Source organism: Acidiphilium multivorum AIU301, assembly GCF_000202835.1.
GTDB classification, from domain to species: Bacteria; Pseudomonadota; Alphaproteobacteria; order Acetobacterales; family Acetobacteraceae; genus Acidiphilium; species Acidiphilium multivorum.
Genome location: NC_015186.1, coordinates 2,801,764 through 2,858,557, shown reverse-complemented (window position 1 = coordinate 2,858,557; position 56,794 = coordinate 2,801,764). Strand labels below are relative to the sequence as shown.

The 56,794-nt window shown below is 64.9% G+C and carries 52 protein-coding genes, 2 tRNA genes and 3 pseudogenes (2 of these 57 running past the window's edge); 30 read left to right on the top strand and 27 right to left on the bottom strand.

What is annotated here, in order from left to right; genetic code table 11:
* The 5 genes in view from trbL to ACMV_RS12860 are tightly spaced (at most 24 nt apart) and all read left to right on the top strand, a layout consistent with a single transcriptional unit that may run on beyond the window.
* Nucleotides 1-315: the end of a P-type conjugative transfer protein TrbL gene (gene trbL, locus ACMV_RS12880; protein WP_013640693.1), read on the top strand. Its footprint begins 1,035 nt before the window's first position; 315 of the gene's 1,350 nt are visible here — the last part of the coding sequence; the start codon falls outside the window, past its left edge; its stop codon occupies nt 313-315.
* Nucleotides 312-1,022 carry a conjugal transfer protein TrbF gene (gene trbF / locus ACMV_RS12875; RefSeq protein ID WP_013640692.1) on the top strand — a complete coding sequence of 237 codons (711 nt, stop codon included), beginning with the start codon at nt 312-314 and terminating at the stop codon, nt 1,020-1,022. The genes trbL and trbF overlap by 4 nt, the downstream gene beginning before the upstream one ends.
* Nucleotides 1,019-2,002, top strand: coding sequence for a P-type conjugative transfer protein TrbG (trbG, locus tag ACMV_RS12870; RefSeq protein ID WP_013640691.1), 984 nt, complete (start codon nt 1,019-1,021; stop codon nt 2,000-2,002). Before trbF ends, trbG begins: the two co-directional genes overlap by 4 nt.
* Nucleotides 1,999-3,276, top strand: a complete 1,278-nt coding sequence (locus ACMV_RS12865; protein ID WP_013640690.1) for a TrbI/VirB10 family protein — start codon at nt 1,999-2,001, stop codon at nt 3,274-3,276. Before trbG ends, ACMV_RS12865 begins: the two co-directional genes overlap by 4 nt.
* 24 nt (nt 3,277-3,300) lie before the next feature.
* On the top strand, nt 3,301-3,609 hold the full coding sequence (locus ACMV_RS12860) for a DUF2274 domain-containing protein (RefSeq protein WP_013640689.1): 309 nt from the start codon (nt 3,301-3,303) through the stop codon (nt 3,607-3,609).
* Between the two features lie 74 nt (nt 3,610-3,683).
* Here ACMV_RS12860 and ACMV_RS12855 read toward each other — a convergent pair whose 3' ends face one another.
* Nucleotides 3,684-4,937, bottom strand: coding sequence for a recombinase family protein (locus ACMV_RS12855; protein WP_331429020.1), 1,254 nt, complete (start codon nt 4,935-4,937; stop codon nt 3,684-3,686).
* Complete coding sequence (locus ACMV_RS22110; protein WP_013640687.1) at nt 4,850-5,392, bottom strand: recombinase family protein; 543 nt, start codon at nt 5,390-5,392, stop codon at nt 4,850-4,852. Before ACMV_RS22110 ends, ACMV_RS12855 begins: the two co-directional genes overlap by 88 nt.
* A gap of 452 nt (nt 5,393-5,844) precedes the next feature.
* Here ACMV_RS22110 and ACMV_RS12850 point away from each other — a divergent pair, with 452 nt between their 5' ends.
* Together ACMV_RS12850 and ACMV_RS19965 are read left to right on the top strand one after the other, a co-directional pair.
* On the top strand, nt 5,845-7,467 hold the full coding sequence (locus ACMV_RS12850) for an ABC-F family ATP-binding cassette domain-containing protein (RefSeq protein ID WP_013640685.1): 1,623 nt from the start codon (nt 5,845-5,847) through the stop codon (nt 7,465-7,467).
* A 253-nt stretch (nt 7,468-7,720) separates the two neighbouring features.
* Nucleotides 7,721-8,227 (top strand): FRG domain-containing protein, encoded by a 507-nt coding sequence (locus tag ACMV_RS19965; protein WP_231844409.1) that lies wholly within the window; start codon nt 7,721-7,723, stop codon nt 8,225-8,227.
* Between the two features lie 489 nt (nt 8,228-8,716).
* Here ACMV_RS19965 and ACMV_RS12845 read toward each other — a convergent pair whose 3' ends face one another.
* Complete coding sequence (locus tag ACMV_RS12845; RefSeq protein ID WP_013640682.1) at nt 8,717-9,157, bottom strand: bleomycin resistance protein; 441 nt, start codon at nt 9,155-9,157, stop codon at nt 8,717-8,719.
* 186 nt (nt 9,158-9,343) lie between these two features.
* Between ACMV_RS12845 and ACMV_RS12840 the strand changes: the two genes are divergently transcribed.
* From ACMV_RS12840 to ACMV_RS21225, 3 genes and pseudogenes are all read left to right on the top strand, one after another.
* Nucleotides 9,344-10,825 (top strand): hypothetical protein, encoded by a 1,482-nt coding sequence (locus ACMV_RS12840; protein WP_231844408.1) that lies wholly within the window; start codon nt 9,344-9,346, stop codon nt 10,823-10,825.
* A 12-nt stretch (nt 10,826-10,837) separates the two neighbouring features.
* Nucleotides 10,838-11,569 (top strand): hypothetical protein, encoded by a 732-nt coding sequence (locus ACMV_RS19960; RefSeq protein WP_013640680.1) that lies wholly within the window; start codon nt 10,838-10,840, stop codon nt 11,567-11,569.
* 101 nt (nt 11,570-11,670) lie between these two features.
* Nucleotides 11,671-11,787 (top strand): annotated as a pseudogene (locus ACMV_RS21225) (IS5/IS1182 family transposase); the annotation flags it as partial.
* 272 nt (nt 11,788-12,059) lie between these two features.
* Here ACMV_RS21225 and ACMV_RS12835 read toward each other — a convergent pair.
* Nucleotides 12,060-12,350 (bottom strand): hypothetical protein, encoded by a 291-nt coding sequence (locus ACMV_RS12835; protein ID WP_013640679.1) that lies wholly within the window; start codon nt 12,348-12,350, stop codon nt 12,060-12,062.
* Nucleotides 12,351-12,379: 29 nt separating this feature from the next.
* Between ACMV_RS12835 and ACMV_RS12830 the strand changes: the two genes are divergently transcribed.
* Nucleotides 12,380-13,459, top strand: coding sequence for an IS5/IS1182 family transposase (locus ACMV_RS12830; RefSeq protein WP_013640678.1), 1,080 nt, complete (start codon nt 12,380-12,382; stop codon nt 13,457-13,459).
* Nucleotides 13,460-13,532: 73 nt separating this feature from the next.
* Here the strand turns inward: ACMV_RS12830 and ACMV_RS20870 are convergent, their stop codons facing one another.
* The 14 genes from ACMV_RS20870 to ACMV_RS12760 all read right to left on the bottom strand — a co-directional run bounded on the left by ACMV_RS20870 (nt 13,533) and on the right by ACMV_RS12760 (nt 26,775).
* Nucleotides 13,533-13,691 carry a hypothetical protein gene (locus tag ACMV_RS20870; RefSeq protein WP_013640677.1) on the bottom strand — a complete coding sequence of 53 codons (159 nt, stop codon included), beginning with the start codon at nt 13,689-13,691 and terminating at the stop codon, nt 13,533-13,535.
* A gap of 200 nt (nt 13,692-13,891) precedes the next feature.
* Nucleotides 13,892-15,016 carry a site-specific integrase gene (locus ACMV_RS12825; RefSeq protein WP_013640676.1) on the bottom strand — a complete coding sequence of 375 codons (1,125 nt, stop codon included), beginning with the start codon at nt 15,014-15,016 and terminating at the stop codon, nt 13,892-13,894.
* A complete protein-coding gene (locus tag ACMV_RS12820; protein WP_013640675.1) occupies nt 15,016-16,617 on the bottom strand; it encodes a tyrosine-type recombinase/integrase in 1,602 nt (533 codons plus the stop codon). Before ACMV_RS12820 ends, ACMV_RS12825 begins: the two co-directional genes overlap by 1 nt.
* Before the next feature lie 199 nt (nt 16,618-16,816).
* The gene (locus ACMV_RS12815) at nt 16,817-17,218 is read right to left on the bottom strand and encodes a hypothetical protein (protein ID WP_231844407.1); all 402 of its coding nucleotides are present in this window, start codon (nt 17,216-17,218) and stop codon (nt 16,817-16,819) included.
* Nucleotides 17,219-17,270: 52 nt separating this feature from the next.
* The gene (locus tag ACMV_RS12810) at nt 17,271-18,890 is read right to left on the bottom strand and encodes a cryptochrome/deoxyribodipyrimidine photo-lyase family protein (protein WP_013640673.1); all 1,620 of its coding nucleotides are present in this window, start codon (nt 18,888-18,890) and stop codon (nt 17,271-17,273) included.
* A gap of 59 nt (nt 18,891-18,949) precedes the next feature.
* Nucleotides 18,950-20,167: a DUF1501 domain-containing protein gene (locus tag ACMV_RS12805; RefSeq protein ID WP_041665363.1), complete on the bottom strand. Its 1,218-nt coding sequence runs from the start codon at nt 20,165-20,167 to the stop codon at nt 18,950-18,952.
* Nucleotides 20,168-20,172: 5 nt separating this feature from the next.
* A complete protein-coding gene (locus ACMV_RS12800) occupies nt 20,173-21,528 on the bottom strand; it encodes a DUF1800 domain-containing protein (RefSeq protein ID WP_013640671.1) in 1,356 nt (451 codons plus the stop codon).
* Between the two features lie 13 nt (nt 21,529-21,541).
* The gene (locus tag ACMV_RS21550; RefSeq protein ID WP_013640670.1) at nt 21,542-21,808 is read right to left on the bottom strand and encodes a hypothetical protein; all 267 of its coding nucleotides are present in this window, start codon (nt 21,806-21,808) and stop codon (nt 21,542-21,544) included.
* Between the two features lie 48 nt (nt 21,809-21,856).
* Nucleotides 21,857-22,045, bottom strand: a complete 189-nt coding sequence (locus ACMV_RS12790) for a hypothetical protein (RefSeq protein ID WP_013640669.1) — start codon at nt 22,043-22,045, stop codon at nt 21,857-21,859.
* A gap of 89 nt (nt 22,046-22,134) precedes the next feature.
* Nucleotides 22,135-22,671, bottom strand: a complete 537-nt coding sequence (locus ACMV_RS12785) for a periplasmic heavy metal sensor (RefSeq protein ID WP_013640668.1) — start codon at nt 22,669-22,671, stop codon at nt 22,135-22,137.
* On the bottom strand, nt 22,668-23,096 hold the full coding sequence (locus ACMV_RS12780; protein ID WP_013640667.1) for a hypothetical protein: 429 nt from the start codon (nt 23,094-23,096) through the stop codon (nt 22,668-22,670). Before ACMV_RS12780 ends, ACMV_RS12785 begins: the two co-directional genes overlap by 4 nt.
* Nucleotides 23,093-23,704: an RNA polymerase sigma factor gene (locus ACMV_RS12775; RefSeq protein WP_231295271.1), complete on the bottom strand. Its 612-nt coding sequence runs from the start codon at nt 23,702-23,704 to the stop codon at nt 23,093-23,095. The genes ACMV_RS12780 and ACMV_RS12775 overlap by 4 nt, the downstream gene beginning before the upstream one ends.
* Before the next feature lie 1,006 nt (nt 23,705-24,710).
* Complete coding sequence (locus tag ACMV_RS12765) at nt 24,711-25,727, bottom strand: IS110 family RNA-guided transposase (RefSeq protein ID WP_013640665.1); 1,017 nt, start codon at nt 25,725-25,727, stop codon at nt 24,711-24,713.
* 172 nt (nt 25,728-25,899) lie between these two features.
* A complete protein-coding gene (locus ACMV_RS12760) occupies nt 25,900-26,775 on the bottom strand; it encodes a LysR family transcriptional regulator (protein WP_035188059.1) in 876 nt (291 codons plus the stop codon).
* Nucleotides 26,776-26,882: 107 nt separating this feature from the next.
* Here ACMV_RS12760 and ACMV_RS12755 point away from each other — a divergent pair, with 107 nt between their 5' ends.
* Entirely contained in the window at nt 26,883-28,442 is a 1,560-nt protein-coding gene (locus tag ACMV_RS12755) for a proton-conducting transporter transmembrane domain-containing protein (RefSeq protein WP_013640663.1), read from the top strand.
* A gap of 19 nt (nt 28,443-28,461) precedes the next feature.
* A complete protein-coding gene (locus tag ACMV_RS12750) occupies nt 28,462-30,888 on the top strand; it encodes a YbcC family protein (RefSeq protein WP_013640662.1) in 2,427 nt (808 codons plus the stop codon).
* A gap of 344 nt (nt 30,889-31,232) precedes the next feature.
* Here ACMV_RS12750 and ACMV_RS12745 read toward each other — a convergent pair whose 3' ends face one another.
* From ACMV_RS12745 to ACMV_RS12730, 4 genes are all read right to left on the bottom strand, one after another.
* Nucleotides 31,233-32,354 (bottom strand): Gfo/Idh/MocA family protein, encoded by a 1,122-nt coding sequence (locus tag ACMV_RS12745; RefSeq protein WP_007421623.1) that lies wholly within the window; start codon nt 32,352-32,354, stop codon nt 31,233-31,235.
* 4 nt (nt 32,355-32,358) lie between these two features.
* A complete protein-coding gene (gene iolG / locus ACMV_RS12740; protein ID WP_013640661.1) occupies nt 32,359-33,351 on the bottom strand; it encodes an inositol 2-dehydrogenase in 993 nt (330 codons plus the stop codon).
* A 70-nt stretch (nt 33,352-33,421) separates the two neighbouring features.
* Nucleotides 33,422-34,408, bottom strand: a complete 987-nt coding sequence (locus ACMV_RS12735) for a hydroxyacid dehydrogenase (RefSeq protein ID WP_007421625.1) — start codon at nt 34,406-34,408, stop codon at nt 33,422-33,424.
* A gap of 1 nt (nt 34,409) precedes the next feature.
* Nucleotides 34,410-35,201, bottom strand: a complete 792-nt coding sequence (locus ACMV_RS12730) for an HpcH/HpaI aldolase family protein (RefSeq protein ID WP_013640660.1) — start codon at nt 35,199-35,201, stop codon at nt 34,410-34,412.
* 323 nt (nt 35,202-35,524) lie between these two features.
* On the opposite strand from ACMV_RS12730, the gene ACMV_RS12725 reads away from it, so the two are divergent.
* From ACMV_RS12725 to ACMV_RS12715, 3 genes are all read left to right on the top strand, one after another.
* Nucleotides 35,525-36,469, top strand: coding sequence for a MurR/RpiR family transcriptional regulator (locus ACMV_RS12725; RefSeq protein WP_007421627.1), 945 nt, complete (start codon nt 35,525-35,527; stop codon nt 36,467-36,469).
* Nucleotides 36,470-36,582: 113 nt separating this feature from the next.
* Nucleotides 36,583-37,494, top strand: coding sequence for a myo-inosose-2 dehydratase (gene iolE / locus ACMV_RS12720; protein ID WP_007421628.1), 912 nt, complete (start codon nt 36,583-36,585; stop codon nt 37,492-37,494).
* On the top strand, nt 37,491-38,303 hold the full coding sequence (locus tag ACMV_RS12715) for an SDR family oxidoreductase (protein WP_013634939.1): 813 nt from the start codon (nt 37,491-37,493) through the stop codon (nt 38,301-38,303). The genes iolE and ACMV_RS12715 overlap by 4 nt, the downstream gene beginning before the upstream one ends.
* A 62-nt stretch (nt 38,304-38,365) precedes the next feature.
* Here ACMV_RS12715 and ACMV_RS21215 read toward each other — a convergent pair whose 3' ends face one another.
* Complete coding sequence (locus ACMV_RS21215) at nt 38,366-38,515, bottom strand: 2'-5' RNA ligase family protein (RefSeq protein WP_007421630.1); 150 nt, start codon at nt 38,513-38,515, stop codon at nt 38,366-38,368.
* Between the two features lie 142 nt (nt 38,516-38,657).
* Here ACMV_RS21215 and ACMV_RS20865 point away from each other — a divergent pair.
* Nucleotides 38,658-38,834: pseudogene (locus ACMV_RS20865) on the top strand (IS481 family transposase); the annotation flags it as partial.
* Here the strand turns inward: ACMV_RS20865 and ACMV_RS12710 are convergent.
* Nucleotides 38,831-39,904, bottom strand: a complete 1,074-nt coding sequence (locus ACMV_RS12710) for a LacI family DNA-binding transcriptional regulator (RefSeq protein ID WP_013634941.1) — start codon at nt 39,902-39,904, stop codon at nt 38,831-38,833. The pseudogene ACMV_RS20865 and the gene ACMV_RS12710 sit on opposite strands and share 4 nt — an antisense overlap.
* A gap of 75 nt (nt 39,905-39,979) precedes the next feature.
* Here ACMV_RS12710 and ACMV_RS12705 point away from each other — a divergent pair, with 75 nt between their 5' ends.
* The 10 genes and pseudogenes from ACMV_RS12705 to istA all read left to right on the top strand — a co-directional run.
* Nucleotides 39,980-40,942, top strand: coding sequence for a sugar phosphate isomerase/epimerase family protein (locus tag ACMV_RS12705; RefSeq protein ID WP_197535785.1), 963 nt, complete (start codon nt 39,980-39,982; stop codon nt 40,940-40,942).
* A 1-nt stretch (nt 40,943) separates the two neighbouring features.
* On the top strand, nt 40,944-41,954 hold the full coding sequence (locus ACMV_RS12700) for a Gfo/Idh/MocA family protein (RefSeq protein WP_013634943.1): 1,011 nt from the start codon (nt 40,944-40,946) through the stop codon (nt 41,952-41,954).
* An 8-nt stretch (nt 41,955-41,962) separates the two neighbouring features.
* Nucleotides 41,963-42,751 (top strand): TIM barrel protein, encoded by a 789-nt coding sequence (locus tag ACMV_RS12695; RefSeq protein ID WP_013634944.1) that lies wholly within the window; start codon nt 41,963-41,965, stop codon nt 42,749-42,751.
* Nucleotides 42,752-42,842: 91 nt separating this feature from the next.
* Nucleotides 42,843-43,877: a sugar ABC transporter substrate-binding protein gene (locus ACMV_RS12690; protein WP_231844406.1), complete on the top strand. Its 1,035-nt coding sequence runs from the start codon at nt 42,843-42,845 to the stop codon at nt 43,875-43,877.
* An 80-nt stretch (nt 43,878-43,957) separates the two neighbouring features.
* A complete protein-coding gene (locus ACMV_RS12685) occupies nt 43,958-45,025 on the top strand; it encodes an ABC transporter permease (protein WP_013634946.1) in 1,068 nt (355 codons plus the stop codon).
* 1 nt (nt 45,026) lies between these two features.
* On the top strand, nt 45,027-45,830 hold the full coding sequence (locus ACMV_RS12680) for an ATP-binding cassette domain-containing protein (protein WP_007421524.1): 804 nt from the start codon (nt 45,027-45,029) through the stop codon (nt 45,828-45,830).
* Nucleotides 45,831-45,832: 2 nt separating this feature from the next.
* Nucleotides 45,833-47,809, top strand: a complete 1,977-nt coding sequence (locus ACMV_RS12675) for a bifunctional 5-dehydro-2-deoxygluconokinase/5-dehydro-2-deoxyphosphogluconate aldolase (protein ID WP_456236362.1) — start codon at nt 45,833-45,835, stop codon at nt 47,807-47,809.
* Nucleotides 47,806-49,644 (top strand): 3D-(3,5/4)-trihydroxycyclohexane-1,2-dione acylhydrolase (decyclizing), encoded by a 1,839-nt coding sequence (gene iolD / locus ACMV_RS12670; protein WP_013634948.1) that lies wholly within the window; start codon nt 47,806-47,808, stop codon nt 49,642-49,644. Before ACMV_RS12675 ends, iolD begins: the two co-directional genes overlap by 4 nt.
* Nucleotides 49,645-49,675: 31 nt before the next feature.
* Nucleotides 49,676-50,470, top strand: a complete 795-nt coding sequence (iolB, locus tag ACMV_RS12665) for a 5-deoxy-glucuronate isomerase (protein ID WP_007421521.1) — start codon at nt 49,676-49,678, stop codon at nt 50,468-50,470.
* Between the two features lie 119 nt (nt 50,471-50,589).
* Nucleotides 50,590-51,666, top strand: a pseudogene (gene istA, locus ACMV_RS12660) (IS21 family transposase); the annotation flags it as partial.
* Nucleotides 51,667-51,745: 79 nt separating this feature from the next.
* On the opposite strand, the gene ACMV_RS12655 reads toward istA, so the two are convergent.
* Together ACMV_RS12655 and ACMV_RS12650 are read right to left on the bottom strand one after the other, a co-directional pair.
* Complete coding sequence (locus ACMV_RS12655; RefSeq protein WP_013640657.1) at nt 51,746-52,552, bottom strand: tyrosine-type recombinase/integrase; 807 nt, start codon at nt 52,550-52,552, stop codon at nt 51,746-51,748.
* 151 nt (nt 52,553-52,703) lie between these two features.
* Nucleotides 52,704-52,796: transfer RNA gene (locus tag ACMV_RS12650), tRNA-Ser, on the bottom strand.
* Nucleotides 52,797-52,994: 198 nt separating this feature from the next.
* Between ACMV_RS12650 and ACMV_RS12645 the strand changes: the two genes are divergently transcribed.
* Nucleotides 52,995-54,461: an oligosaccharide flippase family protein gene (locus ACMV_RS12645; RefSeq protein ID WP_012039941.1), complete on the top strand. Its 1,467-nt coding sequence runs from the start codon at nt 52,995-52,997 to the stop codon at nt 54,459-54,461.
* A 4-nt stretch (nt 54,462-54,465) separates the two neighbouring features.
* Here the strand turns inward: ACMV_RS12645 and lipB are convergent, their stop codons facing one another.
* Nucleotides 54,466-55,152: a lipoyl(octanoyl) transferase LipB gene (gene lipB / locus ACMV_RS12640; protein ID WP_013640656.1), complete on the bottom strand. Its 687-nt coding sequence runs from the start codon at nt 55,150-55,152 to the stop codon at nt 54,466-54,468.
* Between the two features lie 24 nt (nt 55,153-55,176).
* On the opposite strand from lipB, the gene ACMV_RS12635 reads away from it, so the two are divergent.
* Together ACMV_RS12635 and ACMV_RS12630 are read left to right on the top strand one after the other, a co-directional pair.
* Nucleotides 55,177-55,262: transfer RNA gene (locus ACMV_RS12635), tRNA-Leu, on the top strand.
* Nucleotides 55,263-55,409: 147 nt separating this feature from the next.
* On the top strand, nt 55,410-56,794 hold the 5' portion of the coding sequence (locus ACMV_RS12630) for an NADP-dependent malic enzyme (protein WP_012039939.1). Its footprint extends 889 nt past the window's final position; only the first 1,385 of its 2,274 coding nucleotides appear in the window; its start codon is at nt 55,410-55,412; its stop codon lies off the right edge, out of view.

The following is a 56,794-nucleotide window of genomic DNA, read 5'->3' as shown; positions in this document are numbered from 1 at the left end:
GGATTACGCGGCATCGCCCTGAACGCTACGTCGGGATTGCGCGATCGCTTTGCCGCCGGCCAGCGCGCCGGTTGGGCGGCGACCGGCGGCAGCGGCTCCGGTGCTGGTGGTTCGGGTGGTGGTGATTCGGGCGGCGGTGCAGAATCCGCATCGGTGCCCCCAGGGACCACGGGGACTCCCGCTCGATCCGGCGCGCCAGCCTGGGCCGAAAATCTGCGGCGGCGTCAAGCCTATCGGACGGCGGAGCAAATTATCCGCGAGGGCGAAGCCGGTGGCGGCGGGATGCGGCCCAATCTGCGAGGAGACCGGACATGAGATGGCGGCGATTCTCCGCGCGGATGTCCGAGACCGAAACCCCGGCCACAGCCTATCAGCGTGCCGGGCAGCTCTGGGATCAGCGAATCGGCTCGGCTCGGGTTCAAGCCGCCAACTGGCGGATGATGGCCTTCGGCTCCCTCGCCTTGGCGGCCGTTGTCACCGCCGACGATATTCGCGCCCATTCGCGCGCCATGGTCACGCCCTTCGTCGTCGAAGTGAACCACCTGGGTGCCGTGCAGGCGGTCGCGCCGGCGCAGACCGAGGTACAGCCAACCGACACCGAGATCGCTTACTTTCTGGCACAGTTCATCGAGCGGGTGCGTGGCCTTTCGGTCGATCCTGTCGTTGTCCGCAAGGCCTGGCTCGATGCCTACGCGCAGATCACCAGTCACGCCAAACCAATGCTCGATGCCTATGCCCGCAAGGCCGATCCGTTCGGACGGATCGGCAAGCGCGCCATTACCGTCGATGTCACCAGCGTCGTCCGCGCAAGTCCGAGTTCCTTCCGCGTCGCCTGGGTGGAACATCCCTACCAGGATGGCAGCGCTTTGCCGGCCCAACATTGGGCCGCCATCCTCACCGTGGTGATCCAGACCCCGCATACCGAAGCCGCACTGCGCCAAAACCCGCTCGGCATCTACATCGACGCGATCAGCTGGGCCCGCGAGGTCAACACCGTCCAGACCGAAGGATCCACTCCATGAGATTTTTGCTCCTGCTCCCGGTCGCCGGCGCCTTGGCGCTCTCCGCCTGCGCGCAGCAAGTGCCAAAAATCGCCTATGACGATCCGCAACCGGCCCATCTGATTGCACCGCCCCCGCCGCCCGTTCGGGTGGTGAAGCTGCCGGAACCGCTGCCCTTGCCGGGTCAGTTGAAGAAACTCCCCCCGGCCACGGCGTATCGGCAACCAGCGCAGCCAGCGAACCCGGTCGCGCGCGTGGCTGCAGCCAATGAAGCCGCTCGGATCGACCCGACGCGCGACGGCTACATCAACGCCATGCAGGTGTTCCCCTGGTCGACCGGCGCGCTCTATGAAATCTACGCCTCACCGCTGCACGTCACCGATATCGCGCTGCAGCCCGGCGAGCGCCTGATCTCGATCGCCGCCGGCGATACCGTGCAATGGAAGATCGGCAATACCACCAGCGGGTCCGGGCCGACCACGCAGGTCCATGTTCTAGTCAAGCCGATCTCGGCCGATCTGCCGATGAACAACATCGTCATCATGACCAATCGGCGCGCCTACCACCTCGAGATCCATCCCACGAAGCAGACCTACATGGCGGCGGTGTCCTGGAATTACCCGCAGGATGATCTGCTGGCACTCAAGGCGCAGAACACCGCCGCCACCGATTACGCCAGCACCGTCGCGGCGAGTGACGTCGATCTTGCCGATTTACATTTCCGGTACCGGATCAGCGGCGATCACTCGCCGTGGCGGCCCGTGCAGGTGTTCGATGACGGATCAAAGGTCTACATCCAGTTCCCGCCCGGCATCGCCCAGGGCGACATGCCGCCGCTGTTCATCCTCGGCGCATCCGGCGGCAAGGCAGAGATCGTCAACTATCGGGTGCGCGGTAATACGATGATCGTCGATCGGCTGTTCGCCGGAGCAGAGCTCCGCCTCGGCGCCGGGCCGCAGCAGATCGTGCGGATCACTCGCACCGATGGCAGCAGCGGATGACGGGCCCGGAGAACAACCAGGCGCCCGTGCCCCCCTCGGCACCGCCGCCAAAAGCCGATCCAGCGTCGTTTGCGATCCGTGCGCCGCCGCGCGCCGTGACCCGGCTGTCGCGCCGCACACTGGTCATCGCGGCCGGCGGCCTCGCGCTTTGCATCGGCGGGGCCGTATGGTGGGCGTTTGCGCTGCATAGTCTTCAGATCACCACGGGCAAGCAGCTCTACAACACCGATGTCCGGCCCTCGGCCCAGGCAATGAATGGCTTGCCGAAAGGGTATGCCGGCCTGACCGGGCCGAAACCGCCTCCCACGTCACCAAAAACTCCCCAGCTCGGACCGCCGCTGCAAGGCGATCTCGGATCGCCGATGGTCGGGCAGGCCGCGCCGCCCGATCTTGCGCCGGCGCCGACCAATCCATCAGAACAGGCAGCCGCCCGGCTCCATGACCAGGCTGCCCTTGCCGGCGTGTTCTTCACCATGACCGCGAACCCCGGCGGTGAGGACGCTTCGACTGGAGCAGTATCGAACAGCGCACCGGCAAATCCATCCCCCGGTGGACCAGCGGATCAATTCTATCCTCGGCGTGCAACACTGGCCGCGAGACAAACCCATTCTGGGCAGGGAGAAAAACAAGCCTTCCTGAACAGCCCGGTTGATCGCTCGGTCTATTCGCCGGACCGCCTGCAAAAACCCATCAGTCCCTACGAGCTGATGGCCGGGAGCGTCATTCCGGCCGCGCTGATCACTGGTCTGAATTCTGATCTGCCCGGCCCGGTGATCGCCCAGGTGACGCAGGACGTCTACGACAGCGTCACCGGTCACTATCTCCTGGTTCCGCAGGGCGCCAAGCTGATCGGCAAATATGACAGCGTCGTCGCCTACGGCCAATCGCGCGTCCTGCTGATCTGGACGCGGCTGATCATGCCGGATGGCAGTTCGATCGTGCTCGACAATCTGCCCGCAGCCGACCCGCAAGGTTATGCGGGGCTCAGAGACGGCGTGGATTATCATTTCTGGAAGCTGCTGCGCGGCGTCGCGCTGTCATCGCTCCTCGGCGTCTCCAGCGCGCTCGCGACCAACAACGTGGTTGGCGGCCACGGTACCGGCAATCTGATCATCTCGCTCGGCCAGAGCGGCGATCAGGCGACCAACCAGGCCGGCCAGCAGATCGTCTCGCATGACCTCGGCGTGCAGCCGACTTTGACCGTCCGGCCGGGGTTTCCGTTCGACGTGATGGTCAACCGCGATATCGTACTCCGGCCCTACGCAGCGTCGTGAGAGCGAAGGGGGAGGGAGCAAAGAATGGCAAAACTTCGTATCGGTGCGCTGCCAGACGACCGGCCGGTAAAACGGACCATTACCTTCACCGCCGCGCAGGATAATCTGCTGCGCGACTATGCCGCCGCGATCGCCGCCCAGGACAGTTTGGCGGATGCCCCACTGGTCGAGAAACTCGTGCCCTTGATCGTCGAGCGGTTCATCACGACCGATAGGGGTTTCCGGAGCCGGAAGAAGAAAGCGGTGGGCTTGTCAGAGACGGTCAATCAGTCCGGCTCGAAGCGTGGCGAGACACCCGGCGATACGAGTACGAAAAATCATCCTACAATTTAGGGTCAATGCGAAAAAACTTGCAATCAAACCGAGATTGCATCCTCGGTTTGCGTCGGCACTTCAACATCCACGGATCAAGCTGCCGCCCGGAAAAGCAAGTCCTGCTGAAATTCTTCGCCGGCGACCAGTTTGATCTCCCGCGCGAGTCCCTGAAGTCCGCGCAAGTCATGATGGCTGCGGTTCCCCGCAACCACCATTACCGAACTCGCGAACAAACCAGATACACCCGCGCCACACAGCGCGGCTTTTGACGTTCTGGAGCCAGGCTCCAACGCCAGCCCGACCATCGCCGCAATCGCACCCGTCAGCACAATCTTCGGCAGAGAGCGGGGATCGTCGCCGTCAGGCGGTGACACGTCGACGCGCTCGATCAGCGCGCGAACCGCTTCCAGCGCCGCGGTGCCGCCATCCTCGCGGGTGAGGGCGGCGTGAAGGTCGGTCACCCGCTCGCGATAGGTCTCCGCCAGGTTCGGATGCAGTAACGGGAGCGAAATCCCGGCGGTCTCGATCAGCCGGGTCAGTTCCACCTTCCGCGCCTCCAGCGTGTCGAGCTTCTGTTGCAGCCCCGGTGCACGCATCCCCTCTGCTATCGCATCGATCAGGCCGTCCAGTTTGCGGGTGACACTCTCCAGTTCGCGCTTATGCGACGCGAGGGCGGCTGAGCGTTCGGAATTGAGCCGGTTGTATTCGGCTGTGTATTCCGTCACGAACTCGGCGACGTGCTCGGGCTGCATCAGCTGGTGGCGCAGTGCGTCGAGGATCAGGATCTCGAGCTCGCTCCGCCGGATGCCGCGCCGGTTGTCGCATGTGCCCTGCTTCCGCGCGGCGGTGCAGGAGAGATAATCCTGGCCAACGGCGCCGAAGCTGCCACCGCAGCCGCCGCAGAACACCTTGCCCGTGAGTACGTGCTTCGCCCGGCGCCGCTCATGAAAGACCGCGCGGTCGATCTTGTCCGCGCCCGAGGCGATACGCACCGCGGCCAGGCGCTCCTGCACACAATCCCAAAGGTCCTGGTCGATGATCCGCAGATGCGGAACCTCCTCGCGCACCCATTCCGTTGTTGGGTTCATCCGTGAGACGCGTTTGCCGGTGGCCGGATCCTTTATGTAGTGCATCCGGTTCCAGACCTGGACGCCGGTATAGAGTTCGTTGCGCAGGATGCCGGTGCCGCGCTCGGCATGTCCCCGGATCGTCGTGTCCTGCCAGGCACGCCCGTTGGGTCCCGGGATTTTTGCGCCGTTCAGAGTCTTGGCAATGGCAATCGGGCTCGCGCCCTCTGCCGCCATCGTGAAAATCCGGCGGATGACCGCCGCTTCGGCCTCGTTGATCGCCCGTTCGCCGCGGATCGTCTCGCCCTTGCGGTCGGTGCGGCGGACCACGTCATAGCCATAGGCACGTCCCCGGCGGACAAGCCCGCTTCGACCCGGCCGAGTAGCCCGCGATGCGTCTTCTGGGCCAGATCCTTCAGGGCCAGCGCGTTCATCGTGCCCTTGAGGCCGATATGCATCTCGTTGATCTCGCCCTCGGCGATCGTCACGATCGAAACACCGGCAAAGCGCAGGCGCTTGAACAGGGCCGCTATATCCTCCTGGTCGCGGGAAAGCCGGTCCATTGCCTCGGCCAGCACCACGTCGAACCGGCGCCGGCCGGCGTCCTCCATCAGTGCCTGAATGCCGGGACGGAGCATCGACGCACCCGAGATCGCTCGGTCCGAGTAGCTCTCCACCACCGTCCAGCCCTCGCGCTCAGCCCGCGTCCGGCAGATCCGCAGCTGGTCCTCCACCGATGCATCACTCTGCAAGTCAGTCGAATACCTCGCATACAAGGCTACTCGCACAGCCATCACACGACTCCAGAGCTCATTGTGGAATAGCGAAACCTACCACGCCAACGTCGCCGTGAAATCCAAAATATAGCCATCCCACGCGGAACCGGCGGGCCACAATCGCAAGCGAACGCTCCCGGCGGCTGGCGGAACAGCGGATACCGGCCCTTGCAAGAGCTTGAACAGCATGTCGGCACAGTCCGGGATGGGCCGGATGCGGATTCCGGAGAATTCGCCGGAGACTGCCCTTCCGCTATTGAGCCAGCGCTGATGACAGAGGGAAGACCCCGGGCCGTCGGAGGCAGGCGGGATGAACCCGAACTCCGGGTTCACTTCGGCAATGCCCCTGCGGTTCACGGCTCCGGGGAGTTGCTTTAAGAACCCCCGACAATTCCGGCTACCGAGGACCCATGATTCGTCTGGATAATATCAGCAAGCAGAACGGCACCCGCCTGATTTTTGTCGAGGCGTCGGCTGCCTTGCAGCGGGGTGAGAAGATTGGCCTTGTTGGCCCCAATGGTGCCGGGAAGTCCACGCTGTTTCGCATGATCAGCGGTCAGGAGCCTCCCGACGAGGGCAACATCCTCATCGATCGCGGCATCAGCATTGGCTTGTTCAGCCAGGATGTCGGCGAGATGGCGGACCGCAGCGCCGTGGCCGAGGTGATCGTAGGTGCCGGGCCAGTGAGCGAGGTGGGCGAGGAGCTGGCAAAGCTGGAAGCCGCTCTGGCCGATCCCGACAAGGCTGACCAGTTGGACGCCATCCTGGAACGCTATGGCGAGGTCCGGGCGCGCTTCGAGGAGCTGGGCGGCTACGCGCTGGAGGGCAAGGCGCGCGAGGTGCTCGACGGCCTCGGCTTCAGCCAGGAGATGATGGACGGCGACGTGGGCCTGCTCTCTGGCGGCTGGAAGATGCGCGTGGCACTCGCGCGAATTCTGCTCATGCGCCCGGACGTGATGCTGCTGGACGAGCCGAGCAACCATCTGGACCTGGAGAGCCTCATCTGGCTTGAGCAATTCCTCGCCGGTTACGACGGCGCGCTGATGATGACATCGCACGACCGCGAATTCATGAACCGCATCATCAACAAGGTCATCGAGATCGACGGTGGCAATCTCACCAGCTTCTCCGGCGACTATGAGTTCTACGCCCGCCAGAGCGCCCTGAATGAGAGGCACCAGCAGGCGCAGTTCGAGCGCCAGCAGGCGACGCTCGCCAAGGAGATCGCGTTCATCGAGCGTTTCAAGGCCCGTGCCTCGCACGCCGCGCAAGTGCAGAGCCGAGTGAAGAAACTGGACAAGATCGACCGCGTGGAGCCACCCAAGCGGCGCCAGGCCATCGCCTTCGAGTTCCGCCCAGCCCCGCGCTCGGGTGATGACGTAGCCAAACTACGTGGCGTCTCCAAGCGCTATGGCAGCAAGGTGATCTATGACGGGCTCGAATTGCTGATCCGCCGCAAGGAGCGCTGCTGCGTGCTCGGCGTGAATGGTGCGGGCAAATCCACGCTGCTGAAGCTGGTAACCGGCAACACTTCACCCGATACCGGCACGGTGACGCTGGGGGGCAGCGTGAAGATGGGTTACTTCGCCCAGCACGCCATGGACCAGCTGGACGGCGACGCCACAATCTTCGCAACACTCGACGCTGCCTTCCCGCATGCGGGCCAGGGTAGCCTGCGTACGCTCGCCGGGGCGTTCGGGTTCTCAGGTGACGAGGTGGAAAAGCGCTGCCGCCAGCTCTCGGGTGGGGAGAAGGCGCGGCTCGTCATGGCCCTGATGCTCTACGATCCGCCAAATTTCCTGGTCCTTGACGAGCCGACCAACCATCTCGACCTCGCGACGAAAGAGATGCTTATCACCGCGCTCTCGAACTACGAGGGCACCATGTTGTTCGTCTCGCATGATCGCCACTTCCTCGCCAGGCTCTCGAACCGGGTATTGGAGCTCACCCGGGAAGGCATCCATGACTATGACGGCGGATATACCGAATACGTGGCCCGCACGGGCCAGGAGGCACCCGGTCTGCACGGGTGAGCAAGGCCCGGGGGGTTGGGCCGGGAGCAGGCGGGCAGGTTTGGTATGGCGTACCGACAAGGCCGCCATCTCAACTGATCCACCGCGACAATATGCTTTGTCGCATAAATCCTAAGTTGTGCGACAACCCTGGCCCCGGTGAAAACGACCATGGCAGCCGCCAGACTTCAGATCGCGTGATCCCGAAATCAGACATTCAACTCCACCTAATCGCGGCTTGCGAAGCTCCAGATTTCGAGTGCATCGTGCATAGATGGCCTGGAAAACTCATACATTGGCAACAGAGGGTGAAGTATTCGAGCTTCTGATAAGGTGGCGCGGGGATAAGTGGTATTCGCGAGGCCAGTCAAAATGTTACAATTGTCTGATACCATCGATTGACCGTGATGCGATGAACGGGAAATTCCGTCCTGAGAAGATCAACCTTGAGTGTAGGAGCATAGACATCTTTCGTGCTTCAGCCAGGTTCTTCTCACACCCAGGGGAAATACTCGCTCTTACAGATGATCTTATCGCACTCGCTATACTGCGCCATCATGGTGCGCGGACTCGTCTGCTTGACTGGTCGCGCTCACCCTTTGTGGCTGCATATTTTGCGGTTTGCTGTGATGATGACGAAGATGGCGAGATTTGGGGATTCGATGAAAGCGAATACATGAAGAAGGGTGTATCGCAGTGGTCAAACACGGCTGAATGGAAATACGAATTTGAGAAGGCGGCATTTTGCCCGGGCAATGGTCTAGATTTTTTGTGTGTATGACTTATCCGACAGGTTTTGGCCGACAAAATGCCCAAGACGGTCTTTATTCTCTTACATCGGTATTCGACCGAGATCACGCTGAACGAATAGAACAACTATTAAACAAACCTGAATCGCACGCTCGATACCTAATTCCAAAAACACTCAAAGCGACAATCCGAGATCGGCTGCGCCTGGAACATGGCATCTGGGATGTATCGCTATATCCTGACTCTGCGGGTGCGGCCAAGACAGCAGGGGCTGTGTTCCCGTAAGATATTATTAAGATATACGCTAGCATTTCGCGGAAATGGCCCCTACCCATCTATCATCTGCCAAACTCGGGAGTGGTTGGTTTGTCCGGTATCTCAGAAGCCTTTGTTTAAAGCAGCCGTTCCGCTTTCCCCCAGCTAGGTCACCGATTGTCGCATAACTTGTGAATTACGCACCAGCCGGAAACGACCGGGCTTTGACACTTGCAGGTCATTCAGGCGCATCGACAAGCAGATACTAAATTTTGGTGGTATCATTGAAAGCACGTTGGCCAATGTTTTCGATCAGACGAAGCAGGTAGCCATCCGGGTCCATGACCAGAAACTGTCGCTGGCCGAATTCAACCGTGTTGGCTCGATACCACGCCTCCTCAGGCTCCTTGAATAGCGAACATCCCGCTTTTGCCAGTCGGTCTAGGATCGGCCGGAGGGTCGGTGTCTTGATCTGGAAATTGATGCCACGACCAAGTGGTGCTTCGAGCGGCCCCGTCACCCATTGGTCGTCTGCCGTGTTGCGCTGCTCAAGCATTACCTGAGCACCGTCAAGGTCCAGGTATGCGAAGCCGGTTTCCGGCCGGTCGAATGCTACGGAGAAGCCGATCAGATTGCACCAAAAACGCAGGCTCACCTCCAAGTCCGAAACCACCAGTTCCGGAACCAGCCTCGCCGAGTTTGCCATTCCAATAAGCCCTTTAACCCCTATCCGACCGCTGTAATTACAGCTGCCCGCTGCTGCTACCCCCCCCCAAGTTCGCCACGCTCGTGCGAAATTCCTGATTTTCGCATTTTCTGATTCCAATAATGATGCTGTATCGTGGCGCGGATGGGAAATGCACTTTCAGGATCACCTGGACCGCATCCGTGGATGGCAATGCCCCATCCGCAAGCACTCCATCTGGAATTGCGAAGCCTCCACGCAGTCTATCTCATCCTGCCCACCTCGGCGGAGACGAGGGAAGTCCACCGGTTCCAGGCGTATCAGGGGTCGGATACCCTCGGCCGGCTTGAATTCGAGCAGATGCTCGACGCCATGCGCCAGGGCGCCACGCCATTTTTCGGTCATCCGGGCAATCTTGCGGCGATCCGTCGCTTCTACGCGGCCTGGCGCAACGAACGTCAGGAGGTTCCGCCGGCACTCCTGATCCGGCAGTTGCAGGAGGATGTCCGCCACGGTGCGCTTGCGGTCTTCCGTTTCGCGAGAGACCCGCATCGCAGCATGATCCGCGGCGATGCCGGCAGTGGGGTCCTGCCGGGCCGCGGCCCGGTATCCGGCTGGAGCGGCGGGCAGAAGGTGGTCGCCATGTTCGAGGCGATCCCGGAATGTCTTGGAGAGGCCAGCCGGGCGGAATTCAGGGCGTTCCTGACACCGCAGAACTTTGCAGTGATGGCGCTGTTCTTCGGCGGGATCGCGGTCGTGCAGGCGCTGCCAGGGGCGGATGCGATCGTGGACGGCATGATCGCCGGGCTGGCCTGGTGGCAGTTCGGTTGGGCGGGGTTGATTGCCGGAAAAGATTTCGTCGAGGCGGTGATCAAGGCCGGCCACGCCACGACGGGTGAGGAGATCAAACTCGCCGCCAAACTGGCCGCGGCGGCGCTGGTCTCGCTGGGCCTGCTCGTCCTGCTCCGCGAAATCGTCAGGCGCGTGCATGAGGTGAAACCCAAGGCGCCAGAGGCAGAGGATGAACCCCTACCTCCCAAATCCCCACGCCATCAGGTTCTGGCTGCGTATCCGGCGCGCGGCTCGACCGACGATATCATGCAACGCTACAACAACGGGAATGATGGCGTTACATATCCCCGGCGCGCCGATCAATTCACACCGGATAGCGTTTATGATTCAACCGCGCCTGCGGCTGACCAGCGTACTGCCATCAATCAGTTACAGAGCCAACTCGACTCAAGTGGAAATCCAGCGTGGGACGACGACAAGATCGACCAAATTCTGAATAGCGGCTCCAAATTTGGCACCAACGATTACTCCGCGGGCGATAATATCTACAAAATTCAGAATCTTGGCTACAACCCTGATACACCCAGCCCCTATATTCTGGACCAGAATGGCATGAATCAGTTGATCAATCAGGGATATGTCGATGAGAATCTGAACGTGACGAACGCCGCCGGGGTCAAGCAATATCTAGCTTTACCATGTTACAATATGGCCCAAACAATATTCCAAGGGCAGGTCACGGCACCAACAACAGGCGTCACGTCACAGATCAATTCCGCTTCGGAATTGTTCAATCTTGATAATGGGGCGGGTGGCGTGGATGAAGGAAAGCTGCTCATGACCGGTGGCGGCTCTCAGGTTTCATTGCCGCCTTCAGCGGTCAGCTTTGGTAAATAGAGGAACATTTCCATGATCCCCATTACGCCTGAGATCATCGGCCCTGGCATTGAAGAAGAATATGAAGATGCCATGGAGCGCATCGCGTTCCTGCTCGACGCCTTCAAGGACTACCCCGCCTCGAACGAAACCGCGCATGGCCGCGTGGTCTATCAGCTCCGCTGGCTCAAGCAGGAGATCGACGCGCAGCGCTTGCCTGTTCCCGTGCATAAGAGCTGGATCGGCACGCTTTGCTACGTCGTTGGTTCCTGCGAGGTGGATGACTCCAAGGAAATCGCCAAAGCCTTGGGGGAGTTAAAGCGTATCTTGCAAGGCCCTGGCTTGCTCAAGCCTCGGCATTTCCCGGTTGTCGCGGCGCAGATCGACGATCTGGTGGCGGATATTCATCTATTTGGAGATCCGCTGACACCGGATGAAATAAAGTTCGTCGCGGATTTGGAAGACACCGCCAAGGGGATCCGATCCGGTCAAATTATTCCTCCGCTGACCGTTCCAAAAGGTATTCACCCTCTGAAGTTGGCTTTGATGCATGCCAAACGACTAGAAAATATACTCCCACAGCCACCAAACCCACATGAATATTGGAAACAATCACATTTTTTGCAACTTTCTCTATTTTCAGCCTGGCGTCCTTACGTAGCCCAAAAGCCTCCCTTGGGAGCGCCAAATCCTGGGCTGGGACCAGAAGCACCAGATTTCACGCTGGTTCGTGATCTGGTGAATACAAACGTAACGAAAACATAAGAGGCCATTTCGGAATGGAAGTGGAACGGCTTTGATGAGCGGTTGGATGGTTGGGCCGGATGTGATTTCGGGCAGGTGTTCGAAGCCTTGCCGGAGACACCATGTGGACGCCAACCACCCGTGCGCAGCATAGCCGCACTGGGCTGCGCTGTGGAAGTGACGTGACTGACGCGGAGTGGTTACTCCTCTCGCCGTTCTTGCCCGCGCCGAGCCCATGTCGCATAACTTGTAAAACTCGCGACAGGCTGTCGGCGAGCCACAACACATTGTTTTTCCTCGAATTCATTTGTCGCGTGTTTTGCCGCAGAACCCGCCTAACACACGACAAAATTAGAGATACTTACCTCCTGCTTTTGGCGGAACGACTGCTTTCGGGGATAGGACCCAGCCCCGCGAATGACCAACATGGGCGCTGAGCGTCCGTAGCGCGTTTGTGATGTTCGCAGAACGACAAAGCCCCCTCGTCCTGAGTTGGGACGAGGGGGCGTTGTCATGTGGATGAGTTCGGATCGGTGAGGGCGAGGAGGTTCCTGCCGCTGGCGATGGCGCGGTTGCCGCGGTTTTCCACGAGGCGGCAGGCATGGCGGATGGCGCTCATGTTGTCGCGGCGGATGCGGGCGGCGGTTGCGGTGTCCATGGCATCGGCGGGGTCCTCGCCGTCGCCGCCGAGCATGGCGGCGACGACGTCGAGCGTGTGCATCGCGAACTCGAGTGTATCGAGATCCGTGCTGAGCTGGACACCCGCATTAACCCTGTGAGTGTTGTTGAATTCGTGATTCACTGAGGCGGTCGTGAATTGGAGGCGTGTGGATGGAGGCGTGGTCGCTGTTCGGGCTTTCGGAGCATCTTGAGCGTCTGAGCAAGACCGGGGACCCGCTGGAGGTTCTGGAAGCGACGGTCGATTTCGAGCATTTCCGTGGCTGGCTGATTGACGGGCTGGGCTACGGGGACGGAGCCAGGGGTGGCCGCCCGCCCTTCGACCCTGTTTCGATGTTCAAGGCGCTGATCCTTCAGGCCCAGCACAATCTGAGCGATGCCAGGATGGAGTTCATGATCCGGGACCGCCTGTCCTGGATGCGCTTCCTGCGCTTTGATCTTGGCGGGCCGACGCCGGATGAGAACACGATCCGGCTGTTCCGTAACAAACTGACCGAGACCGGCACGCTGAAGCGGGTGATGAAGGCGTTCGACTGGCAGTTGCAGAAGAAGGGCTACATCCCGATGTCGGGCCAGATCGTCGATGCGTCGCTGGTGCCGGCGCCGAAGCAGCGGAACACGGACGTAGAGAAGGAGGCGATCAAGGCCGGCAAGACAGCGCGTGAGATCTGGCCGGACGAGCCCCACAAGGCAGCGCAAAAAGACACGGACGCGCGGTGGACGCTCAAGATCGGCGGCAAGATCCGGTATCGGCCGGACGGCACGCCACTGCCCCAGATTGCGCTGCCGGTGTTCGGCTACAAATCCCACATCGCGATCGACCGACGCTTCGGCTTCATCCGGGAGAGTGCGGTGACATCCGCATCCCATGCGGATGGCCGGGTGCTGCCGCGGTTGGTGACGACGGACAACACTTCCTCGGAGGTTTGGGCCGACAGTGCCTATCGTTCGCAGAAGAATGAGAAATGGCTGGCTTCAAGGATGCTGGTCAGCCGCATCCACAGACGCAAGCCGGCGGGCAAGCCGATGCCGCACAATATCGCGCGGGCCAATGCCGCGAAATCGTCGATCCGTGCCCATGTCGAACACGTCTTCGCCCACCAGAAGAACAGGTTCGGCCTGTTCATCCGCACCATCGGCATCGCGCGGGCCGAGGCGAAACTCATCCTGGCCAATATCGCCTACAATTTCGACCGGCTCATCTTCCATGAACGCGCCCAAGCCATGGGATGAATCCGTCCAGACCTCGGGATTGCGGCACCGATCGCGGCCTCCGCGACCCACGCAGACGGTCAAATAAGGCCCTTCAAACGGCCAAGAGCGCCGTATCCAGATTCAGATCCAACCAACCGCTAAATCCGCAAGGGTAAATACGGGTGTCCAGCTGATCGCGGACGGCGTTCAGGCGCACGGGATCGGCGGGCATGGCAACGAGTGCCGTGCCCGGTGTGACCGGATCGGTCATGGTGGTCTCCTGATGATATGGTTGGGGAATGGCGTGGCTGGGATCGGATCCCGGCGCAGACAGGGCCGGAGGAGCGTTTAGGTGGTTTCTCCCCGGCGACGCCAGGATGACTGTCTGCTCACCAGATGTGGGAATATAAACAAGTATTTCAATGTGTTATAGAAATATTCGTGCGATATTTGCTCTAAATGTCGAGCAATTCATTCCCTCCGCCGCCTGATCTTCTCCAGCCGCGCGTGGTCGTTCGCCGCCTGGGTCGCGGCGAGCATCTCGGCTTGGAAGAATTCGGTGGCGATGATGGCATTGGCCCGGTTGTAGTGCCCGGCCACGACCGCGTCGCTGATGTCGAGCACGGCGCGGGCGAGGCCGGGCTCGGTGCGATTGACCAGGGGTGCTGTGGTGCCGAGCGCGTGGCGGAACCGGTGCGGCCCGATCGCGACGCCGAGCAGGGCTTTGGACCGAACCCGGACGAGCTTCTCGATCCCCGGCTCAGCGAGCGGTTTGCCCAGCGTGCCGACCCAGAGCGCGCCATGATCCGTGCCACGCAGCAGGGCGGGGCGGATCTCGCCGAGATAGCGGTCGATGAATGGCGTCAGGCGAGCGGGGAGCAGAACGTTGTCACGCCGTGCGGTCTTGATCTGGTCGGGTCGGTAATCGATCCGGTAACGGCCGTCGACTTTGTGGAGATTGTCCGTTGCCATGGTCTGTGCCGTGGTGCGGAGGCGGCGGGCGCGGGCGCTCAGCACCGCGAAGATCAGCCCGTCGCGGAACTGGAGCAGCGCCTTGCGCCGCGTCCGGCACTGCTCCGCCGTCCCCATCAGGCGCAGCCCCTCGGCATAGAGGATGCGGGTATCGGGGATGAGGAGTTCACGCTTGTCCATGAACAGGCGCTGACGGACCGAGGCGCCGTTGGGCTGGAGGATGCAGGTCCGGTCGGCCTCGGGTGCCAGAACCCGGATCGCCAGGTTCAGTTCGGCGAAGCGGCCGGCGATGGTGAAGGGCGCATTGCCGCGCGCCATCAGGGCACGGAACCAGGCGGCGCTGCGGGGATGGGAGATCCGGGCCCCGGGTGGCGCTGCAGGGTCGAGCCATCCGGCCTCGTCGAGGAACCGCAGCCAGTAGGTATAGCCCCTGGCGATCTTGAGCCGGCTGGCGAGGCGCAGTGTGCTGCCATATCCGGGATCGTCGAGCGGATCGGCGGGCGCACAGTTCTGCTCCCATCGCTGCCGGTCGATCGCCGGCCAGGTGGCGAGATAGCGCGCAAGCCGCCGCGCAAGCCGGGCGTCGTCCCGCGACGCCGGCTTCTGTTCCCCAAGGTCACGCATCACGCTCTCCCTCCCATCGCTCTGCGGCGATCCGTCCTGCGGTCGGGCCCGGATTTCCGCGGGCGGAGCGTCCTCATCTGCTCGAGCACGGTCTGGTCGAAGCGGTCGAACGCACTGTCCTTCTCGGGGCCGGTATAGGATTTGCGTGCCGTCCGATCGGTCTTGTGGCCGAGCAGGACGCGGATGACCTCGAAATCCCCCGGATATCTCTTCAGATGGGCGACCGCGGCGCGATGGCGGACTAGATGGGAATTGATCTCGCAGCCCACCCGCTCGGCGACGATCCTCGCGAGCGTACTGCCCATCGCCTGCCGCGTCATCGGCCGCCCCTTCACGCCGGCGAAGAGGTAGGGATTGTCGGCTGCGGCGATCAGCGGGCGGAATTTTTGCTCCCACGCGATGATCATGTCGCTGGTCAGGGGCAGAACCGGGCGATCGATGGTCACGCGGTTCTTCACTTCCCCGGCCGGGATCAGGAAGCGGGTGATCGCGCTGCTGCCATGGCCCGGCCCGATGAAGTGGCGATCCCGGCGCAGGCCGAGCAGGTTGCTGACCCGGAACGCGTAGAACAGACCCAGATGCAGCACCAGCGCGCGCTTGGCCGCACTGACCGCGAGCACGCCGGAACTGGGCAGCAAAGCCTCCGCCTCCTCCATCAGCACTGCTGGCAGTGCGAGAATTTTCTGCTCGGCCTCCGGCGTCAGCAGCGGCTCGAGGCGTCGCCGGTTCTTCTCGGTCATCTCGCTGTATTCGGGCGTCACCGCCTTCTTCCATCCGGCGATGCGCTCGACCTCTGCCTTGGGCAGGCCGACATGGAATTTGGCGATCTGCCGGAGGATCTCGGCGACATGGCCGGCCGGGGCCGAGCGTTGCTTGCCGGCGCGGTCGCGCATGAAGCGGATGGCTTGGCGGGCCCGCTCGACCGGCACGACGAGGTCGCGGATACCGCGGATCTCCTCGAGCGGCACGCCGGTCTGCACCAGCGCCCAGACGGCCTGGCGGGCATGGCGCATGCGCTCCTCGATGGTGATGGCGCGCAGCGCCCGCCGTGGCGCCGGGGATGGTGATGCCCGACCGGCCAGACCGTCGTCATGATCGCCGCGGAGGTGATCGGCATCGAGATCATTGAGATCGGAACAGCCGAGGTGGCGCCGCATGCGCTCGATATCGGCCTGCAGGTCGGGATGCATGGTCTCGAGCGGGACGGTGCACCGGACCCGCTGGCGTGCGGCGCCGAGGATCGGCAGCCCGAGATTGGGCTGTTCACGTGCGGCCTTGTTCCATTGATAGCGCATCTGGGCGAACAGCCGGGACGGGCTGCGGCAGAGGGTCGCGGCACGGATCCAGGCCTGGCAGCGCTCGAAGCTCGCATCCGAGACCGTGGACGGCGGAATGCCCTCGCGGCTGTGGAACTCGATGAAGCGGGTGAGGGTGATTGCCGCCCGGGACGGGAGGCCGTCGCGAAGTGATCTCCAGTCGGCATCGAGGGGCGCTCGCGGCTCCAGCCGGCCGAGGCGGCGCATCGCGAAGCGTGTATTCGACCGCACGGTTGCCATCGAGGTCGCCGAGATGCCGAACAGCTGGGGTGGCTTGCAGAGCACCCTGTCGTTCAGCTCCGCCGCGCAGAGGCGCAGCTGGGCCGGATCGGTCCCGGCGATGCGGGTGAGTGCGCGCAGAGAGGAGATGATGCTCCGGCGACGTTCGTTCGCGAGATCGCTCCACGAGGCAACGAGCGCGATGGCTTCCGCAACGGTTGGTGCTGCGGGCGGAACATCGCCCCGACCCGGATGTTAAGTGTGTTCAGTCACTGTCGCGCCGTGGAACCGGCGCAGGGCGCTCCGCAGTTCCGATGCCGGGAAAGATTCCGAGCGCTTCGTGCAGGAGTTCTTCCACGAACCGCGAGAACGTGCCCGCCTTCGGATAGCGTCCCCCGATCGGTTCGTTCCTGAATGAGATCCACAGCAAGGCGCAGCACGTCACCGCGAAGTCCGCCGGGTCCGACATCTCCCGGCGCCCGTATCTTGTGCCCGCCACGTCCTGCTCGATCGAATAGGCCCCACGGTCCCCCATCGCCAGCAGCAGCCGGCACAGGGCGCGGAGACGCCGGGTCGCTCCGCGCCGGATCACCCCCACGCCGTGCGTTGGCGTTGCATGCGCCGCCGATGCTACGTGCCAGCCTCCTTCGACAATCCGCTTCGCCAAAAGGGCTTCGACCTCGAACGGTCATCCGCGCATTCTCATGGACGTTCTCCGGTCAGGGTCGGCGCTTCGTAACCCCAACCCCGTCCCCAAGCCCCGTGCGAGTAACCTTCATCGTTTCGACATCTGGCGCCACGGCGACGCCGTCGAGATCGAGCACGAGCTGCCCCGGCGCTGCACGGGAGCGTGTGTCGCGCTGCTGCCGGGCCCGTCCCCGACGCGAGCCGTGGCGGCGCTGCACCGCATCCGCCTCGCGCTGCGCCTCGGCCAGTTGCCGCCGCGCGAACAGCGCCGCCTTCGCCGCCCGCGCCGCCTCCTCATGGATCACAATCCGCGCCGGATACTCCGGGCAGAGCCGCGCCCGCTCGGCCGCGTCGAGCCGCCAGGGCTCATGCACCAGCGCCCCCGCCACCGCCGCCAGCTCCGGTACATGAAGCCGGATGAACCGGCCCGCCGGGTCCTGGTCGAATCCCTGCTTGACCGGCGAATACACCCGCACCGTGTTGATCCCGGTCTCGCCGGACTGCATCTGGCATTGCGGCCAGTGGATTCCCGGCTCGTAATCGGTGAACAGCCGCGCCAGCACCAAGCCGCTCTCCTGCCAGGGCAGGAACAGGTCATGGCTGGCGAACGACATCAGCATCGCCCGCATGCGGAAGTTGATCCATCCATGCGCCGCGAGGTAGCGCATCGCCGCATCGATGAAGGGATACCCCGTCCGCCCCTCCGCCCAGGCGGCGAGGCGCGCCGGATCGGCCGGCGGCCGCATCCCCTCGTAGATCCGGGCAAAGGGCCGCCACTCCGCCTCCGGCTCGGCCTCCAGCTTCTGGATGAAATGGCAATGCCAGTGCAGCCGGGCGATGAACGAGCGCAGCGCCGCCCCCCAGCGGCTGGCCGCCGGCACCTCGCGCTGCCGCCGCCAGGCCGCCTGCGCCGCCTCGCGGATCGAGACGCAGCCATAGGCGAGATAGGGCGAAAGCCGCGAGCACGCCGCCTCGCCCGACACCGGTGATGACATCGCCCTAGTATAATCCTCGCCCCTGCTGGCGAGGAACGAGCCCAGCGTTTCGAGAGCCGCCGCCCGCCCCGGCGCCTGGCCATGCCGCAACCCGTCCGGCGCGATGCCGAGTGCCGCCGCCGCCGGCACGCCTCCGGCAGCGAGTCCCTCCGGCAGCGCCGCCCAGGCGATGCCGCGTGGCTGCGGCAGCCAAGGTGCCGCCATCATCCGGTCCCAGTGCGCCGCCCAGCGGTCGCGATCCAGCGCCGGGCCACGAATCACGCCGAACTGGCGCAGCTCGGTCCACGCCACCCCCTGCGCCCGCGCCCAGCGCCGCACCGCCCGGTCCCGCGCATGGGTCCAGCGATTGCCCGTCTCCTCGTGCGACCACAGGGCGAACCCGCCGAGCCGCCGGCGCAGCGCCTCCAGCACCTCGATCGCGGGGCCGACGCACACCAGAAGCCGCCCGCCCGCCGCCGCGATCGCCGCCGCCAGATCCTCGATGCAGCCGGCAAGGAACGCATATTGCCGGTGCGAGACATCCGGCAGCCGCCAGTATTCCGGCTCGACGATCACCAGCGGCAGCACGGTGCCCGCAGCAGAAGCCGCCGTCAGCGCCGCGTGATCGGCAAGCCGCAGGTCGCGCTTGAACCAGACAACCGAAACACCCGTTCCCATGCCGCCCGAAATAATCGCCCGCGCCGATCGGACAAGACGCGGCGGACCAGACGAACCGCTCAGGCGCGCAGCAGCCCGCCCATCGGCGCAATCGCCGCACTCTCGGGGAAAATCCGCGCGAGCGCCTGCGGCCCCAGCCCGAACTGCGCCGCCAGCACGCCCTTGGCTAGCGCGCGCAGATCCGCCGTCGGCGCGAGGTCGCGGTTTTGGAACAGCTGCCTGTCCTTTAGTCCCGGCCAGGTCGCCAGCACCCGCCCGCCCTGCACCGCGCCGCCGGCAAGGAACGCGACCGTCGCGGTGCCATGATCGGTCCCGCGCGTGCCGTTGATCCGCGCGGTGCGGCCGAATTCGGTGATCACCAGCACCGCGGTCTTCGCCCAGGCCACGCCCAGTGCCGCTTTCAGCGCCGCCACCCCGCGATCGAGGCCGCCGAGCGGGCCGGGCAGCAACTGCATCTGGTTGACATGCGTATCCCACCCTTCGAGCTGGAAGGCGGCGATCCGCGGCCCCTGTGCCGCGGCGAGCAGCGTGCCCACCCGGGCGGCAAGCTCGGGAAACCCGTAGCGATCGGCCGGGCGGGCACGCCCCGCCGGCGACATCATCTCCTCATCGTCCATCGCTGGTGCCGCCCCGGCGGCGAAGGCCGTGCGGTCGAACCGCCGCGCGCCGAGCCCGCGGGCGATCGCCGGGCCGAACACCGGATCGCCCGCGTTGAGTCGGCCGATCGCCGCATACAGGCCCTGATCCGGCTGCGCGAAGCCGACCGGCGCATAGGCGCCCACGGGAGCCGCCCCGCGCAGGATCAGCGGCGTGCCGATCCCCGCCGCCAGCCCGATCCCGCCCGGATCGCCATCCGCCGGCAGCTCGCCGATCAGCCGGTTGAGCCAGCCCGAATTCATGCCGATCTGTTCGACACCGGTCTGCAACAGATCCTGCGCCTCGAAATGGCTGCGCGTCCGATACGGGCCGGCGATCGCGTGCACCGCCAGCAGCTCGCCCGCGGCATAGAGCGTGTGGAACCGCGCCAGCGCCGGGTGCAGCGCGTAGAACCCGCCGAGATCGTGCCACGACGCCGCCTGCGGCACGAGGCCCGGCCGCAGCCGCGCGAGATCGGGGTCGCCATGGGGAATGACGGCCTCCATCCCGTCGAGCGCGCCGCGCAGCAGCACGACGACGAAGCGCGCCTCGGTCGGCGCGGCGGCGAGGGCGAGCCGGGTCCGGCCCAGGGTTGCGACGGTCGCGAGGCCCAGCAGCGTCGCGCGGCGGGAGAGGTTCATGTCGGTCACCGTCTGAGAAATTCGGGAGAGGCGAACAGCAGCGCCAGCGCCTCGCGCGGCGAGCCGGCGGTGCTCACCGCCGCCAGCGTTTCCGGGCGAAGCTGCGCGCCGAGTGCGGCCGTGGCGATGGCGGCGGGCGCGCGGTCGTGGCTGCGCCCGGCCATGGTATAGGCGAAGTCGATCCGCGCCAGCACCGCATCCGGCCCGCTCCAGTCGCCGCCGAGATCCGACCATCCATCGGGCAACGGCGCCGCCCAGAGCGGCTGGCCGAGCCGCCGCAGCATGCCCAGCGCCGCCGGCACCTTCGCCTCGGTCTCGCCGAGCGCGCGGCCGACCGAGAGGAAATACTCGACCGGCGTCTTGATCTTGCGCCCGGGACTCCATGCCTGCGGCAGATCGACCAGCGCCGCCGAGGCCGCCCGCAAATCGCCCTGGGTGCCGGCCAGCACGCCGGCGACATGCGCAACCGCCGCCGCCGGCGGCTGGTCAGCGACGAAATGCCGCACCAGCTTGGTCGCCAGCGCCGTCCAGGTGGTGTGATAGGTCGAGAGGAACCGCAGCGCCGCGATGCCCCCCGCCTCGCCCGGCGGAAAGCTGCGCCCCATCAGCGTCTGCGGCCCCGGCTCATGGGCGAAGGGGCGGAAGCGGAACCCGGTCGGCTCCGCCCTCGGATCGACCGACCATCCGGTGAGCAGCTTCGCCATGGCGATGACGTCCTGCTGGCTGTAGCCCGCGCGCAGGCTCACCGTGTGCAGCTCCATGCACTCGCGGCCGAGATTCTCGTTGAGCCCGCGATGCCGCCGCACCCCGGCCCGGCTGTCCGGCCCGACCGACCCGGCATTGCCGAGATAAAGCAGCATCGCCGGGTGCCGCTCCACCGCCAGCACCATGTCGGTGAACCGGCCGGTGACATGCGGGCGAATCGCCTCGCGCAGGAACGGGCCGATCAGCGCCGCGGTGCCGCCCTGGCGCATCGACACGGTGAAATGATTCGCCCAGAACCACACCAGCCGCTCGCGGAACGGCGCGTTGGTGCGCAGCGCCCAGCCGAGCTGGGCGGCGGCATCGACGCGGAACATCTCCCGGCTGCGCGGCTTGAAATGATCCTTGAGCGAGAGTCCCTGCCGCGCCAGCCGCTTGCGCGTCATCCGGTCGTCGCGCAGGGCGGCGAGGGCGGCGGCCCCGCTCGGCAGTCCGGCGAAGGAGGGTGTTGCCAGAGCGGGGTCCGGCCCGTCGAGCTGGCCGAGCAGCCAGGCGCGCGGATCGGTCGGCGGCTTCTGGTCTGGCCGTCCGCCCAGGCCAAACCGGATCATCGCCTGTGCGGGCGTGAGTGTCACCGCCCGTGCGGATGCGAGGGTCATCGCCGCCGCCCGCTCAGCGCCAGCGCCAGTGGCCGGGAATCCACCTGCCGCGCCAGTTGTAATGCCCCGGCACCCAGACGCGCGGCGGCGGCGCGACATAGACGGGCGGCGGATAGAGGGGCGCCGGCACGGCGATGCCGATGGCAAAACGCGGCCCCCACCAGGGGTGTCCCCAGGCGCGGGCGGCATGCGGCACGGCGGCGAGGCCGAGGCCGAGCGCAAGCCCGAGCGCGGCCCGCGCCGGGCGCCGGAAAGCGATGGTGCTGAACTTGTATGTCATGTCGTCAGCCCTGTCCTTGAGCGTTGCAACAATGCCGGATCGGCGCGCTCAGCGGCACCGATAGGGGTGCCAGTAGCACCAGCCATGGCGCGGCCCGGCGGGATAGACCACGCATCCCGCAAGCCCGCCGGCGAGCCCGGCGAGCAGGATCGCGGCCACCGCCCGCCGCGCGATCCGCGCCGCCCGGCCCGGCCGTGCATCCTGGGTGGGCGTAAAACGGAGCGTACGAGACAGCATGGGCGAGATCCTCAATGATCTGTGGCGCGTCGACCGCGTGGGGCATGTATCCCGTTCAACGCGCGGGTGCCGAACATCCGTCGCCACCTTCAGCCCTTCGGTGCCACCGAATCCCCGCCCGGCGGCGGCGGAGCAAAATTCCCACCTGGCGGGGGCGCAAAACGGCCGCCCCGCCGTTGCAGCTCGCCGTGTTCGGCGAGGCCGCGCGCCAGTTTCCGCCGCTCGCCGGGCGGCAGGGTGGCGGCGAAGCGCAGCGCCGCGTTGTCGAGCTTCGCCAGCAGCTCGGCGCGGTCCCGCCGCGCCCTGGCCAGCAGTGCCGCGATCGCGGCGCGGTCGAAGTCGGGGCGGACGAACAGCGCCCCCGCCTGCTGACGGCGCAGCCGCGCGTCGCGGATCAGGTCGCGATTGTCGCGGATCACCGCGAGCATCGCGGCGCGGAAGCGGGCGCGGTCCGCCGGCTTCAGGGCGTGGCCGGCGGTCTGGATCGGGCCGGGATGGCGATGCGGCGGCCTGTGCCAGCCGCCCCGGTGCGACAGCACCGCGAGCCCGCCGCCAAAGGCGCCGATCATGAGGGCATTGACGAGCAGCGAGGCAACGAGGCCGATCTGCAAGCGGCTGGTGGTCACAGCGTATCACTCCAGTTGGCGGCATTTCCGCAGGATGGCACCGGCGCGCCGAGCACGGTGAGGGATTGCGAACAAGCCGCCCCGCCCGCCGGCACGAGGCGGGCGACCAGCACGGCGCCGATGGCCCCGCCGCTGGCCAGCGCACCGGCGAGGCCGAGCCCGGCGAGCCAGAGCCGGCCGCGCCGCCACAAGGCCCGCCGCCGCGCGGCATCGCGGGCGATCCGCCCGGCCAGCGCCGCCCCCGGCGCCGGCACCGCCCAGCGCGCCAGCGTCGCATCCAGCGCCGCCTCGGCCGCGAGAATGGCGTCCGCCGCCGCCGGATCGGCCTCGCGAAAGGCGCGGGCGGCGTCGCGCTCGTCGGCGGGCCAGCGGTCGATCGCGCCGCCATAGGCGGCGGCAAGGGCGGCGAAGCGTTCGGGCGTCATGGTCGCAGATCCTCGAGCTGTTGGCGCAGGGCGCGGCGGGCGCGGGCAAGCAGGCTTTCCAGCGCCTCGACGCTGATGCCCAGCGCCGCCGCGGCCTCGATATTCGACAATCCCTGATACACCTGCATCACCAGCGCCTCGCGCTGGCGCGCCGGCAGGGCGGCAACCGCGCGCTCCACGCGCCGCGCCTCGGCGTCGCGCGCGAGCATGAAATCCGCCCCCGGCGCCGGGTCCACCTGGTCCGGCGGCTCGGCGACGGCCACTTCCCGCCGCCGCCGCAACCGGTCGAGGCACAAATTGAGCGCGACGCGGTGCAGCCAGGTATCAAACCGCGCCGCCCCCGGCCGCCAAGCCCGCGCCTGCCGCCAGACCCGCAGGAACACCTCCTGGGCCACGTCGTCGGCCAGCGCCGAATCGCGCAGCAGCCGCAGCGCGAGCCCGTGCACGCGCGGCAGCTTGTGCGCCATCAGCGTCCGAAACGCCGCCTCCTCGCCCATGCCGATCCTTGCCAGCAGGTCCGCATCCGGGTCCCCGTCCGGGTCTGTCATGTCCTCGCGGGTGCCCGCCTTGCGCTGGTTGCCGCGCCGACCGGCCCATCCGGTCGGCATCCGGCCCATTCAACGCACGGGCGACGGGTTTCCGTCGCCGGCGCGGGAGCGCCTCTCGCCGTGCGCGCATTCAACCCAGCCGTACCAGCGGTAGCAGGCCCGCCGACGCGCGGGCAAGGGTGCCGGTCGCGAGCAACAGCGTGCCGCTCGCAAGCCTGCGCCCGTCGCCGAGTTCGAGGCCGAGCCGCACCGCCGCGACACCGCACAGCAACTCCGCCCGGCAGGCCTCGGCCCGGGCGAGCAGAGTAGCGTCGAGCCGCCTGCGGGTCGGTGAAGGGCAGTGGCACTGCCTGCTCGCGGCCGCGCCGGAGCAGCCGCACCCGGACATTTCGAAGAACCCTGGGATCGAGGTGGTTTGAGGGTCTGAGTATGCGCCTTGACGAATTTGGGCTGGGTGCGGCGTTCATAGGGACGCGGACTCACCAATAGCCCCAATTCTACATGGAATCCCGAAGATTAGTTCTCCTCATCGAATAAGCTCACGGCTTCCAGCCGGTCCATAGTATCTGATTCGGCATCAGCACCTGCGATTAGTCTTGCCTCGAATCTGAACTCCGGCGCGGATATGTCGATACCCACAAGGTCGACAGAGCGGAGCAAGTGCCTACGAAGCTAGCGCCGGCGAAGGCGCAATGCCAAATTGCGCCGTCACCGCCTTGCAACTCAAACCATTATCAACCGCAGCCAGAAGCCGCACGCGCAAATCCATCGAGAGAGGCAGCCCCATCCAGGACGACATCCTTTATCAGCGCGGACTCTGAATCATGTGTGGACGGCCCGTTGGGTTCAAGTCGTTAAAGCAGAATTTGGTATCGGTTCGAATGCGGTCATGTGTCCGGCCTTTGACGCGGTGGTCTGACCGCTGGCCCAGATGGGTGCCGCGAGCAACATCCAAACAGAAATTGCGGCATGGAACTGCCGTAGATTCAGACGGATTTTGTTGCTCGTCGGTTCGACCGATAACCATCTCCTGTTTGCCCCTAAACCCTCGGCACCGGCGCGCGGATCAGGCGGCTACCGGCTGACGCCGATACGCTTCACCACGCGCCATCATGGCCCAGATGATCCGGGCCATCTTGTTGGCCAGAGCGATCGCCGCGACCTTGCGCGGCTTCCGCTCCAGCAATTGCAACAGCCAAGCGGTCGCTGATTTGCTGCCTGGTTTAGCGAAGCGGATCACCGCCATCGCCCCGACCACGAGCAACTGTCGCAACCTCTCATTGCCTGCCTTACTTATCTTTCCCATACGATGCTTGCCGCCGGTGGAATGCTCTCGCGGAGTCAGCCCGAGCCACGCTGCAAAATGCCGCCCGGTCTCAAAATTCGCGGGGTTCACATTGAGCGCCATGGTGATCGCGGTGATTGCCCCAACGCCGGGAATCGCGGCGAGGAGCTTGCTGACCGCGTTGGCCTTGTGCTGTTCGAGCAGCTGTCTCTCCAGTGCGTCGATCTTTGCATCGAGATCCGTCACATGCTGACCCATTTGCTCAAACATCGCCTTTGCAATTGCTGGAATCGCTTCCTCGGCAGACAGGAGAACAAGCAATGCTGAGACGTTCGCGCAGCCCTTGGCGGCAACGATGCCAAATTCCGCCGCGTGCCCCCGCAACGCGTTGATCGCCTGGGTTCGTTGATTCACCAAGAGTTCCCGGTGCTTCACGATGATTGCTGCCGCTTGCTCATCCACCGATTTGACCGGAACCGTGCGCATGGTCGGGCGGGATGCTGCCTCACTGATCGCTTCTGCGTCGTTGCGATCATTTTTACTCCGCTTCACGAAGGGCTTCACATATTGCGGTGGGATCAACCTGACCCGGTGGCCCATACCGCCCAACACCCGCCCCCAGTGGTGCGAGCCTGCGCAAGCTTCAAGAACCACCTCCGTCGGAGCCAATTTGACGAAGAACGGTTCAACCTGAGCCCGCCTGATCTCGCGCCGGAGTAACGGGCGCTCCTGGTCATCGACCCCATGGATCGTAAAAACATGCTTGGACGTGTCTATAAAAATCCGCTTAAATTCCATTGGGCGGCCCTTTCATTAGGTTCGTTGTTCGACCCTATATTGGCACATTGGATGCCGTTGGGCCGTCCACCCCAACAGAATTCTACGTCAGCGGGAATCACCCATCGATTCAAACAGGTCAAAAAAACGCCCTTAAAGGAAAAGGCGTTGCGGCTGTCGCGACCCTTTCGACCTAACCGGCATCTAATAGTTCGCCCAGAAGCCGATTGGGAAAGCGGCGCTTCTGAATGATTGCATAGAACGTCTCCGTAACCTCTGGTATCCGGCAGTGCTCAACGAGGACGCCGGCATCCAGTTCGTCACGAACGACGATCGGCGGCACAAGGGTGACGCCCTCTCGCTCGCGAGCCAGCAAGCGTAGCATTGCCATGTCATCGACCTCGGCGAGGATCGTGGGTCTGACCCCGGCCAACTCGAGGACGCGGTCGAACGCGACACGTATATCGCTATCGAGGCTGGGTAAGAGGATTGGTTCCGACTTTAGATCATCCGGAAACCTGAACTTGCGCCTGGTTCGACGCGGGCGGCCCACCAGGCTGACAGGCTGCTCGTTGAGCAAATGATTACGCAGCGAGGATCGCGCGTCCCGCGGCGCAGCGCTGTTTGCCAGAACCACATCGACTGCGTGGGCTTCCAACTGGGCGAGCAGATCGCGGATGTTTCCAGATCGAACGATCAGTTCGACATCCGATCGTCCGACCAACGGTCGGAGGAACTCAAGTTGGAAATTCCGCGACAGGGTCGTCAGCGCGCCGACCCGAAGAACCTGCCGGGTGGCCAGGGGCTGTCCGCGCAAGGTGCTCATGAGTTCGTCACCCGTCTTGAACACCGTGTCGGCGTAGTCGAGCGTGATCCGGCCGGCTTCCGTCAGCACGAGCTTTCTGCCCGCACGCTCGAAAAGCGGATGCCCCATCTGATGTTCGAGCTTCTGAATTTGAACGGAAAGAGCCGATTGAGACAGGTTCATGAGCTCTGCTGCTCGTGTGAGGCTCCCCTCATGAGCCACCGCCCAGAAGTATCGTAGGTGATTGTAGTTCAGATCCCTCATAACGTTCTATTAAAGCGAATGAATTTGCAGAAACAATGAATTTTTTCCGGATTTCATAATCGGGTACGACCCTGCCCGAACAGTTTTTGCCTTTGAAGGGGATTTTCGTGCAGCTATTTTTCGCGCCGATGTCGGCGCCCGTTCCGTTGCTCCTCGCAGGAGCAACCGGATTCCTCGATCGTGGTCGTCGGCCCAAACTGGCCCCCTCATTGGCTGAAGCCGCTTCGCTCCTCGCATTGCTTGCAGCGATCTCATCAGCGATCGGCCTGATACTCTTGGGCGCGGGTGACAGTCCCGTCGTCGGGCTTCGAGGCGTCGGTCTCTGTACCCGAGTTGATGCAGTCAGTGCGTCCATGCTGGTTTTAGTCACGTTCGTCGGCTGGATCGTCGTCCGTTATGCGCGGACCTACCTGGACGGAGAGGCCCGCCAAGGTGCTTTCACCGGCTGGCTTTGCCTGACGCTGGCATCTGTGGTGCTCCTGGTCACCGCCGGGAACCTGTTCCAACTGGTGATCGCCTGGATCGCCACCAGCCTCTTCCTGCACAGGCTTCTGCTCTTCTATCCGCAGCGGATTGCCGCGCAGCGCGCGGCGCGAAAGAAATTCATCACAGCGCGACTCGGCGATGCCGCGCTTCTGGGCGCCGCTTTCCTGCTGGTCGCTGCGTATGGAACATTCGACATAGGGGCTATCCTTGCGGCCGCGCGGTCAGGTTCGGGCGGAGGGCTAGCCATCGCCGCCGCGGGCCTTCTGGGGATCGCCGCCGTGCTCAAGTCGGCTCAGTTTCCTGTTCATGGCTGGCTTACCGAAGTCATGGAGACGCCCACGCCGGTGTCAGCGCTCCTCCACGCCGGTGTCGTCAACGCCGGCGGCTTCTTGTTGATCCGCTTTGCAGAGGTCATGCTACTGGCGCCGGGCATGCTCGCGGCGCTCGTCGTGATCGGCGGATTCAGCGCGCTCTTCGGCAGTCTGGTCATGCTGACGCAGCCCGCGGTCAAGACTTCGCTCGCCTGGTCTACCGTCGCCCAGATGGGATTCATGATCCTGGAGTGCGGCCTGGCTCTCTTCCCCCTGGCGCTGCTGCACATCGTGGCGCATTCGCTCTACAAGGCCCATTCATTCCTCGCTTCCGGCGGTGCCGTTGAGCGTGTGGCTGCAATCCGCAGGCCGGGCCCGGTCGCCATCCCGAAGGCTGGCGCCGTGGCGCGTGCCTTTCTGTCGGCGCTCGCCATCTACGTCTTCGTCGGCGCTTGCTTCGGCTTCGAACACAAGTCTCCTCAGGAGATCGCGCTCGGCGCGATTCTGATCTTCGGCGTCGCTTACATGCTGGCCCAAGGATTGGCTGACGCGGCGCCCCGCGCGCTCACCCAGCGCACGGTGGCCTATGCCGTGGCGACCTCATTCGGCTACTTCGCTCTGCAGTGGTCGGCGATCTCGATCACCGCGAATGTCCTGCCGGTGCCGCCGCACCCCGGTCCGCTGGAATGGGCGCTGATAGCACTGACGGTCGCAAGCTTTGGTCTCGTTGCCGTCTTGCAGGCCATGTTTCCGCTCTGGGCCTATCACCCCGCCGCCGCTGGGCTGCGAGTGCATCTCTCGAACGGGTTCTACGCCAACGCGATCTTCGACCGGCTAATCGGCGGTTGGTCTGTGCGCAACCCATCCTAACCGACCAGGAAGAACGACCATGACCAACAAAATTCCTTCATCCTGGCCCAACCCTCAGGCATTGACGATCGCCATGGATCGCGCCGCCCGGGCGATACCGCCGGCCTGGCCTCTGGCGTCGAGCGTCGCGGTCAATCCGTTTCTGGGGCAAACCGAGGAGCCACTCGCCAAGGTCGGCGCCCGGCTCGCTCGGGTCGCTGGCGCTCGCGTCACCATGCCCCGGCGCTGGTATGCTCAGAAGATCGCAGCGGGCGTAATCAGCGAAGCTGATCTCGAGGCGGCGATAGCGAGCGCGCCGGTCGGCTCGCTCTCAGTCGATATATCGACTCTCAAATCCGCAGCTAACGCAGAAGCGCTGCCGCCGAAAGCCCTTCCGACGATCGCCGAACTCGCGGCGTACGCATCCGGCATCGATTGGCCGGGTATCATCGCCGAACGCTTCGGAGCCTGGGCCGCCGGCTATTTCGACGAAGGACAGGCGCTGTGGGCTGCTCCGAAGGGGAAGCGCGCCTACGCCGCCTGGAGGGCGGTTGCCGCCCACGACCTCACGCCCGAAATCGCCGGCCTTCGGGACTTCGCCCTCAATGTATCGGAGGCGCCAGAAACCGCGTTGGCGATAGTCGAACGGGTCGTTGCTCGGCTTGGCCTCCCTGCGGATGCGGCCGAAACCTATTTCCATCAGATGCTCATGACGCTTGGGGGATGGGCGCACTACGCCCGCTACAAGCTTTGGCAGGCCGAGCTCGCGGGCGGCGCGGACGAGACGATCACGGACTTCCTCGCGATCCGGCTGATCTGGGAAGAAGCGCTCTTTCTGCAGTATGATGCTGAGATCGCCGCCGCGTGGCGTGGCGTCCGGACGGCGCATGCGGCGCCTGTTGAGCCGACTCGCGATATTGCAATCGATGCCATCCTTCAGGCGGCTGCCGAACATGCCGCCCAGCGCGCGTTGGCCCAAACGCTGGCGGAGCATTCACCGCACGCGCTCAATGACCGGCCCGCGCTCCAGACCGCCTTTTGCATCGACGTTCGCTCGGAGGTCTTTCGCAGGGCGCTCGAGAGCATGGATCCCCGAATCCAGACGATAGGCTTTGCGGGCTTTTTTGGTCTGACGACCTCGCACCGGCGCTTCGCTTCTGACGTCGAGGAAAGGCGGCTGCCTGTTCTGCTCAATCCCGCACTCAGGTCGTATTCTGGCGGCCTGGATGCCCACGCGAAGGATCAGTCCACGCGTGTAAAGACGCGCGCAAGACGCGCCTGGGGCCGGTTCAAGCTCGCCGCAGTCTCCTCCTTCGCCTTCGTCGAGGCGACCGGTCCCGTTTATGTGGGCAAGCTCCTGACGGATGCGTTGGGATTGCAAGTCTCCCCGCCGCCAAGCGACCCGTCGCCTCGACTCGATCCCGCTCCTGACCTGGCGACTCGGGTTGAGACTGCAGAGACCGTGCTTCGCGCGATGTCCCTGACGCGCGATTTCGCGCGGCTCGTTCTGTTCGTGGGTCACGGCGCAAATGTCGTGAATAATCCTCACGCCAGCGCGCTGCATTGCGGAGCCTGCGGCGGGTATTCGGGTGAGGTCAACGCCAGGCTGCTCGCGTCGCTTCTGAACGATGCGAAGGTGAGAGGGGGACTCTCGCGGAATGGTATCGAGATTCCAGACGACACGCACTTCGTGGCGGCCCTGCACGATACCACGACTGACGACGTGACCCTCTATCTCGATGATCATCCCTCCGCCGCCCACAGGGGCGACCTCGATCAGGCGAGACTCTGGCTCACATCGGCGGGCAAGATTGCGCGAACCGAGCGCGCCCTCCGCTTGCCTCGCGCCGCAAGCGATGCCTCTCTTCCCAAGAGGGGCCGCGACTGGTCCGAGACCCGGCCGGAATGGGCGCTCGCGGGATGCCAAGCCTTCATCGCCGCTCCGCGCCGGCGCACTGCCGGCAAAAGCCTGGGAGGCCGGGCCTTCCTGCATGATTACGACTGGAAGCAGGACAAGAGCTTCAGCGTTCTTGAGTTGATCTTGACAGCTCCGGTCGTCGTGGCGAGTTGGATCAGCTTGCAATATTATGGTTCGACCGTGGCGCCCGACGTGTTCGGGGGCGGCAACAAGCTCCTGCACAACGTCACCGGCGGGATCGGCGTGGTCGAGGGTAACGGCGGGCTCTTGCGCGTCGGCCTGCCTTGGCAATCGGTTCATGACGGCGAGCGTTACGCGCACGATCCGCTGCGTCTGTCGGTCTGCATCGAGGCGCCGCGTGAGGCGATGTCGGAGATCCTTGGCCGGCACGCTGACGTGCGGGCGCTGTTTGACAACGGCTGGCTACATCTGTTCGCCCTCGATGAGGCTGGGCGCATGGCCTGGCGCTATGCAGGCGATCTTCAGTGGTCGGCGATGGGAAACCTGGATGCCCCTGCCGCGTCGCAGCGTCTCAAGGTGTCGGTCTGACGCCATGCCTGGACAGCCCTCAGCGCGAATTCAGGTCTGGAGCCAAGATCATGACCCGGGCCATAAACCATCTCGCCACGTTGGAGTTGGATACTATTCACTGACGCCACGGGTACGCCGATTGCGTTCCACTCCTTCGGCGGCTGGAAGGTCTCGCTATGCGGCGACCACCACGTGCACGGCCGCGGAAGCGCGTGCTTTTACATCAAGCTCAAGATGGCCACGGCCCCGCAGGCCCACTGGCCTCCGTGTGCCAACGCCGAATTCGTGTTGCCGACGACCTCGTGACGCTGCCCTCGGCGTGGCGCAGCGCGGCCCGGATCGCCGACCCGGGCCGCCTTCGTTCAGCTGACCGCCCGCCAGCCTCCCGTCCGTGATGATTCGATGGCGGCATCGACGACTTTCTGCACCTCCCAAGCCTCGCGGAAATCCGGTCCCCGTCGGGCGCCGCCGGCGATCGCATCGAGAAACTCGGCCATTTCGATCGTCTTGAGATCGTTGAAGCCGAGTTGATGCCCGGGCGCCACGCAGAACTGCCCGTAAGGCGGGTGAGCCGGCCCGGTCTCGATCCGGGTGAAACCCGCCCGCGCCGAATCGCCCCCCGCGCGACAGAACAGCAGCTCGTTCAGCCGCTCCTGGGTAAACACCAGCCCCCCCTTCGAGCCGCTGATCTCGAAGCCGAGCTGCATCTTCCGCCCCGTCGCCACCCAGTTTGCCTCGATCGAGCCACCGTAGCCGCGCGCGAAGCGCAGAGTGAGCCGCGCGATATCGTCCACCAGAACTGGCCGCCGCTCCGCTGCCCCCGGTGCGACAGGGCGCGTCTTTACCGCAGTTTCAAGTGTTGCGTTCACTTCGGCGATCGGGCCGAGCAGGTAGCGCGCCATGCCGATGATGTGACTGCCGATATCGGCGATCGCGCCGGCCCCGTTGGACGGATCGGTGCGCCAGCTATGCGGCTGGTCCGGGTCGGCCATGTAATCCTCGGCGTGGATGCCGCGAAACCCGGTGATCTCGCCGAGTTCCCCGGCCTCGATCATCGCCCGTGCATGTTTCAGCAGTGGATTCTTGATGTAATTGAACCCGGCTTGGGTCACCACGCCGGCGGTCTCGGCGGCGCGCGTCATCTCCTCCGCCGTCGCCGCGTCCGGCGCGATCGGCTTCTCGCAGTGAACATGCTTGCCCGCCGCGATCGCTTCCAGCGCCATCTCCCGGTGGAACGCGTTCGGCGCGGTGATTGAGACGATCTCCACATCCGGCGCAGCCACCACCCGCCGCCAGTCGCTCTCATGCCGCGCGAAGCCGAACTGCGCCGCCGCCGCGGCTGCTGCCCCTGTATCGACATCGCAGACGACGCGCAGGGCGGGACGTAGCGCACCTGGCAGGATTCCGGCGGCGGCGCGCCAGGCTATTGCGTGCGCCTTGCCCATGAAGCCGGTGCCGATCAGACCGATGCCGATTTCCCGCATGGCTTCAGACCCGGACCGCGCGGCCGGTCAACGCCGATTCCAGCGCGCAATCGGCAAGCCGCAGCGCCTGGCGGCCGTCGCGTGCGGTCACCGGCATCGGCGCGCCGGCTTCGACTGCCGCGCGGAACATCTCGAACTCGGTGCGATAGGCGTCGGCATAGCGTTCGAGAAAGAAGTTCAGCAGCGGCTCGCGCGCGTCGGTCACCGCACTGCTCCAGCGCCGCACCGTGGTCGGGCGCAGGTTATCGTTCATCAGCATCCCCGCCGAGCCGAACACCTCGAAGCGCTGGTCATAGCCATACACGGCGGCGCGGCAGCAATTGATGTGGCACTGCCGGCGGGACTCCGTGCGCAGGTTGACCATCACCGTGTCGAAGTCGCCAATTTCCGCCAGGTTCGGATCGATCAGCCGGCTCGCCGTCGCCATCACCTCCACCGGTTCCTCGCCGAGCAGGAAGCGCGCCATGTCGAAATCATGGATCGTCATGTCCCGGAAAATCCCGCCGGAATGTTCGAGATAGGCGCGCGGCGGCGGCGCCGGGTCGCGGCTCGAGATGATCACCTGCCGCACCTCGCCGATTTCACCGGCGTCGATCGCGCGGCGCAGTTCCTGCGAGGCCGGATCGAAGCGCCGGTTGAACGCCAGCATCACCCGTCCATCGAGCCGCTCGACCTCGGCGACCGCCGCATCCGCCTTGGCGATGTCGAGATCGATCGGCTTCTCGCACAGCACGGCCTTGCCGGCGCGCACCGCGGCGAGCATGAGCGCGACATGCGTGTCGGTCGGCGTGCCGATCACCACGGCATCGACATCTGCGCGCGCCAGCACGGCTTCGGGATCGGTCGAGGCGGCGCCGCCAAGTTCCCGCGCGAGGTCCTCCGCCGCGCTTCCGAACGGATCGGCAATGGCAACGAGCTTCGCCTGCCGGTTGGCGGCGGCATTGGCGGCATGGATCCGGCCGATGCGGCCGGCGCCGAGAACGGCAACCCTCAACATTGAAGACACTCCGGGTTCTGGGGCCGCGGCCCCGGGTTCGAGAGACCGCGCCGGCGCCGGCGCGGCAGGTTCATGCACCGGCCGGCGCGGCCGCATACCCGATCGCCGCGCGGTTGACGACGAGCGCGGGGTCGAGCCGCCCGGCGAAATGGTCGAGAATGTTGCGCGCTGCGGCGAGCGACATCCGCATCGCGCATTCCTGCGTCAGTCCGGCCACATGCGGCGTCAGCAGCACGCGTTCGTTGTCGAGCAGTCCCCGGCCCGGGTGTGGCGGTTCCTCAGTGAACACGTCGAGCCCGGCGCCGGCGAGGCGGCCGGCGCGCAGCGCCTCATCGAGTGCCGCGTCATCCACCAGCCCGCCCCGCGCCGTGTTGATCAGGAAGGCGGAAGGCTTCATCCGCGCGAGCTCGGTCGCGCCGATTACCGGGGCCTGTCCCGCGCGCGGGATGTGCAGCGACACGAAATCCGCTGCCGCCAGCGCCCCGCCCAGATCGTCCGCCGGAACGGCCCCGGCATCGCGGATTGCCGCCGGATCGGCCATCGGATCACGCACCATGACCTGCATCTCGAAGGCCTGCGCCATCTTCGCCACGATCCTACCAATCCGGCCGAAGCCGATCACCAGAAGGCTCTTGCCGGCGATGTCTCCCGCCTCGCGGCTGTCACGGCGATGCCATTCGCCCGCCCGCGTCGCCCGGTCGTAATCCGGCAGGCGGCGGGCGAGGGCGAGAATCATCATGAGCGCATGTTCGGCCACCGAGCGGGAATTGACGTCGCCAACCAAGGAAAGCGGAATCCGGCGCGCGTTCAGCGCCGGGACATCGACCGAATCATACCCCACCCCATGCCGAGAGACGATGCGTAGCTGAGGTGCGGTCGCAATCACCTCCGCTGGCATCGGTTGCGTGCGAATCAGCACTGCGTCGGCCCGAACGATCAGCTTCGCGTAGGACTCGAGTGAAACCTCATCGACCACGTCCAGCGTGATGCCCTCCGCCGCCCGCAGCGCATCGATCCCGGCCTCGTGAATCCGTCCGGCGACAAGAACATGCGGCATGTCAGGACTCTCCCGCGCCGGCGGTGAGGCGCCGTGTCGTCTCCACGCTCGCGCGCGCGGCATCGGCCAGCAGCCGCACATCGTTCGACACGGTGACGAGATCGAACCCCCACCCGATCGCCTTCGCCGCATAGGCAGGCGAGCCATTGTGCAGGCAGGCGCGGATGCCCGCCTGGTGCGCCGTGTCCAGAATTGTGCCGATCGCCTCGACGAGTTCCGGTTCCACCCGGTCAAATCCGGTCGGAAAGCGCCGTCCGGTCAGGCCAAGCGTGAGGTCGGCCGGCCCGATATAGACGCCATCGAGCCCGGGCGTTGCCACAATCTCGGCGAGATTGGCGAAGGCCTCGGCGGTCTCGATCATCGCCAGGCAGATCATCTCCCGATCGGCCTCGCGCCCGTAATCGGCGCCGGCGGAGAAATTCGCCCTGGTTGGGCCGAAGCTGCGCGTCCCGACGGGTGGATAACGGACATAGGACACCAGCCGCTCGGCATCCTCGCGCGTGTTCACCATCGGGCAGATCACGCCATAGGCGCCGGCGTCCAGCGCCTTCATGATCCAGGTCGGATCAAGCCATGGAACGCGCACAAGTGGCGTTACACCGCTAGCCCGCATCGCCTGCAGCATCGTTGTCGCCACCTCGTAGCCGACCAACCCGTGCTGGAGGTCGATCGTGATCGAGTCGTATCCCTGCGCCGCCATGATCTCGGCAGTGAATGGACAGCCGATTGATAGCCAGCCATTGATCGCAGCCCCGCCCGCGCGCCATGTGCGCAACACATTGTTCGGGATCATTGCCGGCTACCGGTCATCGCAACGTTTCTTGCGATGCCGCATCCGCACGCTATAGTGGCAGCTGACCGGACTGCGTCGCCGTACTGCATGCCCTGACTATGGAGGCAGGACGAAGGCGCCATGGGCGGCGGGCACGTGCGGATCGATCGGATCATCGGAAGGCGGTTCCTCGTCTTGTTGTGCCGATTGTGTTCATGGTGTGACACAGAAAACATATTGCCGAAAAATATAATCTGCAACAAAAATTCCAAACCGATTCTGTCTTCCCATACGGGCATCGGTGTCCGGTCGCGAACGAAACCAGTGAAGCGGAGAGTGGGTGAATGGTCAGGGGTAAGTCGACGTCCGGCAGCGGACTGCCGGAGAACTATGAGGGCATCGTCAATCTCATCACCGCGCAATATCCCAACCTTTCTTCGGGATTTCAGAAAATCGCCCGTTTCGTCACACAAAATCCCAATGTCGTCGCGCTCGAATCGATCAGTGTCATCGCGCTGCGATGTGACACCCATGCTTCCAGCCTGGTCCGTTTCGCCCAGGAATTCGGCTATTCCGGGTTCAAGGAATTGCAAGCCGTGTTTCAGACCCGGCTTGCCACGGCGGCGCCGGGGTTCCGCGAGCGGGTCAAGGCGCTGGATGGCGAACTGTCCCGCCATGCGCGCTCCGGCAATCTCGGTTACCTGCGCGATCTTGTAGTGCGCGACATAGCCGCCCTACAGGACCTGCTCGAACGCGTTCCCGAGGACACCCTCACCGCAGCGGCCCGCTTGATCACCGGGGCCGACACGATCTACATCGCCGGCCAGCTCCGCTCCGAACCCATCGCCCTGCTGCTGCGCTACCTGCTGACCATGCTGCACCGCCGCGTTGTCCTGCTCGATCCGGCGGGCGGCCTCGCGCAGGAAATGGCGGAAACAATGACGCGCGGCGACGTGCTCGTCGCCATCGCCTTCCGGCATTATGCGCAGGAGGTGGTGGCGATTTCCGAGCGCGCGGCCGCGAGCGGAACGCCCGTCATTGCTATTACCGATAGCCAGCTGTCGCCGATCGCCAAGGATGCAAAGGCGCTCTTCACGGTTCCGGAGGATGAATACTCGTTCGCGCGCACGCTCGCGGCGCCGATGTGCCTCGTACAATGCCTTGCGGTGGCGAGTGCGGCGATCCTTCAGCGCGGCCGAGATGAAATGCCACGTATCCCCACCGTCACCGAGAAGGATCGCAGCCGCGGTGCCGCCGGCCCGCGCCGCCGGCGCGCTGAAGGAACCTGACGCTTCCGGCGGCGGCATTATTGCAATAAAGCTTGCAATATAAAATAATCGGCAATAAAAATTCTAAAGCCGCGTAGGTCGCTTGCCGAGGCCGCGGGATGGGAGGATTCTGAATGAAAGCCAAGCTGGCCATTGCCCCGATCGCCTGGACCAATGACGACCTGCCGGAACTCGGCGGCGACACGCCGCTCGAAACCTGCCTCGCCGAGAGTCGTGCCGCCGGCTTCATTGGCGTCGAAAATGGCGGCAAGTTTCCAAGAGATGCTCCGTCTCTGCGGGCAAAGCTGGGCGCTTTCGGTCTTTCTCTCGTCGGCGGCTGGTATTCCGGAACGGTGTTGGACGCACCCGACGATCTCGTAGCCGAGCGTGAGCAGGCCGCCGCTCAACTCGCCTTGTTTCGAGAGCTCGGTGCCTCCTGTCTCGTTTATGGCGAAACGGCCGGCACGCTGCAGAATCGCCGCAACGCCCCGCTCGCCGGCCGCCGTGTGTTAGCGGAGGATGCGTTTCCCGCCTATGGGCGGCGCCTGACTCGCTTTGCCGAATACTGTGCGGAACAGGGCGTTCCGCTCGTCTTCCACCATCACATGGCCACCGCGGTCGAGACCGAGCGCGACATCAATCTGCTGATGGCCCATACCGGCGAGGCCGTCGGGCTGCTTTTCGATGCCGGGCATCTCCGCTTTGCCGGCGGCGACATGTTCCGCGTGCTGACGAAACATGGCAGGCGAATCCGCCATGTTCACGTTAAGGATGTGCGAGAGCCAGTGATCGCGGGGCTCGACCGTACGCGGCAGTCCTTTCTGGATGCGGTCCTCGCTGGCGCCTTCACCGTGCCGGGCGACGGCTCCATCGATTTCGGACCGGTCATCCAGCGTCTTGCCGATTTCGGTTACGAAGGCTGGTTCGTCGTCGAGGCCGAGCAAGACCCGGCCAAGGCACCGCCGGCGCGCTATGCGAAAATCGGCCACGACGCTCTCGCCGATGCGCTGCGTCGCGCCGGCTATTCTATTCAGGAGACCCGATGATGGCTCAATTGTCGGGAAAAATCGCGATTGTTTCCGGCGGCACCCAAGGGCTTGGCTTGGCGATCGCCCGGCTATTCGCCGAGCGCGATGCCGCCGGGTTGGTCACCTGTGGCCGCTCGCGTGAAAAGGGTGAGGCGCGGGCAAGGGAAATATCTGAAGCCACTGGCGCTCGGGTAATCTTCGTGCAAGCCGATCTCGGGCAGGTCGAGGATTGCCGAGCGGTCGTCGCCGCGGCCGACACCGCTTTCGGTCGGGTCGATGTCCTTGTCAACGCCGCTGCGATCACCGACCGCGGCACCATCATCGATACCTCCCCGGATCTGTTTGACCGCATGTTCGCCGTCAACGTCCGCGGACCGTTCTTTCTCATGCAGGATGCAATCCGGATCATGCGGCGAGAGAATACCGAAGGCACGATCGTCAATATCTGCTCGATGTCGGCGAAGGCTGGGCAGCCCTTCATTTCCGCCTACTGCGCCTCGAAAGGCGCGCTGGCGACCCTGACGCAGAACACCGCCTATGCACTCCTGCGCAACCGAATCCGCGTCAACGGCCTGAATATCGGCTGGATGGCGAGCGATGGCGAACACCGGGTTCAGACCGAATTCCACGGCGCCAGCGAGAACTGGCTGGCCGACGCCGCAGCGCAGCAACCCTTCGGCCGGCTGATCGACCCGACCGAGGTCGCGCGCGCGGTTGCCTTCCTCTCCAGCGCCGAATCCGGATTGATGACGGGGGCGATGGTCAACTTCGACCAGTCGGTCTGGGGTGCCTACGACTCGTCTCCGGGACCCGCGGCACCGCTCTGACGGTGGCGACTTTCGTCAGGGCGCGGGTGCCGGGCACCGAGTTAGTATTCGACCTCCAAAGTCTAGACCGCATGGTTGTCGCTAAAGTGCGAACTGAATAGTGTCACGTGAGGCGCGTAGCGGCGGTGTTCCGGCGCCAGCACGATCCGCCGCAGCGCAGTCTCGATCTTCGACTGAAAATGCAGCAAGGCCTGATTGCGTTCCACGCCCATCCACAGCGAAGTGACCCGGCCAACCTTCGCGAAGCAGCCCGCGCAGACAAGGATGAACGGAAGCCCCGGCGCGTGGATTGCGGCGAGCGCGTGGTCGATGTCCCAGGCCTGAAGCGGTAGGCTTCGCCGATGACGCGCAGTGTCACATGATATTTTGCGCCGCCACCTTCGCGACTTGATCGACGCCTACAACTTTGCCCAATGGCTCAAGACCCTAAAGGGTCTCATACCAAACGAATTCATCTGCAAACGATGGACGTCAGAGCCAAACGGGTTCATCATCACCCCAATCGACCAAATTCCGGGACTAAACACCTAGTCCAACGACAACTGACTAGATTCCTCATAATTGCGGGCGGGCAGATTCTCCCGGGTGTAAATTCGCAGTTCGGCATGCGACAGTGCCGGGGTGGAGGTGATCAGACCGCAGCGGTAAAGAAGGGTCTGCAAGCTACCTAGGGCCTGGCCACGCGGATTCTGATCAATCGCGTAATCCATTGTGCCGTCCTTGAGATAGATGATGTGATCGTCGGATAACTCGTGTCCGATCCAGAATGGACGCGGCATAGCCCCTTTCAGCGCATTCATGATGCCGATCGAGCCGGCGCCGGTATTGTAGACGCCGACAAGCGGCCCGAACGACAATGCCGCTCGCAGAGAACGCGCACAACGATCAGGGTCGTCGCGCGTATCCATTTCGATGATCTCGCAATGCAGGTGGGGGAAATCGCGCGATAGCGTCGTCTGGAAGCCTCCCATGCGCTCGACATGACCAGCCCAGTCGTGATGGGCACCGAGAACGGCGACCCGGCCACTCTGCCGGCAGCTGCGCCCGAGAAGATGGGCGGCAGTGGCGCCTGCCTGACGATTATCAATGCCAAGATAATCAGCTCCGGCGAGACCCGGCAGATCGGTCACGATCGTTACCACCTTCTGGCCGGCGGCCTGGATGGATTGGACCGCGGCACGGATCTCCGGTCGGTCCGGGACGGCGAGGATCATTCCTTTTCGTGCGTACGACGTCTCGGAAATGAGGCGCACGAAGCTTGCGGTATCCTCCACGGCAAGGATGTGCCGGTGCATGGCGATGCCACGATCCAGCATGGCGATACCGTCGCGGAAAGCCGCCCGAAGGCGGACGAAAAATGGTGAGTCGTTCTGCGGCAGGATCAGGTCAAGATGCGTGATCGGCCTGTAGGCTTCTGGCAGATCCCGGCGCACACCCATCTCGCGCGCGACCTGGATCACCCGTTCGCGCGCGGCATCTGAAACTGACTCACGCTCGTTGAAGACCCGGTCCACTGTGGCAATGCTTACACCCGCCACCCGCGCAATGTCGGCAAGGCGGGCGCGCGGCCGTGTCTTGCGGGAAGCTTGGGCTCCAGTCATGCGCGAGAGTGCGCCGCTGACGAAAAATCGTCAACAGCGCACGCGGCGTGCCCGTTCCAGAGCGCGTAAGAAGAGATGCCGGACCGCGCGGCAGGACTTGCCGAAGCGCTGCCGCAGGGAGGACATACGATGAAGATCGCACTTGATCCGTTCATGCACCGTCATCTTGGCCTGGAGGAACTACCCTTCAGAGTGAAGGAAATCGGCTTCGACTGGATCGAACTTTCCCCGCGGGGAGATTTTCTGGAATGGTTCAAGGCGCCGCGGGTGTTTCCGGAACGGGTGCGGGGCTTCAGGCGGGCGCTGAAAGAGGCCGGTGTGGGGATCGCCTCGCTGCTGCCGATGTATCGCTGGGCGTCGAATGACGACGACGAGCGCAAGGCAGCGGTGCGGCACTGGAAGCGCGCCATCGAGATCTGCCTCGAACTGGAAGTCGACACGATGAACTCGGAATTCGGCCGTGGCCCACACCCCGACAAGGGGTCCTGCTATTGTTGCCATACCGGCTCGATGATCGAGGCCTGTGAAGACTCCTGGTGGCGTTCGATGGAGGAACTTGTGCCAGTGTTCGAGCGGGAGGGTATCAACCTTCATGTCGAGCCGCATCCGGAGGACTGGGTGGAAACCCTTCAGCCGGCAGTGGACATCATCCGCACGGTCAATTCGCCGCGGGTGCGATTTCTTTACTGTGCGCCGCACACCTTCTACTTTGGCGACAATACAGCGGCAATGCTGCGCGAATGCGCGGATGTGCTGGCACATGTGCATGTCGGCGATACATTCAATCACCGGGCCAGTTCGGGCCTGCGCTACATCGTCAACCCTCCCGGTTCGGCTGCGCGGGTGCACCAGCACCTCGATATCGGTCAGGGAGAGGTGCCATGGGACGAGTTCTTCGGCACGCTCGCGGAAATTGATTTCGACGGCATCATGACCGCCTGCGTCTTCGCCTGGGAGGAGCGGGCCGATGCCTCTGGTCGCTTCATGCGCGCCGAAATGCAGCGCTACATCGACAAATTCTGGAAACGGGAGCTCTGAAATGACCCTACGGATTGGTGTTATCGGGACCGGCGCGATCGGGCGCGACCACATGCGGCGGATCAACCAAACCTTGTCTGGCGCCAAAGTGACGGCCGTGTCGGATGTCAATATCGAAAGCGTCCGCACCGCGCGGGCGGATCTTGCGCCCGAGGCTGAGGTCGTTGGCTCCGGCGAGGAACTGGCTGCATCTGCTGGCGTCGATGCCGTGGTGGTAACGTCGTGGGGCGCGACCCATGAACAATACGTCCTGGCCGCCATTGCGGCGGGCAAGCCGGTCTTCTGTGAGAAGCCACTGTCGACCACGGCGGCGGGCGCCGGGCGTATCGTCGAGGCCGAAACCGCCTTCGGCCGCCGCCTCGTGCAGGTGGGCTTCATGCGCCGCTACGATGCGGGCTACCGCATGCTAAAGGCGGTCGTCGAGAACGAGATCGGCCGGCCCCTGATGGTGCATGCAGCGCACCGCAATCCGTCCGTGCCGGAGCAGTATATCACGCCAATGGCGATCCAGGACACGCTGATCCACGAAATTGATGTCCTGCGCTGGCTTCTCGACGATGACTACGTCTCCGCGCAGGTCATCTCTCCACGTCGGACACGGCATGCACATGCGAGGGTCGAGGATCCACAGATCGTCCTCCTGGAAACCAAAAGTGGCATCCGGATCGATGTCGAGATCTTCGTCAACTGCCGCTACGGCTATGACATCCAGTGTCAGGTTGTGGGTGAGGAAGGTCTCGCCAGCCTGCCAGACCCAATGGCGGTCGTGATGCGCAAGGATGCAAAGTTGCAGAGCGCGATCATGACCGACTGGAAGGATCGATTCATCGACAGTTACGATCTCGAGTTGCAGGATTTCATCAAGGCGGCGGCGCGGGGAACCGCATCCGGCCCGACGGCCTGGGATGGATATGTCGCCGCGGTCTCCTCGGATGCCTGTGTAGAGGCGCAGAGCCAGCCGGGTTCGATCGTGCCGATTTCGCTGCCCGCGCGCCCTGCTCTTTACAACTGAGGTTTCTCATGCGCTTCGCACTCAATCACATTGCAACACCGAAACTTTCTCTTGCCGATTTCCTCGGTCTTGCGCGCCGCCTCGGGATGCCGGCGATCGAGATCCGCAACGACCTTCCGGATGTCGTCGGCACGATGCCGGCGGGCGCCGTCAGGGCTGCGGCCGTAGCATCCGGGGTCGATATTCTTTCGATTAATGCGCTTTACCCCTTCAATGTCTGGTCGGGGGACGTGCCTGCGCGCGCGCTTGCACTTGCGGATTATGCGCAGGCCTGTGGTGCGCGGGCGCTCGTCATGTGCCCGTTGAACGATGGCACGCCGGTGCCGCATGGCGATCTGGTCGCTGCCCTGCGCGAGTTGGTGCCGATCCTGCGCCAACATGGCATTACTGGTCTGGTCGAGCCGCTGGGCTTTCCTGTCTCATCGTTGCGGACGAAACGGGAAGCGATCGAGGCAATCAGGGAAGCCGGCGCCGGCGATGTCTGCAAGTTGGTGCATGACACATTCCATCATCACCTTGCCGGCGAGAGGGAATTCTTCCCGGAGTTCACTGGCCTTGTCCATATCTCGGGCGTCAGGGAAACTGATTTGGCTGTGAACGACATGCTGGATGCTCACCGCGCGCTCGTCGATGAGATGGATCGTCTGAACAATATCGGTCAGCTCCGCGCCCTCGCGACCGGTGGCTATGCGGGCGCGGTGAGCATCGAGCCCTTCGCGCCTTCGGTGCATGATGATCCTGATCCGGAAGCGGCGCTCCGAGCCAGCTTTGCTCATGTCGCTCAGGGGGTAGCTTGAGGTGCTTTGCCGCGTCGTGCGTGGCTCACGGAATTTTTTTATTGATTGGTGAGTATTTGCTTGACGCGGGCGCGGCCGAGTGATTTTTTGCATGCCTGATAAGTTTGCAAAAATATTTGCGGGTCTGGCATGGTGCGGCCTGCGTGAGAGGGAGGATATGAAGATGCGGACGATCGGGACGGGTATGCTGGCAGGTCTGCTGGGCGGTGTGGCGCTTGGCTGTGTTTCGCTGGCGGGGATGACAGGGACGGCGGTGGCGAAGGCGCCGGAATACACGTTTGCGATGATCACGCACGCGCAGCCCGGGGACACATTCTGGGACATCATTCGCAAGGGTGCGGAAGCGGCGGCGAAGAAGGACCATGTGAAGCTGGTTTATCTGAACAACCCGAACGCCTCGGGCGAGGCGCAGCTGATCACGAATGTGACGCAACAGCATGTCGACGGGATTGCGGCGACGCTCGCCTTCCCGGATGCCGAGGATCCGGCGCTGGCGCAGGCGGAGAAGGCCGGAATACCTGTGGTTGGCTTCAATGCGGGCACGAGTGAGTGGAAGAAGGCCGGCATGTTGATGTATGTTGGCGAGGACGAGACGATCGCGGGTGAGGCGGTGGGCGATCGCCTCAACACTCTGGGTGCAAAGCATGTGCTTGTAGTCGACCAGCAGCAGGGTGCGATCCAGCTTGAGGATCGCGGCGACGGGATCAAGAAGACCTTCAAGGGCAAGGTGTCGGTGCTGTACGTGGACGGCTACGATATGGCCGGCGCGCAGTCGCGGATTGTCGCGAAGCTGCAGCAGAATCGTGACATCGACTATGTGGTGACGCTGGGTGCGCCGTTTGCGCCGACGGCGATCCAGGCTGTGAAGATGGCTAACAGCAAGGCGAAGGTTGCAACCTTCGACCTCAATCCCCAGGCCGTGCACCTGATCCAGGAAGGCAAGCTGCAATTCGCGGTGGATCAGCAGCCTTACGTGCAGGGCTACGAGGCCGTCGATTTCCTCTGGCTCTACAAGACGAATGGCGACGTGGTCGGGGGCGGCAAGCCGGTGTTGACCGGCCCAACCTTCGTGACCTCGAAGAACGTAGCGGCGGTCGCGAAGTTCGCGGAGCGCGGCACCCGCTGATCCTGGCCCGATCCTGAGGCTTCCCGCCGGCTGGCGCCGATGATGGCGCCGGCCGTGCGAAGCGCCGAGCGGGAGGAGAGATGACGATCATGACCAATGGCACGATGACCGGGAACGATGCGCCGCGCACTGCGCACCCGCAGCTGGTTCAGCAGGCGTTCTGGCGGAAGACCCTAAAGCGACCGGAGGCCGGCGCGCTGGGCGGGGCCATACTGGTCTTTCTTCTGTTCTTCGTGGTGGCGCCGCCGTTCCGACAAGTGGATGCGTTCACGACGGTGCTCTACCAGTCGGCGACGATCGGGATCCCGGCGGTTGCGGTATCGCTGCTGATGATCGGCGGCGAGTTCGACCTGACGGCGGGTGTCGCGGTGACGACGTCGTCGCTGGCGGCGTCGATGTTCGCGACGAAGGTGGCTGGCAATATGTGGGCAGGGATCGTGTTCGCGCTGCTGGTTTCACTGGCGATCGGCGCGCTGAACGGCTACCTTCTGATCCGCACGCGGCTGCACAGCTTCCTGGTCACGTTGTCGACCTTCCTGATGCTGCAGGGGCTGAACATCGCGCTCACCAAGCTGGTGACCGGCAATGTCGCGACCGGGGACATCAGCCATGTGCCCGGCTTTGCCTCCGCGCATGCGATTTTTGCCTCGACGTTCCGGATCGGCGGTGTCGATGTCAGCATCGCGATCCTCTACTGGTTCCTGTTCATCCTGGTGGCGACCTGGGTTCTGCTGCGCACGCGGTTCGGCAACTGGATCTTCGCGGTGGGCGGCAGCGACGAGAGCGCGCGGGCCGTGGGCGTGCCGGTGCGGCGGATGAAGATCGTGCTGTTCATGCTGGTGGGCTTCAGCGCCTGGTTTCTCGGCATGCACATGCTGTTCGAATACAACGAGGTGCAGTCCGGCGCCGGTGTCGGCAACGAACTGCTCTACATCGCCGCGGCGGTGGTGGGCGGCTGCCTGATGACCGGAGGCTATGGCTCGGCGATCGGCTCGGGCTTCGGGGCGTTCATCTTCGGGATGACGACGGAAGGGGTGATCTATGCCGACTGGGATCCCGACTGGTTCATGTTCTTCGTCGGCGCGACGCTGCTGACGGCGACGGTGGTCAACACCTGGCTGCGTCTGCGGGCGAGCGGAGGGAAGTGAGATGAGCGAGAGATCCGCGCCGATCATCCAGCTCACCGATATCGGCAAGAGCTATGGCAATATCAGCGCGCTGCGCGGCGTCAGCATGACGGTGCGCAGCGGTGAGGTCACCTGCGTGCTGGGCGACAACGGTGCGGGCAAGTCGACGCTGATCAGCATCATCGCCGGGCTGCGCGAGCACAGCACGGGCACCTACGCGGTGGATGGCGAGGCGGTGACGTTCGGCTCCCCGCGCGAGGCGCTGGATCGCGGCATCTCGGCGGTCTACCAGACGCTGGCGCTGGTGCCGCTGCTGCCGATCTGGCGGAACTTCTTTCTCGGGTCCGAACTGACCATCGGGCGTGGTCCGTTCCGCCGGCTCGACATCGCCTCGATGTGGGAGATCACCGACCGCGAACTGCGCCGGATGGGCATCCATGTCGCCGATCTCGACCAGCCTGTGGGCACGCTCTCGGGCGGGCAGCGGCAGGTGGTGGCGATCGCGCGGGCGATCCATTTCGGCGCACGGGTGCTGATCCTCGACGAGCCGACCGCGGCCCTCGGCGTCGCCCAGTCCGGCCTCGTGCTGCGCTACATTGCCCAGGCCGCCCGCGAACACGGTACCGGCGTCATCTTCATCACCCACAATCCGCACCACGCCTACATGGTCGGCGACCATTTCATCATCCTCGCCCGCGGCGAGGTCGAACTCGACGCTGCCCGCGACGGCCTCACCCTCGAAAACCTTATGTTCCACATGGCTGGCGGTGCCGGGCTCAACGCACTCCAGCACGAACTCAACAGACCCCAGCCACAAGGCGCCTGATCGTGCCGGCAGCAACTCAGCAGACCCTGAACGATGGCGAAACGACCCGGCTTGCGGCGAGTAGGCGTATGAAGGCGCTCGACGTGATCACGATCGGCCGCTCCTCGGTCGATCTGTATGGCGCCCAGGTCGGCGGGCGGCTCGAGGATATGCGTTCTTTCGACAAATATATCGGCGGTTCGCCGACAAACATCGCCTGCGGCGCGGCGCGTCTGGGGCTGCGATCAGCGGTGATCACCAGGGTCGGCGACGAGCATATGGGCCGCTTCATCCGCGAACAGCTGTCCCGCGAGGGCGTGGATGTGCGCGGCGTCGTCACCGATCCCGCGCGGCTGACCGCCCTCGTGCTGCTGGGCATCCGCGATGAAGACCAGTTTCCGCTGATCTTCTACCGTGAGAACTGCGCGGACATGGCCCTCTGCGAGGACGATATCAACGAGGGACTCATCGCCGAGGCGCGCTCGGTGTTGGCAACCGGGACACATCTCAGTCATCCCCGTACCGAGGCTGCGGTGTTGAAGGCGCTGCGGCTCGCGCGGGCGCATGGCGCGCGAACCGCCCTCGATATCGACTACCGCCCCAATCTCTGGGGGGTGGCCGGGCATGGCGCGGGCGAGAGCCGCTATGTCGAAAGCGAGGCGGTAACCGCGAAATTGCAGATGACGCTGGAGTTGTTCGACCTGATTGTCGGCACCGAGGAGGAGTTCCATATCGCCGGCGGCTCGCCTGACACGCTGACGGCGTTACGGGCGGTGCGCGCGCTGACCGGGGCGACCCTGATCTGCAAGCGCGGTGCGAGAGGGGCGGTGGCCTTCGCAGGTCCGATCCCGGCCAGGATTGAGGATGGCGAGACCGGGCCTGGCTTTCCTATCGAGGTGTTCAATGTTCTCGGCGCCGGCGACGGCTTTTTCGCCGGCCTGCTGAAGGGGTGGCTCGATGACGAAACCTGGCCGAAGGCTCTGGAATACGCCAATGCCTGCGGCGCCTTCGCGGTTTCGCGCCATGGCTGTACGCCATCTTATCCTTCGCTTGAGGAACTGACATTTTTTCTCCGGCGCGGTGTCCGTGAACCCGCTCTCCGACATGACGCCGAACTTGAACGGCTTCATTGGTCGACCACCCGGCCGCACGGCGTCGCGGATTACCGGATCTTTGCTTTCGACCATCGCGCCCAGTTCGAGGAGATGGACGGTTATACGGCGCAGAAAGGCGGTGCCTTCAAGCGGCTTTGCCTGGAAGCGGCGCTCTCGGTGCAGGCCGGCCGGCACGGCTACGGCATCCTGTGCGATGAACGGATCGGCCGACGCGCGCTGCACGCGGCCTCCGGCTCGGGGCTGTGGATCGGTCGGCCCTGCGAGTGGCCCGGCTCGCGCCCACTCGCCTTCGAGCCCGCGCTCGGCAGTGATTGCGGCGGCCTGTCCGAGTGGCCGAAGGAAAACATCGTCAAGGTTCTCTGCTTCTGCCACCCGGACGACGATGCGGCCATGTGGGCAACCCAGGAAGCGGCGGTGCGGCGGTTGTTCGAGGCCGCGCGCCGCAATGACCTGGAATTCCTCCTAGAAATCATTCCCTCCAAGGTCGGCCCGGTGAATGATGGCACCACCGCGGCGCTGATCCGCCGCTTCTACGCCGCCGGGATCTATCCCGACTGGTGGAAGCTCGAACCGATGGCGAGCCTGGCCGCCTGGGAGGCCGCCTGCACCGCGATCGAGACGCATGATCGCCACACGCGCGGCATCGTGGTACTCGGCCTTGATGCGCCGGAAGCCGATCTCGCGGCGAGCTTCGCGGTCGCGGCGGGCTTTTCCCTGGTGAAGGGGTTCGCTGTAGGGCGCACCATCTTTGCCGGAGTGGCGCGCGCCTGGCTCACGGGCGAGATGGATGACGGCACGGCGGTGACCGAGATGGCGCGCCGCTTCGCGCGGCTTTGCGCGATCTGGGACGATGCGCGGACCCAGGCACGGGAGAAGGCGGCATGAGCAACACGATCAGGCTGACGGCGGCGCAGGCCATGGTGCGCTGGCTCGCCGTGCAGATGACCGAGGAGGGTGAACGCTTCATCGAGGGCGTCTGGGCAATTTTCGGCCATGGCAACGTGGCGGGACTGGGCGAGGCGCTGCACGGCATCGGTGATCGCCTGCCGACCTGGCGCGGCCAGAACGAGCAGACCATGGCTCATGCCGCCATCGCCTATGCCAAGACGAAGGCACGCCGCCGGGCGATGGCTGTTACATCGTCGATCGGGCCGGGTGCGACCAACATGGTCACCGCGGCAGCGCTCGCCCATGTCAACCGCCTGCCCGTCCTCTTCATTCCCGGCGACGTCTTCGCCAACCGCCGCCCCGATCCGGTCTTGCAGCAGATCGAGGATTTCGATGACGGCACTGTCAGCGCCAATGACTGCTTCCGTCCGGTCAGCCGCTATTTCGACCGGATCGCACGGCCAGAACACCTGCTCACCGCCCTGCCGCGCGCGTTGCGCGTGATGACCGATCCGGCGAATTGCGGCCCGGTCTGCCTCGCTTTCTGCCAGGACGTGCAGGCCGAGGCCTACGACTATCCCGAAACCTTCTTCGCCCCCCGGACCTGGCGCATTCGTCGCCCCGAACCCGATCCGCGCGAAGTCGCGGATGTCGCTGCCCTGCTGCGCGCGGCGCGCCGGCCGGTGATCGTCGCCGGCGGCGGGGTGATCCACTCGGGCGCGGAGGAACGCCTCGCCACTTTTGCCGCCCAGCACAACATCCCCCTCGTCGAGACCCAGGCTGGCAAGGGCGCCGTGTCCTGGCAGGACGAACGGAATTTCGGCTCCCCCGGCGTGACCGGCTCGGACTGCGCCAACCGGCTCTGCGCCGAGGCCGACCTGGTTCTCGGCGTCGGCACCCGCTTCCAGGATTTCACCACGGGAAGCTGGACGGTGTTTGCCAATCCGGCGCGGCGCCTCGTCTCGATCAACCTGGCCGGCTACGACGCGAACAAGCACGGCGCGACAGGGATCGTCGGCGATGCGCGGGCGACGCTGGACGCGCTGTCGCTGGCGCTGACGGAACACCGCGCGCCCGATTTCGACGCGGAAGCCCGCCGCGCCTGGCATGCGAAAGTCGCCGCCGTCACCGCGCCGCCCGCAGAGGTCCATCGCAACGCGCTGCCAACCGACGCGCAGGTGATCGGCGCCGTGCAGCGCGCGACAACCGAGCGGAGCATCGTGATGTGCGCGGCCGGCACCATGCCCGGCGCGCTGCAGGTGCTCTGGCAGGCGTCGCCGGGCGGCTATCACATGGAATACGGCTATTCCTGCATGGGTTACGAAGTCGCCGGCGCGATGGGCGTCAAACTGGCCGCGCCCGACCGCGAGGTGATCTGCTTCGTCGGCGACGGTTCCTACATGATGGCGAATTCGGAACTCGCCACCGCGGTGATGCGGCGGGTGCCCTTCACCGTCGTGCTGACCGACAATCGCGGCTATGGCTGCATCAACCGGTTGCAGGCCGAATGCGGCGGTGCCGCCTTCAACAATCTCTACGAGGACTGCAATGTCGAGGTTCAGCCCGAGATCGATTTTGTCGCCCATGCCGCCGCGATGGGGGCTCACGCCGAGAAGGTTACGGATATCGCGGCGCTCGAGGCCGGCATCGCGGCGGCGCGTGGCCGCGCCGTCCCGACTGTCCTGGTGATCGATACCGATCCCGCTCCCGGCACAGGCGCCGGCGGCCACTGGTGGGATGTTGCCGTACCGCAGGCGGGCGGCCCCGAGCGACTTGAACAGGCGCGGGCGCGCTACAGCCGCAACGCGGCCGCCCAGCGTGTCGCCGACTGACCCGAACCGTCCCGAGAACAGGATTTCCCGGATGCCCGACCTGCTGCGCAAACCCTTCGGCACTCACGGCAAGGTGCACGATATCACCCCCGCCGCGGCCGGCTGGCGGCATGTCGGCTTCGGGCTCTACCGCCTGCGCGCCGGCGAGTTCGCCGCGGAGGCGACCGGCGGCAACGAGGTGATCCTCGTGATGGTCGAGGGGAAGGCGTCGATCCGCGCTGCCGGGCGGGATTGGGGCGTGCTTGGCGAGCGGATGAGTGTCTTCGAGAAATCCCCGCCGCACAGTCTCTATGTGCCGAACGGCGCGGAATGGGCGCTCGTAGCCGAAACGGACTGCATCGTCGCGGTCTGTTCGGCGCCGGGCAGGGGCGGGCACGCGGCGCGGCGGATCGGGCCGGAGGGCATCGTCCTGACCGCCCGCGGCGAGGGCACCAATACGCGCCACATCAACAATATCGCGATGGAAGCCGAGGACTACTGCGATGCGTTGCTGGTTACCGAGGTCTTCACGCCGGCCGGCCACTGGTCGAGCTATCCTAGCCACCGGCACGACGAGGACGATGATCCGCGCATCACCTATCTCGAGGAAACCTACTACCATCGCCTGAACCCGGCGTCGGGCTTCGGCGTCCAGCGGGTCTACACCGATGATCGCGCGCTCGACCAGACGATGGCGGTCTCGGACGGCGATGTCGTCCTGGTCCCGCGTGGCCATCATCCCTGTGCGGCACCGTATGGCATCGAGATGTATTACCTCAACGTGATGGCCGGGCCGCTCAGGAAATGGCGTTTCCTGCCGGACCCTGAATTGGGTATCGCTAAGTAGTGTACGCGGCGGTGGAAAAGTAGGCCATGTAGCGGCGGCATAATGCTGCTGCGTGGCGGGGCAAAAACCGGCCACTTGTAGAGTTGCCTCTTTCGGAATGGAGGGAGAGGCGACGGGGGATGTATTCGGTGGAGGTTTATGCGGCGGTTCGGCAATTTGTATTTGTCGAGGGGCGGAGCCGGCGGGAGGCTGCGCGTGTTTTTGGTCTGAACCGTGAGACGGTGGCGAAGATCTGCCGGTTCTCTGTGTCTCCAGGATACCGGCGCGAGCGGCCTGCTGCGAAGCCGAAGCTTGGGCCCTTCATTCCGGTGATCGACGCGATCCTGGAGGCTGATCGGGGTGCGCCGGTGAAGCAGCGTCACACGGCGCGGCGGATATTTGAGCGTCTGCGCGACGAGCACGGCTATACGGGCGGCTACACGGTGGTGAAGGATTACGTCCGGCCGGCACGGCTGCGGCTTCGCGAGGCATTCGTGCCGCTGTCTCATCCGCCAGGGCATGCGCAGGTAGATTTTGGCCAGTGCATCGGCTTCATCGGCGGTGTGCGGACGGTGATGCACGTCTTCTGCATGGACCTGCCGCACTCGGATGCCCCGTTCGTGAAGGCTTATCCGGCGGAGACGACGGAGGCGTTTCTGGACGGCCACGTGTCGGCCTTTGCCTTCTTTGGCGGGGTGCCGCTGTCGATCCTCTACGACAACACGAAGCTGGCGGTGGCGCGGATTCTTGGCGATGGCCAACGGACGCGGACGCGCGCCTTCACGGAGTTGATCAGCCACTACCTGTTCAGGGACCGGTTTGGCCGCCCTGGCAAAGGTAACGACAAGGGGAAAGTCGAGGGGCTGGTGAAGTATACGCAGCGGCGCTTCATGACGCCGCTGCCGCATGCGGTGAGCTTCGATGCCCTGAACGCGGCGCTGGAAGCACGCTGTCTGGCGCGGCAGGATGAGCATGCCGGACGCCATGAAGAGACGATTGGCGAGCGGTTGCTGCGCGACCTCGCGGCATTGAGGGTGTTGCCGGCGGGACCGTTCGAGCCCTGCGAGAAGAAGCCGGCGCGGGTCTCGTCGACGGCGCTTGTCCGCTATCGGATGAACGACTACTCGGTGCCGGCGACCTATGCCTTCCGGGACGTATTGGTCAAAGGTTTCGTCGATCGGGTGCTGGTCGTGGCCGGGGCTGAGGTCATCGCCCGGTCAGCCGGGAACCGCTCGTTCATGATCGAGGAAAATGTTGCCCGCCAGCCATGCGGCACCTTGTGGGCGTCCTTCATCTTCATCCGTGGGCGGGGATCAGCCAGAGCGGTTCGTCTCCCTCCAGCCCCTCGAACTCGGTCCACCGTGTGCCGTGCACCTCTCCGGGTCGGACATGGGTGAGGGCGAGGAACCGCATCGCCAGCCGGGTCACCGGGTGCGCAGGGATCGCCTCGCAGGCTGCCAGCGCCTCCCGGGCTTCCTCCAGCGTGACCACGGCCGGTTGCCGCCCCTTGGTCATCGGCGCCATGGCTTTCTGGATCACCGCCGCAGGGTCGGTGGTTGCGAGCCCGAGCCCCATCGCAAACAGGAAGATCGCCGACATCCGCTGGCGGACCCGGCGCGCGGTCTCCAGCGCCGGGCGCGCTTCGATTCGCCGGATGACGTCGAGGACCATCGGTGGCGTGATCTCCGCGACGTCGACAGTGCCGAGGAGGGGAAAAACCATCTGCTCGAGGCTGATCATCACGTCCGCCGTGTGGCGCTCGGTCCAGCGGGACTTGTTCAGCGTATGCAAGTCGCTTGCGACCTTCTCGAACTTGCGGTCGTCATTGGCCGCCTGGGCGCGCAGCTGCTTGCGCACCAGCGAGGGATCGCGACCAGCGCGCAGGCCTGCCCGGGCCTCGTCGCGCGCATCCCGCGCTGCGGAGAGCATCACCTCGGAGTAGGGGCCGATGCTGAGCAATTTCTCCTTGCCGCCGATCTTGTAGCGGAAGCGCCAGAGCTTTCCTCCAGCCGGCGTGACCAGCAGGTACAAACCATAGGAATCAAACATCTTGTATGGCTTGTCTCGGATCTGTGCCTTGCGGATGGCGATGTCGGTGAGCATACCCCTGCTTCCTGTCCCATACCCCGCATCCGACCCCAGGGCGCCCCGGGATTGAGGGGTATTTCGTGAGACGGATTAGGACACCGTCACGGAGGAAAGTGAAGAGATTTCAGGTGGTTGAGACTGATTGAGATCGCGTGAAAAGCGAAACTGGCGGAGGGGATGGGATTCGAACCCACGAGACGACTCTACATCGTCTAACGGTTTAGCAAACCGCCGCCTTCGGCCACTCGGCCACCCCTCCGCCGAGGGTCACGGCGTATGCGAAAATGGTTCTAGTGAGGCGCACCGCATTCGTAAAGGGCGCTGCCTCTGGTTGTCGCACCGGGTGGGCAAAATTCGCACCAAGATGTAGCTTGACAATCATGACTTGTATCTCGCCCTGCGATCGTGAAAGTCGCGCATCTGTGTGCCGAGGCATGTTGCCTCGCCGGTGGCGGGTATGAGTCTTCAGCGCGGCGCGGCAAGGAGCACGGCGTGGAACCTGCTCACCGTCCTTGGCGAGCGGAGTTTCGGATTCGCCATCCTTGTCGTGCTGCTCCGCCACGTCTCGGTGCAGGATGTCGGAATCGTCGCGTTGGCGTCTGCGATTTCCGAACTTGCGCGCATGGTCACGGCAGGCGGCGCGGGTGAGCAGGTTGTGGCCGCCCCCGGAGACCGGACCGTGGAGGCGGGGGCGTTCTGGGCGCAGATGCTCCTTGCGCTCGTTGTCACCGGATTGCTTTTCGCCATTGCCGGACCGATTGCCCGGTATTATCAGGCATCGGCGCTTGGCTGGGTCATGCGGGCGTTGTCGCTCAACATCCTTCTTGGCGCGTTCCTCATCGTGCCGGCGGCAAGGCTCGCCCAGGCGTTCCGGTTTCGCGCGCTCAGCCTGATGTCGCTGGGCAGCACGATGCTGGGCGGCGCGGTGGCGCTGGAACTCGTCTTCCATGGCTACGGGCTGGCGGCCCTTGTCGTGCAGAGGATGGTCGGGATCGGCTTCTATTCGGTCGCGGCATCGATCGCCGCCCGTTGGCATCCGCCTCGGCCGCCGCGATGGGACGCTCTCGCCGCGGCGCTGCGCTTCAACCTGCCGATGATGGGGGCAGCGTTCGTCGATTATCTCGCCCATACCGGCTATGTCGTGCTGGTCGGTATGCGCGTGCCGGTGTTTGCCGTGGGGCAGTTCCGCATTGCCCAGCGCCTCGCCGAAGTGCTGCAGGAACTGGCGATCCTGCCGGCGAGCAAGGTTTTTCTCCCCGTGTTCGTGGCCGTGCGCGACGACCAGGAACGGCGGTATGCCGTTGCCTCGGCGCTGATGGATACGCTGGCGATCCTCTCGCTGGCCGCCGCCGCCGTCAGCGGTGCCGTCGCACACCCCCTTGTGGTGCTGATGTTCGGCGCGCGCTGGGCCAGCGCGGCGCCGGTGTTCGCGGCGCTCAGCCTGATCGTGCCGGCCTCGACGATCTACGCCTTCGTCAAGCCGATGCTCACCGCCCTGCGCCGGCCGGGGCTGGTGTCGATCTTTGCGGCGTTGAATGCCGGCACCATCGGGCTCGCCGCCTGGTTCGCCGCACCCTACGGGCTCGTGCCGCTCGCCTGGGCGCTGTCCGCCCGCGGCCTGGTCGTCGCGCTGCTGCTGCTGCCGGCGCTGTCGATCGGGATCGGCCAGTCGGGCTGGCCGCTGCTGCGGCTGATGGGCGCGCCGATTACCGCCCTCGTCGCCGCCCGCCTCGCGACCGCCGCGTTCCTGCATGCGGTGGCGCCCGGCATCGGGCTGCTGTCGCAACTCGTGCTGGGCGCGAGCGTGGCGGGCGCGGTGTTCCTGCTGGTGCTCATGGCGCTCGCGCCCTGGCGGCTGATCGGGATGGCCCGCCGCCTGGCCTCGGCCTTCCGTCGCAGTCCGGTGCTGACCATCGCCGGCTGAAACCTCAAACCGGCTGCGGCGCCGCGTCGAAGACCCGCTCGAATGACCGGGCCAGCGCCGCATCGACCGCATCCAGCGTCGCGGTGACGCCGAGTGCCGCCAGCGACGTCACGCCATGCTCGCTGATGCCGCAGGGCACGATGCCGCCGAATCGCCCCAGGTCTGGCGCGACATTCAGCGCGATCCCATGATAGCTGACCCAGCGCGACACCCGCACGCCGATCGCCGCGATCTTCGATTCGCCGCCCAACGGGTTGGCCACCCAGATGCCGACGCGCCCCTCGCGCAATTCGCCACGCACGCCGAACCCGGCCAGCGTGTCGATCAGCCAGGCTTCGAGCCCGGCGACGAACCCGCGCACATCCCGCGCCGGAACGCGGCCGTGCGGCCGGGAGAGGTCGAGCATGACATAGGCCACGCGCTGCCCGGGGCCATGATAGGTCCATTGCCCCCCGCGCCCGCTGCGGAAAACCTGCGCATCGCCGGGGTGCAGCAGATCGGCGTCCCGCGCCGAGGTTCCCGCCGTGTAAAGCGGCGGATGCTCGACCAGCCAGACCCGCTCCGCCTCCTCTCCCGCCCGGATCGCCGCCGCGCGGGCCTGCATTTCCGCCAGCGCAGAGGGATAATCGGTCAATCCGGGCGCTTTTGCCCATTCGACCGCATTCGTGGTTGTTGATACCGCGCGATCCATCGGCTATAGCGCTCCCGCTACGAGGCGGTCGTGGCGGAATGGTAGACGCGCAAGCTTGAGGTGCTTGTGGGGGAAACCCTGTGGAAGTTCGAGTCTTCTCGACCGCACCAGATTTCCGAGCCGGGACGCCGGGCTCGCACCGGGCGAGGTCATTTCGCCTGCTGACAAATTCGTCATCGCTATCCTGCCATGTGAAAGCCCGGTTGTCCGGGCCGCCCTGATCGCGCATTCTTGCTCCACTCAGGGGGGCACCGGATATGGATGAAACGCTTCGCAAGGCCGCACTCGATTACCACCGCCATCCGCGGCCGGGCAAACTCGCGATCACGCCGACCAAGCGCATGGAAACCTCGCGCGACCTGGCGCTGGCCTATTCTCCTGGCGTGGCGGCGGCCTGCCTCGCCATCAAGGACGATCCCGATACCGCTTATGACTACACGACGCGCGGCAATCTCGTCGCGGTGATCACCAACGGCACGGCGGTGCTCGGCCTCGGCAATATCGGCGCGCTCGCCTCCAAGCCGGTGATGGAGGGCAAGGCCGTCCTGTTCAAGAAATTCGCCGGGATCGACACGTTCGACATCGAGGTCGACCAGCCGGACCCGGACCGGTTCATCGAGGTGGTGGCGGCGCTGGAGCCGAGCTTCGGCGGCATCAATCTCGAGGACATCAAGGCGCCGGAATGTTTCCGCATCGAGCAGACGCTGCGCGAGCGGATGAACATCCCCGTGTTCCACGACGACCAGCACGGCACCGCCATCATCGTCGGCGCCGCCGTGCAGAACGCGATGATCGTGCAGGGCAAGACGATCGACGATGTCAGGATCGTCACCTCCGGCGCGGGGGCGGCGGCGATTTCCTGCGTGCGCATCCTGATCGCGCTCGGTGCCAACCCCGAGAACATCGTGATGACCGATATCGAGGGGGTGATCTACAAGGGCCGGCCGAACCTGAACGAGACGCTGGAGCCCTTCGCCCGCGACACTGCGGCGCGGACCCTGCCGGAAGTGCTGGACGGGGCGGACATCTTCCTCGGCCTGTCCGCCCCCGGCGTGCTGAAGCCGGAATGGCTGGACAAGTTCGCCGCCAACCCGCTGATCCTCGCGCTGGCCAACCCGGAGCCGGAAATCCGCCCCGAGCTGGTGGCGGAACACCGGCCGGATGCGATCGTCTGCACCGGGCGGTCGGATTTTCCGAACCAGGTCAACAACGTGCTGTGCTTTCCCTTCATCTTCCGCGGCGCGCTGGATGTGGGGGCGACCGCCATCACCGAAGGGATGAAGCTCGCCGCCGTCACCGCCATCGCGGAGCTGACGCGGATCGAGGCCTCCGAGACGGTGGCGGCGGCCTATGGCGGCGTCGCCCCGGTATTCGGGCGGGACTACATCATTCCGAAGCCGTTCGATCCGCGGTTGATCCTGCACATCGCCCCTGCCGTGGCGCGGGCGGCGATGGATGAAGGAGTGGCGCGCCGGCCGATCGCGGATTTCGACGTCTACCAGCACGATCTCGAACGCCTCGTGTTCCGCTCGGGCCTGCTGCTGCGCCCGGTGATCGAGGTCGCGCGCTCGGCGAAGGTGCGGATCGTCTATGGCGAGGGCGAGGACGAGCGCACGCTGCGCGCCGCCCAGAGCGTGATCGA

Coding starts and splice junctions, on each gene's coding strand:
- trbF (WP_013640692.1), top strand. CDS start 312: ATGAGATGGCGGCGATTCTCCGCGCGGATGTCCGAGACCGAAACCCCG.
- trbG (WP_013640691.1), top strand. CDS start 1,019: ATGAGATTTTTGCTCCTGCTCCCGGTCGCCGGCGCCTTGGCGCTCTCC.
- ACMV_RS12865 (WP_013640690.1), top strand. CDS start 1,999: ATGACGGGCCCGGAGAACAACCAGGCGCCCGTGCCCCCCTCGGCACCG.
- ACMV_RS12860 (WP_013640689.1), top strand. CDS start 3,301: ATGGCAAAACTTCGTATCGGTGCGCTGCCAGACGACCGGCCGGTAAAA.
- ACMV_RS12850 (WP_013640685.1), top strand. CDS start 5,845: ATGATTCGTCTGGATAATATCAGCAAGCAGAACGGCACCCGCCTGATT.
- ACMV_RS19965 (WP_231844409.1), top strand. CDS start 7,721: ATGGCCTGGAAAACTCATACATTGGCAACAGAGGGTGAAGTATTCGAG.
- ACMV_RS12845 (WP_013640682.1), bottom strand. CDS start 9,157: ATGGCAAACTCGGCGAGGCTGGTTCCGGAACTGGTGGTTTCGGACTTG.
- ACMV_RS12840 (WP_231844408.1), top strand. CDS start 9,344: ATGGCAATGCCCCATCCGCAAGCACTCCATCTGGAATTGCGAAGCCTC.
- ACMV_RS19960 (WP_013640680.1), top strand. CDS start 10,838: ATGATCCCCATTACGCCTGAGATCATCGGCCCTGGCATTGAAGAAGAA.
- ACMV_RS12830 (WP_013640678.1), top strand. CDS start 12,380: ATGGAGGCGTGGTCGCTGTTCGGGCTTTCGGAGCATCTTGAGCGTCTG.
- ACMV_RS20870 (WP_013640677.1), bottom strand. CDS start 13,691: ATGACCGATCCGGTCACACCGGGCACGGCACTCGTTGCCATGCCCGCC.
- ACMV_RS12825 (WP_013640676.1), bottom strand. CDS start 15,016: ATGCGTGACCTTGGGGAACAGAAGCCGGCGTCGCGGGACGACGCCCGG.
- ACMV_RS12810 (WP_013640673.1), bottom strand. CDS start 18,890: ATGGGAACGGGTGTTTCGGTTGTCTGGTTCAAGCGCGACCTGCGGCTT.
- ACMV_RS12805 (WP_041665363.1), bottom strand. CDS start 20,167: ATGAACCTCTCCCGCCGCGCGACGCTGCTGGGCCTCGCGACCGTCGCA.
- ACMV_RS12800 (WP_013640671.1), bottom strand. CDS start 21,528: ATGACCCTCGCATCCGCACGGGCGGTGACACTCACGCCCGCACAGGCG.
- ACMV_RS21550 (WP_013640670.1), bottom strand. CDS start 21,808: ATGACATACAAGTTCAGCACCATCGCTTTCCGGCGCCCGGCGCGGGCC.
- ACMV_RS12790 (WP_013640669.1), bottom strand. CDS start 22,045: ATGCTGTCTCGTACGCTCCGTTTTACGCCCACCCAGGATGCACGGCCG.
- ACMV_RS12780 (WP_013640667.1), bottom strand. CDS start 23,096: ATGACGCCCGAACGCTTCGCCGCCCTTGCCGCCGCCTATGGCGGCGCG.
- ACMV_RS12775 (WP_231295271.1), bottom strand. CDS start 23,704: ATGCCGACCGGATGGGCCGGTCGGCGCGGCAACCAGCGCAAGGCGGGC.
- ACMV_RS12765 (WP_013640665.1), bottom strand. CDS start 25,727: ATGGAATTTAAGCGGATTTTTATAGACACGTCCAAGCATGTTTTTACG.
- ACMV_RS12760 (WP_035188059.1), bottom strand. CDS start 26,775: ATGAGGGATCTGAACTACAATCACCTACGATACTTCTGGGCGGTGGCT.
- ACMV_RS12750 (WP_013640662.1), top strand. CDS start 28,462: ATGACCAACAAAATTCCTTCATCCTGGCCCAACCCTCAGGCATTGACG.
- ACMV_RS12745 (WP_007421623.1), bottom strand. CDS start 32,354: ATGCGGGAAATCGGCATCGGTCTGATCGGCACCGGCTTCATGGGCAAG.
- iolG (WP_013640661.1), bottom strand. CDS start 33,351: ATGTTGAGGGTTGCCGTTCTCGGCGCCGGCCGCATCGGCCGGATCCAT.
- ACMV_RS12735 (WP_007421625.1), bottom strand. CDS start 34,408: ATGCCGCATGTTCTTGTCGCCGGACGGATTCACGAGGCCGGGATCGAT.
- ACMV_RS12730 (WP_013640660.1), bottom strand. CDS start 35,201: ATGATCCCGAACAATGTGTTGCGCACATGGCGCGCGGGCGGGGCTGCG.
- ACMV_RS12725 (WP_007421627.1), top strand. CDS start 35,525: ATGGTCAGGGGTAAGTCGACGTCCGGCAGCGGACTGCCGGAGAACTAT.
- iolE (WP_007421628.1), top strand. CDS start 36,583: ATGAAAGCCAAGCTGGCCATTGCCCCGATCGCCTGGACCAATGACGAC.
- ACMV_RS12715 (WP_013634939.1), top strand. CDS start 37,491: ATGATGGCTCAATTGTCGGGAAAAATCGCGATTGTTTCCGGCGGCACC.
- ACMV_RS21215 (WP_007421630.1), bottom strand. CDS start 38,515: ATGGGCGTGGAACGCAATCAGGCCTTGCTGCATTTTCAGTCGAAGATC.
- ACMV_RS12710 (WP_013634941.1), bottom strand. CDS start 39,904: ATGACTGGAGCCCAAGCTTCCCGCAAGACACGGCCGCGCGCCCGCCTT.
- ACMV_RS12705 (WP_197535785.1), top strand. CDS start 39,980: ATGCCGGACCGCGCGGCAGGACTTGCCGAAGCGCTGCCGCAGGGAGGA.
- ACMV_RS12700 (WP_013634943.1), top strand. CDS start 40,944: ATGACCCTACGGATTGGTGTTATCGGGACCGGCGCGATCGGGCGCGAC.
- ACMV_RS12695 (WP_013634944.1), top strand. CDS start 41,963: ATGCGCTTCGCACTCAATCACATTGCAACACCGAAACTTTCTCTTGCC.
- ACMV_RS12690 (WP_231844406.1), top strand. CDS start 42,843: ATGCCTGATAAGTTTGCAAAAATATTTGCGGGTCTGGCATGGTGCGGC.
- ACMV_RS12685 (WP_013634946.1), top strand. CDS start 43,958: ATGACGATCATGACCAATGGCACGATGACCGGGAACGATGCGCCGCGC.
- ACMV_RS12680 (WP_007421524.1), top strand. CDS start 45,027: ATGAGCGAGAGATCCGCGCCGATCATCCAGCTCACCGATATCGGCAAG.
- iolD (WP_013634948.1), top strand. CDS start 47,806: ATGAGCAACACGATCAGGCTGACGGCGGCGCAGGCCATGGTGCGCTGG.
- iolB (WP_007421521.1), top strand. CDS start 49,676: ATGCCCGACCTGCTGCGCAAACCCTTCGGCACTCACGGCAAGGTGCAC.
- ACMV_RS12655 (WP_013640657.1), bottom strand. CDS start 52,552: ATGCTCACCGACATCGCCATCCGCAAGGCACAGATCCGAGACAAGCCA.
- ACMV_RS12645 (WP_012039941.1), top strand. CDS start 52,995: ATGAGTCTTCAGCGCGGCGCGGCAAGGAGCACGGCGTGGAACCTGCTC.
- lipB (WP_013640656.1), bottom strand. CDS start 55,152: ATGGATCGCGCGGTATCAACAACCACGAATGCGGTCGAATGGGCAAAA.